Origin of the sequence: Plantactinospora sp. ZYX-F-223 (genome assembly GCF_039649625.1) — a bacterium.
Classification (GTDB): Bacteria; Actinomycetota; Actinomycetes; order Mycobacteriales; family Micromonosporaceae; genus Plantactinospora.
Genome location: NZ_JBDJAV010000038.1, coordinates 1 through 57671, shown reverse-complemented (window position 1 = coordinate 57671; position 57671 = coordinate 1). Strand labels below are relative to the sequence as shown.

General features: G+C 73.6%; 50 protein-coding genes and 4 pseudogenes. 34 read left to right on the top strand and 20 right to left on the bottom strand.

The window, feature by feature from the left end:
* Positions 1-135 precede the first annotated feature (135 nt).
* Positions 136-558: a ChaB family protein gene (locus AAH979_RS31435; protein ID WP_318397279.1), complete on the top strand. Its 423-nt coding sequence runs from the start codon at positions 136-138 to the stop codon at positions 556-558.
* A 46-nt stretch (positions 559-604) separates the two neighbouring features.
* Here the strand turns inward: AAH979_RS31435 and AAH979_RS31430 are convergent, their stop codons facing one another.
* Positions 605-2044, bottom strand: a complete 1440-nt coding sequence (locus AAH979_RS31430) for an aldehyde dehydrogenase family protein (RefSeq protein WP_346261753.1) — start codon at positions 2042-2044, stop codon at positions 605-607.
* A gap of 127 nt (positions 2045-2171) precedes the next feature.
* Between AAH979_RS31430 and AAH979_RS31425 the strand changes: the two genes are divergently transcribed.
* Positions 2172-3773: an NAD(P)/FAD-dependent oxidoreductase gene (locus AAH979_RS31425; protein WP_346261752.1), complete on the top strand. Its 1602-nt coding sequence runs from the start codon at positions 2172-2174 to the stop codon at positions 3771-3773.
* A 721-nt stretch (positions 3774-4494) separates the two neighbouring features.
* Here the strand turns inward: AAH979_RS31425 and AAH979_RS31420 are convergent.
* Positions 4495-5259, bottom strand: a pseudogene (locus AAH979_RS31420) (polyprenol monophosphomannose synthase); the annotation flags it as partial.
* Positions 5260-5641: 382 nt separating this feature from the next.
* On the opposite strand from AAH979_RS31420, the pseudogene AAH979_RS31415 reads away from it, so the two are divergent.
* From AAH979_RS31415 to AAH979_RS31380, 8 genes and pseudogenes are all read left to right on the top strand, one after another.
* Positions 5642-7240, top strand: a pseudogene (locus tag AAH979_RS31415) (HAD-IIIA family hydrolase); the annotation flags it as partial.
* A gap of 182 nt (positions 7241-7422) precedes the next feature.
* On the top strand, positions 7423-8400 hold the full coding sequence (locus tag AAH979_RS31410) for a glycosyltransferase (RefSeq protein ID WP_346261751.1): 978 nt from the start codon (positions 7423-7425) through the stop codon (positions 8398-8400).
* Entirely contained in the window at positions 8385-9605 is a 1221-nt protein-coding gene (locus AAH979_RS31405; protein WP_346261750.1) for a glycosyltransferase, read from the top strand. Before AAH979_RS31410 ends, AAH979_RS31405 begins: the two co-directional genes overlap by 16 nt.
* Positions 9602-10372, top strand: a complete 771-nt coding sequence (locus AAH979_RS31400; RefSeq protein ID WP_346261749.1) for an SIS domain-containing protein — start codon at positions 9602-9604, stop codon at positions 10370-10372. The genes AAH979_RS31405 and AAH979_RS31400 overlap by 4 nt, the downstream gene beginning before the upstream one ends.
* Positions 10369-11952, top strand: a pseudogene (locus AAH979_RS31395) (PfkB family carbohydrate kinase); the annotation flags it as partial. The gene AAH979_RS31400 and the pseudogene AAH979_RS31395, both read left to right, overlap by 4 nt.
* Positions 11953-12083: 131 nt before the next feature.
* Complete coding sequence (locus AAH979_RS31390; RefSeq protein ID WP_346261787.1) at positions 12084-12752, top strand: SDR family oxidoreductase; 669 nt, start codon at positions 12084-12086, stop codon at positions 12750-12752.
* The gene (locus AAH979_RS31385; protein ID WP_346261748.1) at positions 12749-13711 is read left to right on the top strand and encodes a glycosyltransferase family 9 protein; all 963 of its coding nucleotides are present in this window, start codon (positions 12749-12751) and stop codon (positions 13709-13711) included. Before AAH979_RS31390 ends, AAH979_RS31385 begins: the two co-directional genes overlap by 4 nt.
* Positions 13695-14675 (top strand): DNA topoisomerase IB, encoded by a 981-nt coding sequence (locus AAH979_RS31380; protein ID WP_346261786.1) that lies wholly within the window; start codon positions 13695-13697, stop codon positions 14673-14675. The genes AAH979_RS31385 and AAH979_RS31380 overlap by 17 nt, the downstream gene beginning before the upstream one ends.
* Before the next feature lie 175 nt (positions 14676-14850).
* Here the strand turns inward: AAH979_RS31380 and AAH979_RS31375 are convergent, their stop codons facing one another.
* Positions 14851-15126, bottom strand: a complete 276-nt coding sequence (locus AAH979_RS31375; RefSeq protein WP_346261747.1) for a hypothetical protein — start codon at positions 15124-15126, stop codon at positions 14851-14853.
* Between the two features lie 582 nt (positions 15127-15708).
* Between AAH979_RS31375 and AAH979_RS31370 the strand changes: the two genes are divergently transcribed.
* Both AAH979_RS31370 and AAH979_RS31365 read left to right on the top strand, forming a co-directional pair.
* Complete coding sequence (locus AAH979_RS31370) at positions 15709-16476, top strand: DUF5753 domain-containing protein (protein WP_346261746.1); 768 nt, start codon at positions 15709-15711, stop codon at positions 16474-16476.
* Positions 16464-16655, top strand: a complete 192-nt coding sequence (locus AAH979_RS31365; RefSeq protein WP_346261745.1) for a DUF397 domain-containing protein — start codon at positions 16464-16466, stop codon at positions 16653-16655. Before AAH979_RS31370 ends, AAH979_RS31365 begins: the two co-directional genes overlap by 13 nt.
* A gap of 58 nt (positions 16656-16713) precedes the next feature.
* Here AAH979_RS31365 and AAH979_RS31360 read toward each other — a convergent pair whose 3' ends face one another.
* The 4 genes and pseudogenes from AAH979_RS31360 to AAH979_RS31345 all read right to left on the bottom strand — a co-directional run bounded on the left by AAH979_RS31360 (position 16714) and on the right by AAH979_RS31345 (position 20670).
* Positions 16714-17220: a hypothetical protein gene (locus tag AAH979_RS31360; protein WP_346261744.1), complete on the bottom strand. Its 507-nt coding sequence runs from the start codon at positions 17218-17220 to the stop codon at positions 16714-16716.
* 112 nt (positions 17221-17332) lie between these two features.
* Entirely contained in the window at positions 17333-19024 is a 1692-nt protein-coding gene (locus AAH979_RS31355; RefSeq protein WP_346261743.1) for a RecQ family ATP-dependent DNA helicase, read from the bottom strand.
* 271 nt (positions 19025-19295) lie between these two features.
* Positions 19296-19868 (bottom strand): annotated as a pseudogene (locus tag AAH979_RS31350) (ATP-binding protein); the annotation flags it as partial.
* Positions 19869-20499: 631 nt separating this feature from the next.
* Positions 20500-20670, bottom strand: a complete 171-nt coding sequence (locus tag AAH979_RS31345; RefSeq protein ID WP_346261789.1) for a hypothetical protein — start codon at positions 20668-20670, stop codon at positions 20500-20502.
* Between the two features lie 162 nt (positions 20671-20832).
* Here AAH979_RS31345 and AAH979_RS31340 point away from each other — a divergent pair, with 162 nt between their 5' ends.
* Both AAH979_RS31340 and AAH979_RS31335 read left to right on the top strand, forming a co-directional pair.
* Positions 20833-22350, top strand: coding sequence for a glycoside hydrolase family 3 protein (locus AAH979_RS31340; protein WP_346261742.1), 1518 nt, complete (start codon positions 20833-20835; stop codon positions 22348-22350).
* An 89-nt stretch (positions 22351-22439) separates the two neighbouring features.
* Entirely contained in the window at positions 22440-23216 is a 777-nt protein-coding gene (locus AAH979_RS31335) for a DUF6042 family protein (RefSeq protein ID WP_346261741.1), read from the top strand.
* Positions 23217-23246: 30 nt separating this feature from the next.
* Here the strand turns inward: AAH979_RS31335 and AAH979_RS31330 are convergent, their stop codons facing one another.
* The 3 genes from AAH979_RS31330 to AAH979_RS31320 are packed head-to-tail and all read right to left on the bottom strand — an operon-like array spanning position 23247 to position 25930.
* Positions 23247-24341 carry a PQQ-dependent sugar dehydrogenase gene (locus AAH979_RS31330; protein ID WP_346261740.1) on the bottom strand — a complete coding sequence of 365 codons (1095 nt, stop codon included), beginning with the start codon at positions 24339-24341 and terminating at the stop codon, positions 23247-23249.
* 54 nt (positions 24342-24395) lie between these two features.
* Positions 24396-24680, bottom strand: a complete 285-nt coding sequence (locus tag AAH979_RS31325; protein WP_346261739.1) for a GNAT family N-acetyltransferase — start codon at positions 24678-24680, stop codon at positions 24396-24398.
* Positions 24677-25930, bottom strand: a complete 1254-nt coding sequence (locus tag AAH979_RS31320) for a cysteine desulfurase-like protein (RefSeq protein ID WP_346261738.1) — start codon at positions 25928-25930, stop codon at positions 24677-24679. The genes AAH979_RS31325 and AAH979_RS31320 overlap by 4 nt, the downstream gene beginning before the upstream one ends.
* Positions 25931-26005: 75 nt before the next feature.
* On the opposite strand from AAH979_RS31320, the gene AAH979_RS31315 reads away from it, so the two are divergent.
* From AAH979_RS31315 to AAH979_RS31275, 9 genes are all read left to right on the top strand, one after another.
* Positions 26006-26365: a hypothetical protein gene (locus AAH979_RS31315; protein ID WP_346261737.1), complete on the top strand. Its 360-nt coding sequence runs from the start codon at positions 26006-26008 to the stop codon at positions 26363-26365.
* Between the two features lie 117 nt (positions 26366-26482).
* The gene (locus AAH979_RS31310; protein ID WP_346261736.1) at positions 26483-27304 is read left to right on the top strand and encodes a DUF1206 domain-containing protein; all 822 of its coding nucleotides are present in this window, start codon (positions 26483-26485) and stop codon (positions 27302-27304) included.
* 126 nt (positions 27305-27430) lie between these two features.
* Positions 27431-28648 carry a mechanosensitive ion channel family protein gene (locus AAH979_RS31305; protein ID WP_346261735.1) on the top strand — a complete coding sequence of 406 codons (1218 nt, stop codon included), beginning with the start codon at positions 27431-27433 and terminating at the stop codon, positions 28646-28648.
* Positions 28649-28881: 233 nt separating this feature from the next.
* Positions 28882-29313: a phage holin family protein gene (locus AAH979_RS31300; RefSeq protein WP_346261734.1), complete on the top strand. Its 432-nt coding sequence runs from the start codon at positions 28882-28884 to the stop codon at positions 29311-29313.
* On the top strand, positions 29310-29621 hold the full coding sequence (locus AAH979_RS31295) for a DUF3618 domain-containing protein (protein ID WP_346261733.1): 312 nt from the start codon (positions 29310-29312) through the stop codon (positions 29619-29621). The genes AAH979_RS31300 and AAH979_RS31295 overlap by 4 nt, the downstream gene beginning before the upstream one ends.
* Complete coding sequence (locus tag AAH979_RS31290) at positions 29618-29890, top strand: DUF4235 domain-containing protein (RefSeq protein WP_318397304.1); 273 nt, start codon at positions 29618-29620, stop codon at positions 29888-29890. Before AAH979_RS31295 ends, AAH979_RS31290 begins: the two co-directional genes overlap by 4 nt.
* Before the next feature lie 72 nt (positions 29891-29962).
* Complete coding sequence (locus AAH979_RS31285; protein ID WP_346261732.1) at positions 29963-30661, top strand: LppX_LprAFG lipoprotein; 699 nt, start codon at positions 29963-29965, stop codon at positions 30659-30661.
* Positions 30651-32234 carry an MFS transporter gene (locus AAH979_RS31280; protein ID WP_346261731.1) on the top strand — a complete coding sequence of 528 codons (1584 nt, stop codon included), beginning with the start codon at positions 30651-30653 and terminating at the stop codon, positions 32232-32234. The genes AAH979_RS31285 and AAH979_RS31280 overlap by 11 nt, the downstream gene beginning before the upstream one ends.
* A gap of 254 nt (positions 32235-32488) precedes the next feature.
* Complete coding sequence (locus tag AAH979_RS31275; RefSeq protein ID WP_007075740.1) at positions 32489-32692, top strand: cold-shock protein; 204 nt, start codon at positions 32489-32491, stop codon at positions 32690-32692.
* 119 nt (positions 32693-32811) lie between these two features.
* Here the strand turns inward: AAH979_RS31275 and AAH979_RS31270 are convergent, their stop codons facing one another.
* Complete coding sequence (locus tag AAH979_RS31270; RefSeq protein ID WP_346261730.1) at positions 32812-33015, bottom strand: hypothetical protein; 204 nt, start codon at positions 33013-33015, stop codon at positions 32812-32814.
* 246 nt (positions 33016-33261) lie between these two features.
* The gene (locus AAH979_RS31265; protein ID WP_346261729.1) at positions 33262-34245 is read right to left on the bottom strand and encodes an aldo/keto reductase; all 984 of its coding nucleotides are present in this window, start codon (positions 34243-34245) and stop codon (positions 33262-33264) included.
* A 95-nt stretch (positions 34246-34340) separates the two neighbouring features.
* Here AAH979_RS31265 and AAH979_RS31260 point away from each other — a divergent pair, with 95 nt between their 5' ends.
* Together AAH979_RS31260 and AAH979_RS31255 are read left to right on the top strand one after the other, a co-directional pair.
* Positions 34341-35156 (top strand): trans-aconitate 2-methyltransferase, encoded by an 816-nt coding sequence (locus tag AAH979_RS31260; protein WP_346261728.1) that lies wholly within the window; start codon positions 34341-34343, stop codon positions 35154-35156.
* 9 nt (positions 35157-35165) lie between these two features.
* Positions 35166-36191 carry an adenosine deaminase gene (locus AAH979_RS31255; RefSeq protein ID WP_346261727.1) on the top strand — a complete coding sequence of 342 codons (1026 nt, stop codon included), beginning with the start codon at positions 35166-35168 and terminating at the stop codon, positions 36189-36191.
* Between the two features lie 436 nt (positions 36192-36627).
* On the opposite strand, the gene AAH979_RS31250 is transcribed toward AAH979_RS31255, so the two are convergent.
* The 4 genes from AAH979_RS31250 to AAH979_RS31235 form a co-directional block, all read right to left on the bottom strand.
* On the bottom strand, positions 36628-38022 hold the full coding sequence (locus tag AAH979_RS31250) for a HAMP domain-containing sensor histidine kinase (RefSeq protein ID WP_346261785.1): 1395 nt from the start codon (positions 38020-38022) through the stop codon (positions 36628-36630).
* Positions 38023-38051: 29 nt separating this feature from the next.
* Entirely contained in the window at positions 38052-38741 is a 690-nt protein-coding gene (locus AAH979_RS31245; protein WP_101366818.1) for a response regulator transcription factor, read from the bottom strand.
* A gap of 79 nt (positions 38742-38820) precedes the next feature.
* Complete coding sequence (locus AAH979_RS31240; RefSeq protein WP_346261726.1) at positions 38821-40662, bottom strand: glycoside hydrolase family 3 protein; 1842 nt, start codon at positions 40660-40662, stop codon at positions 38821-38823.
* Positions 40663-40845: 183 nt separating this feature from the next.
* Entirely contained in the window at positions 40846-41997 is a 1152-nt protein-coding gene (locus AAH979_RS31235; RefSeq protein ID WP_346261725.1) for a class I SAM-dependent methyltransferase, read from the bottom strand.
* 118 nt (positions 41998-42115) lie between these two features.
* Here AAH979_RS31235 and thrS point away from each other — a divergent pair, with 118 nt between their 5' ends.
* Both thrS and AAH979_RS31225 read left to right on the top strand, forming a co-directional pair.
* Positions 42116-44149, top strand: a complete 2034-nt coding sequence (gene thrS / locus AAH979_RS31230; protein ID WP_346261724.1) for a threonine--tRNA ligase — start codon at positions 42116-42118, stop codon at positions 44147-44149.
* A gap of 95 nt (positions 44150-44244) precedes the next feature.
* Positions 44245-44766, top strand: coding sequence for an HIT domain-containing protein (locus AAH979_RS31225; RefSeq protein ID WP_318397503.1), 522 nt, complete (start codon positions 44245-44247; stop codon positions 44764-44766).
* Between the two features lie 63 nt (positions 44767-44829).
* Here AAH979_RS31225 and AAH979_RS31220 read toward each other — a convergent pair whose 3' ends face one another.
* Positions 44830-47160, bottom strand: a complete 2331-nt coding sequence (locus AAH979_RS31220) for an esterase-like activity of phytase family protein (protein ID WP_346261723.1) — start codon at positions 47158-47160, stop codon at positions 44830-44832.
* A gap of 121 nt (positions 47161-47281) precedes the next feature.
* On the opposite strand from AAH979_RS31220, the gene AAH979_RS31215 reads away from it, so the two are divergent.
* Entirely contained in the window at positions 47282-47626 is a 345-nt protein-coding gene (locus AAH979_RS31215) for a hypothetical protein (RefSeq protein WP_346261722.1), read from the top strand.
* A 388-nt stretch (positions 47627-48014) separates the two neighbouring features.
* On the opposite strand, the gene AAH979_RS31210 is transcribed toward AAH979_RS31215, so the two are convergent.
* Together AAH979_RS31210 and AAH979_RS31205 are read right to left on the bottom strand one after the other, a co-directional pair.
* The gene (locus AAH979_RS31210; protein WP_346261721.1) at positions 48015-48881 is read right to left on the bottom strand and encodes a bifunctional DNA primase/polymerase; all 867 of its coding nucleotides are present in this window, start codon (positions 48879-48881) and stop codon (positions 48015-48017) included.
* A 31-nt stretch (positions 48882-48912) separates the two neighbouring features.
* Entirely contained in the window at positions 48913-49485 is a 573-nt protein-coding gene (locus AAH979_RS31205) for a hypothetical protein (protein WP_346261720.1), read from the bottom strand.
* 87 nt (positions 49486-49572) lie between these two features.
* Here AAH979_RS31205 and AAH979_RS31200 point away from each other — a divergent pair, with 87 nt between their 5' ends.
* A complete protein-coding gene (locus AAH979_RS31200; protein WP_346261719.1) occupies positions 49573-50562 on the top strand; it encodes an aldo/keto reductase in 990 nt (329 codons plus the stop codon).
* Between the two features lie 45 nt (positions 50563-50607).
* Here AAH979_RS31200 and AAH979_RS31195 read toward each other — a convergent pair whose 3' ends face one another.
* Positions 50608-52773 carry an elongation factor G-like protein EF-G2 gene (locus tag AAH979_RS31195; protein ID WP_346261718.1) on the bottom strand — a complete coding sequence of 722 codons (2166 nt, stop codon included), beginning with the start codon at positions 52771-52773 and terminating at the stop codon, positions 50608-50610.
* Between the two features lie 252 nt (positions 52774-53025).
* Between AAH979_RS31195 and pgsA the strand changes: the two genes are divergently transcribed.
* From pgsA to pdxS, 5 genes are all read left to right on the top strand, one after another.
* Positions 53026-53655 (top strand): phosphatidylinositol phosphate synthase, encoded by a 630-nt coding sequence (gene pgsA / locus AAH979_RS31190; protein WP_318397319.1) that lies wholly within the window; start codon positions 53026-53028, stop codon positions 53653-53655.
* 39 nt (positions 53656-53694) lie between these two features.
* On the top strand, positions 53695-54642 hold the full coding sequence (locus AAH979_RS31185; RefSeq protein ID WP_346261717.1) for a phosphatidylinositol mannoside acyltransferase: 948 nt from the start codon (positions 53695-53697) through the stop codon (positions 54640-54642).
* Between the two features lie 12 nt (positions 54643-54654).
* The gene (locus AAH979_RS31180) at positions 54655-55815 is read left to right on the top strand and encodes a glycosyltransferase family 4 protein (protein ID WP_346261716.1); all 1161 of its coding nucleotides are present in this window, start codon (positions 54655-54657) and stop codon (positions 55813-55815) included.
* A gap of 207 nt (positions 55816-56022) precedes the next feature.
* Positions 56023-56526, top strand: a complete 504-nt coding sequence (locus AAH979_RS31175; RefSeq protein ID WP_346261715.1) for a hypothetical protein — start codon at positions 56023-56025, stop codon at positions 56524-56526.
* Between the two features lie 218 nt (positions 56527-56744).
* Positions 56745-57623 (top strand): pyridoxal 5'-phosphate synthase lyase subunit PdxS, encoded by an 879-nt coding sequence (gene pdxS, locus AAH979_RS31170; protein ID WP_346261784.1) that lies wholly within the window; start codon positions 56745-56747, stop codon positions 57621-57623.
* Positions 57624-57671 lie beyond the last annotated feature (48 nt).

Sequence of the window (57671 nt, the reverse complement as noted above, 5' to 3'; positions counted from 1 at the left end):
TGGGGTTGCGCTGCCCGGTACCCAGGGCGGGAACTGGACAAACTCCCGGTGCTGCGGCCCCGGGTTTGCCGACGGTGTCCCGGGAAACCGAACGGGGGAGACAGGAGACAGGAGACGATCCGGAGGAGGAAGATCATGCCCGGACGCGAGGTTCTGCCCAGCACCCTGCGACGCTCGCCGCAGAAGGCCCAGGAGACCTGGGCGAAGACCCACGACTCGGCGGTCGAGACGTACGGCGAGGGGCAGCGGTCGCATCGGACCGCGTTCGCCTCGCTCAAGCACTCGTTCGAGAAGGTCGGTGACCACTGGGAGCCGAAGGGGCGCAAGGGCCCGAGCGACGAGCAGGCGGCCGGCGGTGGACCGGCACGGCGCGCACCGACCGCCGGTGGCGTGGACGCCAACGCCCCGAAGGAACACCTGATGGACGTGGCGAAGCGGCTCGACATCAAGGGGCGGTCCCGGATGACCAAGGCCGAGCTGGTCGGCGCGATCCAGAAGGCGAACAACCGGAAGACCACCGCCTCCCGGGGGCGGGAGAAGGGCCGCAACCGCCGCTGACCCGCGCGGGGTCAGCCGGTCACGGGTGGGGCGGTGGGCACCGGCCTCACCACCGGCCGCCCTCCCCACCCGGCCCCTCGATGTGCACCACCTTGGTGGCGGTCAGCTCGTCCAGCAGCTCAGGGCCGTACCCGAAGCCCTGGCCGCTGCCGCCCCGGGGCTCGGCGGCGCCGCCCGGTGCCCCGCCGAAGACGGCATTGATCTTCACGGTCCCGACCGGGAGTTCCCGCCAGGCCCGCTGCGCGTGGCTCATCGACCCGGTGAGCACCGTCGCCGCCAGCCCGTACGGCGAGTGCGACGCCCTCGACAGCGCCTCGTCGAACGACTCGACCACCATCACCGGGGCGACCGGGCCGAACGTCTCTTCCCGCATCACCGCCATCTGGTCGGTGCACTCGGCGAGCACCGTCGGCGGGTAGAAGGAACCGGGCCCGTCCGGGACGGCACCACCGGACAGCACGCTGGCGCCGTCCGCTACCGCCGCCCGGACCTGCCCGTGCACGTGGTCGCGGTGCCGGCGGTCGACCAGCGGCCCGAGTTCGGTGCGCGGGTCGAGGCCCGGCCCCGACCGCAGCGCCTCGGCCCGCTCCACCAGGGCGGCGAGGAACCGGGTCGACACCGACCGGAGTACGTAGATCCGCTCCACCGCGACGCAGAGCTGCCCGGCGTTGGCGAAGGCACCCGTGGCGGCCTGTTCGGCCGCCCAGAGCGGGTCGACGTCACCATCGACGATCATCGGGTCGCTGCCGCCGTTCTCCAGCAGCGCCTTGGCCCCGGACCGGGCGCAGGCGGCGGCGATCGACCGGCCGGTCGCGGTCGAACCGACGTGCGCGACCACGTCGACCTCCTGCCCGGCCAGCGCCGCACCGACCGGGGCGTCGCCGGTCAGCAGCGACAGCACCCCGGACGGCAGGTGCTCGTCGAGCAGCCGGGCGAGCAGCCAGCCGCTGGCCGTACTCCGCTCGCTCGGCTTGTAGACGACGGTGTTCCCGGTGGCCAGGGCCGCGCCGAGCAGACCGCAGGAGACCGCGACCGGGTCGTTCCACGGCGTGACGACGGCGACCACGCCGCGCGGCTGCGGCACCATCAGGTCGATCGCGTCGGCGTCGCCGCCGAGGGTGCGGCCGCCCCGCACGGGGGCGAGTTCGGCGTACTGGCGCAGCGTCGACACGCCCGCCTGGACTCCGGCCCGGGCGGCGGCCAGCGGCCGGCCCATCTCGGCGGTCTCCGCCTCGGCGAGCCGGTCGGCGGACGCCTCGATCGCGTCGGCGGCGCGGTGCAGCGCGGCGGCCCGGTCGGCGGGTGCGGTCCGGGCCCACCGGGGAGCCGTCGCCCGGGCGGCCTTGACCGCCGCCTCGACCTCGGCCTCGGTGGCCACCGGCACCCGGCTGACCGGGGTACCGTCGACCGGATCGACCACGGTCAACCATCCGGCGTCGCCGCTACCGTCCCACACACCGGCGATGAGTTGTTGCACCTGATACATGGAGCGCAGTTTGCCCCGGTCCGGGCGGTCCAAACTATCCGCGTTCGACCCGTACCCGTACCCGGTGCCTGGTGGAACCGGCCCGTGACGGCGGGGCGGCCCGGGTGTCCCGGGATAGGGTGCTCGGGTGACGGTGCTGGGGGACACCGCCGACGCGGTCGTCGTCGGAGCGGGGCACAACGGCCTGGTCGCCGCGAACCTGCTCGCGGACGCCGGGTGGGACGTGCTGGTGCTGGAGGCGACAGGTGAGCCGGGCGGGGCCGTCCGGTCGGCCGAGGTGACCGCCCCCGGCTACCTGAGCGACCTCTACAGCGCCTTCTATCCGCTCGGCTACGCCTCGCCGGTGCTGCGCCGACTGCGGCTGGACGGCTACGGACTGGCCTGGCGGCACGCGCCGGACGTGCTGGCGCACCTGTTTCCGGACGACGGCGCCGTGCTGCTCAACCGCGACCCCGAGGTTACCGCCGGCTCCGTGGCGCGGTTCGGCGCCGGGGACGGCGAGCGGTGGCTCGACGCGTACGCGCAGTGGCGGCAGATCTCCGCGCCCCTGCTCGACGCGCTCTTCAGCCCGTTTCCACCGCTGCGCGGCGGCCTGGCGCTCGCCCGCCGGCTGCGTACCGCCGGGATGCTCCGGCTGGCCCGCCGGCTGGTGCTGCCCAGCGCCCGGCTCGGGGCGGAACTCTTCACCGGCTCGGGCGGTCCGGCCCTGCTCACCGGCTGCGCGCTGCACACCGACCTGGCCCCGGACGAGCCCGGTTCCGGGGTGTACGGCTGGCTGCTGGCCATGCTGGGGCAGCAGGTCGGCTGGCCGGTACCGGTCGGCGGGGCGCAGCGGATCACCGACGCGCTGCTGGCCCGGCTGCGGGACCGGGGCGGCCGGCTGCGCACCGGCACTGCGGCCGACCGGGTGCTGGTGGCCCGGAACCGGGCCGTCGGGGTGCGCTCGGCCGACGGTCTGCTGTGGCGGGCCCGCCGCGCGGTGCTGGCCGACGTGCCGGCCCCGGCGCTCTTCCTGGACCTGGTCGGGGCCGACCGGCTGCCGCCCCGGCTGGTGGACGACCTGGCGCACTTCCGCTGGGACGGGTCCACGGTCAAAGTGGACTGGGCGCTGACCGGGCCGGTGCCGTGGCGGGATCCCGCGGTGGCCGGCGCCGGCACCGTGCACCTCGGCGGCGACCTCACCGACCTGCGCCGGTACGCGGCCGCGCTGCACCGGGGCGAGTTGCCGGCCGAGCCGTTCGTGCTGGCCGGGCAGATGACGGTGGCGGACCCTGGCCGCTCGCCGGCCGGTACCGAGTCACTCTGGGCCTACACGCACCTGCCGTTCCGACGGAACTGGCGGGCGGAGGAGGTCGGAGCGCACGTCGAGCGGATCGAGGCGGTGCTGGAGCGGGCCGCGCCCGGCTTCGGTCGGCTGGTCAGGGCACGGCACGTGGCCGGGCCGGCCGAGCTGGCGGCCGGGAATCCGAGCCTGGTCGGCGGCGCGGTGGGCGGCGGCACGTCCGCCGCGTACCAGCAGCTCTTCCTCCGCCCGGTGCCCGGGTTGGGCCGCGCGGACACCCCGGTCGACCGGTTGTTCCTGGCCAGCGCGTCGGCGCATCCGGGCGGCGGGGTGCACGGCGGCCCCGGGGCGAACGCGGCCCGGGCCGCACTCGCCCGGGACCGCGCCCTGACCGGCCGGGCGTACGCCGCCGTGCTCGCCCGGGCGCAGCGCGCCGTCTACGCCTGACCCGCGCCGCCGTCTACGCCTGACCCGCGCCGCTCAGCCCTGACCCGCGCCGCTGACGCTTGGCCGGCCTCGTCGGCTCGGGGACCTCGCCGGCCGGAACGGTCCCGTCCGACCCAGGACCCGTGGTCGACTCCGTCAGCTTCACCGGCTCGGTGAGCTTTGCCGGCTCGGTGACTTCTGCCGGGTTGGTGACCTCCGCCGGCTTAGTGGCCTTAGTGGCTTTGGTGGCTTTAGTAGCTTTGGTGGCCTTGGTGGCCTTCACTGCCTTGGTGGCTTTGGTGGCCTTCACTGCTTTGGTGGCCGTCGTGGCCGTGGTGGCCTTGACTGCCTTGGCGGCCTTCACCGGCTTGGTGGCCTTCACGGCCCTCGTAGCCTTCACCGGCTTCGTCGCTGCCGGCTCCGGGTCTCCTGCCGGCTCCGGGGTTTCCGTGGGCTCGGGAATTCCCGCCGGCACCGTGGCCTCCGGCGACGTGGGAACCCTCACCGGCTCCGTTACCTCGTTCGGCTCGGGGACCTCGGCGGGCGCGGGTACCTCGGCGTATGCCGGGACGTCGTTCGACTCGGGGACCTCGGCGGGCGCGGGTACCTCGGCGTACGCCGGGACGTCGTTCGGCTCGGGGACCTCGGCGGGCGCGGGTACCTCGGCGTACGCCGGGACGTCGTTCGACTCCGGGACCTCGGCCGGCGCGGGGATCTGGTCGGCGCGAGGAGCCCTCGGCGAGCGGGTGATGTTGCGGTGCCGGCCGCGCAACTTGAACGGCATCAGCGCACTTTCGATCTTGGTCGCGGTGGTCATCTTCGAGTCGCCGTCCAGGCGCTCCTGGAATCGGATCGGCACCTCGAGGATGGTGTGACCCAGCTTGGTGGCCAGGTAGTGCATCTCGACCTGGAAGCTGTATCCGTTCGACTGCACCCGGTGCAGGCCGATGTCGCGCAGCGCGTCCGCCCGCCAGATCTTGAAACCGGCGGTGAGGTCCCGGATCCGCACCTGGAGCAGCGTGTGCACGTAGAAGTTGGCCCAACCGCTGAGCGCGCGCCGGTAGAGCGGCCATGCCTCGTCGAGCTGCCCGCCGGGGACGTACCGGGAGCCGATCACCACACCGGCCTGGGTGGAGAGCAGCGAACCGAGCATCCCGGGCAGCGCCTCCGGGGGATGGGACAGGTCCGCGTCCATCTGCGCCACGTACTCCGCGCCGGCGTCCAGGGCCCGGCTCATGCCGTCGACGTACGCCCGCCCGAGCCCTTCCTTGCCGGCCCGGTGCAGCACCTGGATCCGTTCCGGATGCTCGATCGCGAGCTTGTCCGCGACCTCGCCGGTGCCGTCCGGAGAGTTGTCGTCGGCGACGAGGATGGTCAGCCCGGGTAGCGGCAGCGCGAGCAGTCGCTCGACCAGCACAGGCAGGTTCCCCGCCTCGTTGTAGGTGGGGACGACGACGGTCAGGCGAGCGTCCCGCCAGGGAGAGGGCAGCTGTACGGGTTCGATCATCGGGGCATCCTCGGTTGGCCGACAGCGGTCAGGGGCAAAGCCTAACTTGACGCAACGCGCGGGCCACAACACGGGCCGGAGGGGGAAAATCGGCCCGGACCTCGGTGAACACCATGGGGGCGGCCGGAAAAACCGGTGCCGGCGGCCGGGTAACGGTTCGGGCTCTGGATAGCGGCGACCCGCCCGGGGTATGCCGACTGGCGACGACGACCGGGGCGGACCGCAGGCCCGACGGGTGACGTCGGACGGATCCGGCGCGCCCGTCCGGCCGGCGGAATTGATGTTTACTTCTCCTGCGCCAGGGAACCCGCCGGCCGTGCGCAACGACCAGGTCGACCCGCATCAGTGCAGGTCAGGGGCACCGCACGGTGGCCCGGCCGGGGTGTGGGCCACGGCCGGTCTGTTCGACGCGGTGCTCTTCGACCGGGACGGCACGCTGGTGCACGACGTGCCGTACAACGGGGATCCGAGTCTGGTCCGACCGATGCCCGGCGCCCGGGAGGCGCTCGACCGGCTCCGCGCCGCAGGGCTGCGGTTGGGGGTGGTGACGAACCAGTCCGGGGTGGCCCGTGGCCGGTTCAGTTCCGCCGATCTGGCCCGGGTCAACGCCCGGGTCGACGAGCTGCTGGGCCCGTTCGACACCTGGCAGGTCTGTCCGCACGCCGAACCGGCCCCGGGCGAGCAGGGCTGCCGCTGCCGTAAGCCCGCGCCCGGCATGGTCTGGGACGCGGCCCGCGCGCTCGGCACCGAGCCCACCCGCTGCGTACTCGTCGGCGACATCGGCGCCGACATGATCGCGGCCGGCGCGGCCGGGGCGAGCGCGGTACTGGTACCGACGCCGGCCACCCGGCCGGACGAGGTCGCGGCGGCTCCCGCCGTCGCCGGTGACCTGCCTGGCGCGGTCGACCTGATCCTGCGCCGGCACCGGTGCACACTGGGTAACCGGGCTGCCGGTGTCCCACCTCGACGCCCCCGCTGCGTCCTGGTGGCCCGGCCGGACTCGGCCGGGGACGTGCTGGTGACCGGCCCGGCGATCCGGGCCGTCGCGGCCGGGGCCGACCGGGTGGTGCTGCTCTGCGGGCCGCGTGGCCGGGCCGCCGCCGAACTGCTGCCCGGCGTCGACGAGCTGGTCGAGTGGCGGCTTCCCTGGATCGACCCGGAGCCGGGTCCGGTCGACCGGGCCGAGGTGGACCGGCTGACCGCCCGGCTCGCCGCCACCGGTGCCGAGGAGGCGGTGCTGTTCACCTCGTTCCACCAGTCCGCGCTGCCGCTCGCCCTGGTGCTGCGGATGGCCGGGGTGGACCGGATCTCGGCGATCAGCCCGGACTATCCGGGCTCGCTGCTCGACGTGCGGCACCGCGTCTCGCCGGGGATGCCCGAGGCCGAGCGGGCGCTGTCGCTGGCGGCGGCGGCCGGATTCGTACTGCCACCGGGGGACGAGCCGGTGCTGCGGCTGCGCGCCGGGGCGGGCACGGCACCCGCCGACGGTGCGCCGCCCGACCCGGGGTACGTCGTGCTGCACCCCGGGTCGTCGGTGCAGGCCCGGGCCTGTCCGCCCGAACTCTGTGCCGAGATCGTCGCGGCGCTGACCGGCGCGGGGCACCGGGTGGTGGTGACCGGCGGCCCCGGTGAGCGGACGCTGACCGCCCGGGTCGCCGGGCGTACCGGGATCGACCTGGGCGGGCAGACCTCGCTGACCGGGCTGGCCGCGATCATCGCCCGGGCGGGTTGCCTGGTCGTCGGCAACACCGGACCGGCACACCTGGCCGCCGCGCTCGGCGTACCGGTGGTGAGCCTCTTCGCCCCGACCGTCCCGTTCGGACAGTGGGGGCCGTACCGGGTGCCGGCCGTACGGCTCGGCGCGGCCGTCGCCGGCTGCCGGCACACCCGGGCCACCACCTGTCCGGTACCCGGGCACCCGTGCCTGTCCGGCATCGAGCCGCGCGAGGTGGTCGAGGCGGTCCGGCTGCTCGGCACCCCGACGGCACCGCCGGCCGCCCCGCCGTCGGGGCCGGTCCGGTCCGACCCACTGCGGTCCGACCCGGCCCGGTCCGGTCCGGCCCGATCCGACCCGGCGCGCTCCGGTCCGGCGCCGGCTGCTCCGGCGCGCTCCGGTCTCGCGCCGTCCGGTGCGGTGCGCTCCGGAGCCGAGGAGGTGCGGCCGTGAACATCCTGCTCTGGCACGTACACGGCTCCTGGACCACCGCCTTCGTGCACGGCAAGCACCGCTACCTCGTCCCGGTCACCCCGGATCGCGGCCCGTACGGGCTGGGCCGGGCCCGCACCTACCAGTGGCCGGACACGGTCGACGAGGTGACCCCTGCCGAACTGTCCACCGCCGACGTCGACCTGGTGATCCTGCAACGGCCGGAGGAGATCGACCTGGTCGCGCAGTGGCTGGGCCGGCGGGTCGGCCGGGACCTGCCGGCGATCTTCGTCGAGCACAACACCCCGAAGCAGGGAGACGTGCCGAACAGCCGGCACCCGCTGGCCGACCGGGACGACCTGCTGATCGCGCACGTCACGCACTTCAACGCGCTGTACTGGGACACCGGCAGCACCCGGACCACGGTTGTCGAGCACGGCATCGTGGCACCGACCGTGCACTACACCGGTGAACTCGACCGGCTCGCGGTGGTGGTCAACGAGCCGGTACGCCGCTGGCGGGTCACCGGCACCGACCTGCTGCCGCTCTTCGCCGAGATCGCCCCGCTCGACGTCTTCGGCATGGGGGTGGCCGGGCTGCCGGACCGGCTGGGACTGCCCGCCGACCGGCTCGCCGTCTACGACGACCTGCCGCAGGGCCGGATGCAGGCGGAGATCGCCCGGCGGCGGGCGTACCTGCACCTGTGCCGGTGGACGTCGCTGGGGCTGAGCCTGATCGAGGCGATGACCATGGGCATGCCGGTGGTGGTGCTCGCCGCCACCGAGGCGGTCGAGGCGGTGCCGCCGGAGGCGGGTGCGCTCTCCACCCGGCTCGACACCCTGCTGGCCGCCACCCGCCAGCTCGTGGCGGAGCCCGACACCGCCCGCCAGCTCGGGGGGCAGGCCCGCGAGGTCGCGCAGGCCCGGTACGGCCTGGACCGGTTCCTGACCGACTGGGACCGGTTGCTGGAGGAGGAACTATGCGCGTCGCGATGATCTCCGAGCACGCCAGCCCGCTCGCGGTACTCGGCGGTGACGACGCCGGCGGCCAGAACACGCACGTCGCCGAACTCTCCGCCGCGCTCGCCGACGCCGGCCACGAGGTGCGGGTCTACACCCGGCGGGACAGCCCCGACGCGCCGGAGGCAGTACGGCTGCGCGACGGGGTCGAGGTGGTGCACGTACCGGCGGGGCCGCCGCAGCCGATCGCCAAGGACGAACTGCTGCCGTACATGAAGGATTTCAGCCGGTGGCTGGTGGCGCGCTGGCGCGGCGACGACTGGGTGCCGGACGTCGCGCACGCGCACTTCTGGATGAGCGGGCTGGCCGGAATCGCCGCCGGCCGGCAGACCGGGATTCCGGTGGTGCAGACCTACCATGCGCTCGGCACGGTGAAGCGGCGGCACCAGGGCGCCGCCGACACCAGCCCGGCCCGCCGGGTCGGCTACGAGCGGGCGCTGGGCCGGGCGGTCGACCGGGTCATCGCGCAGAGCCAGGACGAGGTCCGTGAACTGGTCCGGATGGGCGTGCCGCAGGCCCGGGTGACGGTGATCCCGTCCGGGGTCAACGACGAGACCTTCTCGCCCGACGGCCCCTCCGTGCCCCGGGCCCCCGGCCGGCCCCGGATCCTCACCGTCGGCCGGCTGGTGGAACGGAAGGGCTACCAGGACGTGATCCGGGCGATGCCGATGGTCCCGGACGCCGAGTGCGTGGTGGTCGGCGGTCCGCCGGCCGGCGAGGTCGACGACGACCCCCAGGTCCGCCGGCTGCGGGCGCTCGCCGAGGAGGTCGGGGTGGCCGATCGGGTACGCCTGATCGGCGCGGTGCCCCGCGAGGAGATGCCGTACTGGTACCGGTCGGCGGACGTGCTGGTCGCCGCCCCCTGGTACGAGCCGTTCGGGCTGACCCCGCTGGAGGCGATGGCCTGCGGGGTGCCGGTGGTCGGTACCGCCGTCGGCGGGCTCACCGACACGGTCGCGGACGGGCGCACCGGCGACCTGGTGCCGCCGCGCGATCCCGAGGCGCTCGGCACCGCCCTGCGGGACCTGCTCGCCGACCGGGTACGCCGGTTCGGTTACGCCGCCGCCGCGCTGGACCGGGCCCGCCGCTGGTACTCCTGGACGCGTACCGCCGACCAGATCGCCGCCGTCTACACCGCGGTCAGCGAGGTGCGCCGGCCGAGCGGGGTGGTCGCCGGATGACCGCGTCGATGGAGGTGCTGGACAGCCACCTGGCCGGGCTCGCCTCCGCACTGCTGCCGTACCGGACCGAGGCCGCCCGGCTGGCCCGTTGGGGCGACGAACTTGCCCGGCTGCTCGCCGGCGGCGGCCGGGTCCTGGTCGCCGGCAACGGCGGCAGTGCGGCCGAGGCCCAGCACCTCGCCGCCGAGCTGGTCGGCAAGCTGCGCGACGACCGGGCCCCGCTGTCGGCGATCGCGCTCTGCGCCGAGACCTCCTCGCTGACCGCGATCGGCAACGACTACGGCTTCGACGAGGTCTTCGCCCGTCAGGTACGCGCGCACGGCCGCCCCGACGACGTCCTGCTGCTGCTCTCCACCAGTGGGCGCAGCGCCAACCTGGTCCGGGCGGCCCGGGCCGGTCGGGAGCTGGGGATGCGCTGCTGGGCACTGACCGGCCCGACCCCGAACCCGCTCGCCGACGCCTGCACCGAGGTGCTCGCCGTGCCCTGTCCGGACAGCCAGGTGGTGCAGGAACTCCACCTGGTCTCGGCGCACGTGCTCTGCGGCTACGTCGACGCGTACCTGCCGGTGCCGTTCGGCCCGGCCAGCCACGCCGGCCCGGCCCCGGCGGTGGCCCGGGCGGCGGCCTCGCCCGGTGCCCGCCCGGCCAGCCCCGATCCGGTACGCCCGGCCGGCGCCAGCCCGGTACGCCCGTCCGGGGTCGAGGACGAACTGGTGCTGCGGGTGCCGGGAACGCTCCGGCCGGCCGGGCCCGAGGAGGTGCCGTGACCGGGACAATCGTGGTCGTCGGCGACACGCTGCTCGACCGGGACGTGGAGGGCGTGGTGAACCGGCTCTGCCCGGACTCGCCGGTGCCGGTGCTGGACGAGAACAACAGCGTCGACCGGCCGGGCGGGGCCGGGCTGGCCGCGCTCTTCGCCGCCGGGCGCGGCTACGAGGTCGCCCTGGTCACCGCGCTCGCCGACGACGAGGGGGCGGCCCGGCTGAGCCACCTGCTCACCGCCGCCGGGGTGCAGGTCTACGGGCTGCCGCTGCCCGGAGCCACCCCGGAGAAGATCCGGCTGCGCACCCGGGGCCGGGTGCTGCTCCGGCACGACCGGGGCGGACCGGCCGGGCCACCCGGCGAGCCGAGTGAAGCCGTACTCGACCTGCTGGCCGGGGCGGCCGGGATCCTGGTCAGCGACTACGGCCGGGGCGTCGCCCGGCTGCCGGCCCTGCGTACCGCGCTGGCCGGCACCGCCGCACCGATCGTCTGGGACCCGCATCCGCGCGGCCCGGCGGCGGTGCCCGGCGTCCGGCTGGCCACCCCGAACGAGGTGGAGGCCCGGGAACTCGCCGGGGTGGCGACCGGCGGCTCCCGGCTGGTCAGCGCGGCCCGGTGCGCCCAGGCGCTGCGCCAGCGCTGGCGGGTCGGTGCGGTGGTGGTGACGATGGGTGGCGAGGGGGCCCTGCTCTGCCACGCCGGGTCGACGCCGCTGGCGGTACCGTCACCGACCTGCGCCGACGGCGACACCTGCGGTGCCGGTGACCGGTTCGCCGCCACCGCCACCGTGGCGCTGGCCGACGGCGCGCTGGTCTCCGAGGCGGTGCAGCACGCCGTGGCCGAGGCGTCCGGGTATGTGGCGGCCGGCGGGGTGGCCAGTGCCGTACCGGCGGCTCCGGCCAGGGGCGCGACGGTGCGTACCGGAGCGACGGTGCGTACCGGAACACGGCCGACCGCCGGCGGACCCGGCGCCGGAGCGGGGACGACCGCCGGTGTCGCAGCCCGGGCCGGTGAGGTGGGACCGGCCGGCGAGGTGGGGCGCGCCGATGAGGTGGCGCGGAGCCGTCCCGGGGTCGCCTTCCGCACGGACACCGTGCCGATCACGGCGGTGGACTGGAGCGACCGGATCGGCCCCCGGGCCGCCGGTGAGGTGGTCGCCCGGGTCCGGGCCGCTGGCGGCACCGTGGTGGCCACCGGCGGCTGCTTCGACCTGCTGCACGCGGGGCACGTGGCCACCCTGGAGGCGGCCCGGCAACTCGGCGACTGCCTGGTGGTCTGCGTCAACTCCGACGACAGCGTGGCCGGCCTCAAGGGTCCGGATAGGCCGCTGGTCCGGCACGCCGACCGGGCCCGGCTGCTGGCCGCGCTCGGCTGCGTGGACGCGGTGGTCGTCTTCGACGAGTCCACCCCGCACGCGGCGCTGGCCTGGCTGCGGCCGGACATCTGGGTCAAGGGCGGCGACTACGGTACCGGCGCCGACGGGCCGGACCTGCCGGAGGCCGAGATCATGCACCGCTGGGGCGGCCACACCGTGGTGGTGCCCTATCTGGACGGGCGCTCCACCACCGGGATGATCGCCGCCGCCCGGGCCGGCCGCCGACCGGTGGGACGGGCCCGGTGAGCGGCGGACTCGACGGGGCCGGCGGCGCGCTGGCCCCCCGGCCCGGTGACGTCTCCCTCGGCGCCGGTGCCGGTGCCGAGGAGTTCGGCGGGGCGGTGCTGGTCAGCGGCGGGTCCAGCGGGCTCGGCGCGGCGGTGGTGGCCGCGATCCTCAACTCGGGCGGCCGGCCGCTGGTGCTCGACCGGCAGCCGCCGACCGCGCCCACGCCGTGGCTGCGCTGCGACCTGTCCGACACCCGGGCCGCCGAGGCGGCCACCCGGCAGCTCGCCGAGCAGGCCGGCGGACTCGCCGGAGTGGTCACCGCCGCCGGAGTCGACGTGCCGGGGCGGCTCGGTGAGGTGCCGGCGGAGACCTGGGAACAGGTCGTCACCGTCGACCTGCTGGCCACCGCCGCCGTCATCCGGGCCGCGCTGCCCTATCTGGAACGCTCACGCGGCACGGTGGTCACCGTCGCCTCGACCCTCGGCGTCAAGGCGGTGGGGGACGCCACCGCGTACTGCGCGGCCAAGTTCGGGGTGGTGGGCTTCACCCGGGCGCTCGCCGCCGAACTGGCCGGGACGGTCGGGGTGACGCTGCTGGTGCCGGGCGGGATGCGTACGGCCTTCTTCGACGAGCGCGACCCGCAGTACCGGCCGGGTGCCGATGCCGCGCTGAACGACCCGGCGCACGTCGCCGACGCCGTGCTCTTCGCCCTGCGCCAGCCGCCCGGATGCGCGATCCGGGAGATGGTGGTCTGCGCCGACCGGGAAACGTCCTATCCGTGATCCTGGTGCTGCGGGCGCTCGGGGTGGGTGACCTGGCGACGGCGGTGCCGGCGCTGCGCGGGCTGCGTGCCGCGTTTCCGGAGCACACCCTGACGGTGGCCGCCCCGGACTGGCTCACCCCGCTGGTGGAGCTGGTCGGCGACGTGGACAACGTGGTGCCGACCGACGGGCTGGACCCGGTCGACTGGGCCGGGCCGGCACCGTACTGGGCGGTCAACCTGCACGGCCGGGGCCCGCAGTCGCACCGGCTGCTCGCCTCCGCCGGGGCGGAACGGCTCTGCGGCTACCACTGTGCCGAGGCCGGCCACCTCGACGGCCCAGCCTGGCGGGCGGAGGAGCACGAGGTACGCCGCTGGTGCCGGCTGCTGAGCTGGTACGGCGTCGAGTGCGACCCGGACGACCTGGACCTGCGCCGACCGGCGCCCCGGCGGGTGCCGGTCGGGGCGACCGTCGTGCACCCCGGCGGCAAGGGCACCGCCCGCCGCTGGTCGCCGGCCCGGTTCGGCACGCTGGCCAGGGAGCTGACCCGGGCCGGGCACCGGGTGGTGGTGACCGGCTCACCCGACGAGCGGGACCTGACCGAACGGGTGGCGAGCAGCGCCGGGCTGCCGGCGACGGCGGTACTCGCCGGCCGCCTCACCCTGGTCGAGCTGGCCGCCGTGGTCGCGCACGCCCGCCTGGTGCTGAGTACGGACACCGGCGTCGCGCACCTGGCCACCGCGTACCGGACGCCGTCGGTGGTGCTGTTCGGGCCGATCCGGCCGCAGCTCTGGGGCCCGCCGCCGGACCGGCCCTGGCACCGGGCCCTGCACCGCCCGGCGGAGCCTGCCGGCGTTCGGGAGTCGGCCGACCGGTCCCGGATCCATCCGGCGCTCGCCGCGATCGGGGTGGACGAGGTGCTGGCGGCGGCGGGTGAGGTCGATCGGGTGGGGCGGGGTCACCGTGCGGTTGCGGCGTAGCGACCTGTCGGCCCCGGGCTACGGGCGGCGCCGGCACGGTCGCGGCGTGGTCTTCCTGGACACCGAGGGGCGGCCGATCCGGGACCGGGACGAGCTGACCCGGCTCCGCGAACTGGTGATCCCGCCCGCCTGGAAGGACGTCTGGATCTGCCCGCATCCGGCCGGGCACATCCAGGCGGTCGGCATCGACGCTGCCGGACGCCGGCAGTACCTCTACCACCCGACCTGGCGGCTCCGGCGCGACCAGGCGAAGTTCGACCACGTACTGGAGGTCGCCGCCCGGCTGCCGGTGCTGCGCGAACAGGTCTGCGCCGACCTGGCCGGGCGGGGACTGCGCCGTCCCCGGGTACTGGCGACCGTGGCCCGGCTGCTGGACATGGGCACCTTCCGGATCGGCAGCGACCAGTACGCGGCTGGCGACGACCCGACGTACGGGGTGGCCACCCTCCGGCCCGAGCACACCCGGTGCCGGCACGGCGCGGTGGTCTTCGCGTTCCCGGCGAAGGGCGGCATCGACCAGGTGCTCCGGATCGACGACACCGAGGCATGCCGGGTGCTGCGGGAACTGCGCCGACGCAGGCGCGCTGCCCAGCGGCTCTTCGGCTACTGGGACGGCCGGAGCTGGCGGGACGTCCGCAGCGACGAGGTGAACGACTACCTGCGGACGGCCAGCGGGGGTGAGATGACGGCGAAGGACTTCCGTACCTGGCACGCGACCCTGTGGGCGTCCCGGGCGCTCGCCGAGGCCGGGCCGCAGCAGTCGGTGACCGCCCGACGCCGGGTGATCGCCGAGGCGATGCGCCGGGTCTCCGGCCGGCTCGGCAACACCCCGGCGGTGGCCCGGGCCTCCTATGTGGACCCCCGCCTGATCGACCTCTACCAGAGCGGTACGGTCGCCGACGTGCGCCCGGAGAGCACCGACGCCGAGGCCGAGCGCGCCGTACTCGCGCTCCTGGCCCGGTAACTGGCGGGGGACCGTCCCTGCCTCTGTTGACCCGGTAACTGACGCGTCGCCGGCTTGGCCGACGTCGGCCGCCAGCCGTGTCGTGTGGTCGTTCGCCCGGGGACGCCGACTCACCTGTACGTCAGAGGCGCTACCGCCAGTGCTAGCGCCTCTGACGTATAGGTGAGCGATGGCGTCAGCGGCCGTCGGGCAGCCAGCCGAGAAAGCGGGCGGTCAGGTCGTCCGGGTCGGCCCGGGGCTGGTCCGACAGGGCCATGGCCAGCTTGTTCGTCAGCATGTCGCGCAGGCCGGCGGGGTTACTCCGGTAGGCGACGAGCAACGCGAGCCGGGCCGGTTGGCACGGCCACTTCGCGCCGCACTCGCGGCACAGGAACAGCGGCCGGGTGTGCGTGTGCGCGCGGAACCGGGCGTGCGGCCGGAACATGAGTACCCGGGCGGGGCGGCCGGTCACGCCCGCTCGACCTGCCGGGCGCGGTGCCGTCGCGCGGGGGTCAGCGCGTCCACCCGGCCGATCTCGTACCGTCCGGCCGCCGAGTTCCCCGACGCATGCCGCTCGTTACGCGGATGCCTGTCGTTACGGGTCCAGTGCCGGACGGCTGGGGGAGGAGGCTGCGGGGCGCCCGGGTACGAGGGCTCGGAAACGATGGCCGCGCGGTGGGCGGTGCGGTCGAGCGGCGGCACCGTTGGCGAGTACGGCATCGGCACCAGGCCGAGCGAGTCGGGGCAGCGCCAGCGCCACCCGCATCGGCAGTACCGCCAGAGTCGGCGCCAGTCGCGGCGGTGGCGCGGCCTGTCTCGCCGGATCGGTCGCATGCTCTCTCCCTTCGAGGCAATGGAGACGGGGGCGGCGCCAGGCATCCCAACCCTGCTGGCGCCACCCCCGTCGGCAACCTCCGCTCGTCCTGGCGATGTGCTGCGGGTGATGGGTCCGAGCGGAGGCGCCATGGATTGAAGCCTGCGCCGCGTGATGGAACAATCACACCGCGCCACAGAATGGCCTTCATTCGTTGGGTACGTCCGGTTAGGAGCTGGAATGAACCACGCTCTCAAGGTCGCGATGGCCGAGGCCGGTCAGACGGCCGAATCGCTCGCCGGCCGGATCGGCGTGGATCCGAAGACGGCGGCTCGCTGGGTGACTCCCGGACGGATCCCGCAGACCCGGCATCGTGCCCAGGTCGCGGAAGCCGTCGGCAGGGACGTAGGGGACCTTTGGCCGGACGTACTGCGCCGCCGCGAACCGGCCTGGCTGCGCGAGTGGCTCGAAATCGAACGGGAGGCACGGTTACTCCGCTGGTTCGAGCCGGCGCTCGTGCCCGGCCTGTTGCAGACCGAGGCGTACGCGCGGGCCGTCCTCGGCTGGGGCGGCCTGATGACCACCGACGAGGTGGAGCAGCGTACCCAGTCCCGGATGGAGCGGCAGGGCATCCTCGCCGGATCGAAACCGCCGCAGTTCTTCGTCATGGTCGACGAGGCGGTGCTGCGCCGCTGCGTCGGCGGCCCGGCGGTCATGGCCGAACAGTGCGACCGCCTCGTCCAGTTCGCCCAACGCCCGCACATCCACCTCCAGGCGGTGCCCGCCACCGCAGGGGCGCACGCCGGGCTCGCCGGAGGCTTCATCCTGGCCAAGGGACCGTCCGGAGTCGCCGCGCATCTGGACGATCCGCTGCGCGCGCACGTCGTCAGCCAACAGGACGAAATTGATACCCTGGAGGGCAAATGGGAAGCCATGCGGGCGGTAGCCCTGCCCACCGGGCAGACCCTCAGCTTGATTAAGGAAGTAGCGGCGACATGGCAGACCTGACCGGTGCCATCTGGCAGAAGTCGACCCGCAGCGGTAATGGCGGATCCACCTGCGTCGAGGTGGCGAAGAACCTCCCCGAGATCGTCGGCGTACGGGACAGCAAGGACCCGGCCGGACCGGCGTTGGCCTTCGGCCCGGCCGCCTGGCGCGCGTTCGTCCGCGACGTCCCGACCCGCTGACCCGACTACGCACAGCGCCCCGTAACCCTCGCGGGCATACGGGGCGCTTCGCGGTCGGTCAGTCGTTGAGTACGTGCGCCAGCTCGTCGCGGAAGCGCCGCTCCGATTCGGTCACCTCGTCGCCGCCGAGGCCGAGTACCCCGCCGGTCGACGCGGCGGTCACCACCTGCTCGGCGATGGTCAGCAGCCAGTGCCGGTACGCCCCGGCCTCGCCCTCGGAGACCCGGGCGGCGAGCAGCTTCGACGCGCTCTGCGCCCGGCTCAGCACGTCGGCGATCAGCGCCTTCGGGTCGTCCGGTTCGATCGTCGGCAGTTCCTCGCCCACCTCCGGGTCACCGACCCGGGTGATCAGCTCCCCGGCGACGGCGGCGACCAGCGGGCTGGCCGACTCCCGTCCGGCGGCGATGCTCTCCAGCCCGGCGGCGTTCTCCGTCCGGGTCCGGCGGCTGCCGTCCGACTCCGCGGCGCTGGCCGCGGTCAGCACCGACTGGGGCAGACCGACGAGCAGCCCCCACTCGTCGTCGGAGAATCCGAACTCGCTCGCGTATAGCGGTTGCTCGGTCACGGCAACCTCCCTCCACTGAGAACAAACCATCACATCCCACGGCACCTCGTGGCCGAGGGCAAACCGAATCGCCGTACGGCGTCCTGTGACCCGTACCCCGGGACACCGTAGATCAGTCGTCTAGCGGCTCCAGCAGGCCCTGCTCGCTGACCACCGGCACCGAGAGGGTCTTGTAGCCGACCTCGTCGAAGAGCACGGTCATCCGGTCGTCCTCGTAGCCGAGCACCATCCCGGAGCCCCACTCGGTGTGCCGGACCGCGCTGTGTACCGGAAAGGGCCCGTCGGCTCCTGGGCCCTTACGATCACTGCGCCGACCGGTACCGTTCCGGGTGCCGGTTCCCGGTGCGGCGGCGTCCAGTCCGGCGTGGCAGTTGTCGCAGTGCCCGCAGGGTTTCGGCAGCCGCTCGCCGAAGTAGGCCAGCAGGGTCTGCCCCCGGCAGCTCCGGGTCTCGGCGAACGCCCGCATCATGTCGGTCCGCGACCGCTGCACCGTCTGCTGCCGATCCGCCTCGGCCAGCGCGGCGGTGGCCGCGTCGACGGGCTTCGGGGCGTACCGGGGGCTGCCGAGCCGGTTGTCCGGTCGGGTGTCGGCGGCGCCGACCTGTTCCAGCAGGGCGAGGAGCTGGCCGAGCTTGCGGGCGCCGAGCCCGGTCCGCTCGCGCAGCGCGGTCCGGGTGGTCGGCCCGTCCCGGAGCAGCGCGGCGAGGTCGCGCAGCTCCTCGGGGTCCGGGGCGCCGCCGGTGAAGTAGCGGCGCAGCCCGAGGTCCTCGGCCCGCCACAGCAGCAGTGCGCGGGCTGGTTCGCCGTCCCGGCCGGCCCGGCCGATCTCCTGGAGGTAGCTGTCCGGCGCGTCGGGCAGCGCCATGTGCGCCACCCAGCGGATGTTCGACTTGTCGATGCCCATCCCGAACGCCGACGTGGCGACCATGATCGGTACCCGGTCGGCGAGAAAGTCCTCGTGCAGTTCCTCGCGGGCGCCGGCCGGCATCCCGCCGTGGTAGTACTTCGCCGGGAAGTCGGCGGCGGTCAGCCGCGTGGCGAGTTCCTCGGCGGCCCGCCGGGTCGGCACGTAGACGATGCCCGGGCGGGACTCGGCGCGGAGCAGCGCGAGCAGTCGCCGCCACCGATAGTCCTCGGTGGCGCAGTTCGCCACCTCCAGGAACAGGTTCGCCCGGTCCAGTCCGGAGACCACCACCCGGGGCCGGCGCAGGCCGAGCCGGCCGACGATGTCGTCCCGGACCGGCGGCGACGCGGTGGCGGTCAGCGCGACCACCGGCGGGCGGCCCAACTCGCGGATCAGGTGTCCCAGCGCCAGATAGTCGGGGCGGAAGTCGTGCCCCCAGGCGGAAATGCAGTGCGCCTCGTCGACCGCGACCAGGGCAGGGCGCAGCGCGCGTACCTCGGCCAGCCGTTCCGGGTTGCTGAGCTGCTCGGGGGTGGTGAAGAGGAATCGGGCCCGGCCGGATCGGATCTCGTCCAGGGCGGCGGCCTGCTGCGCGCGGCTCTCCGCCGAACTGATCCGTACCGCGCGCAGCTCCGGTTGGTCACGGTCGTTGAGCGCGGCGATCTGGTCCTGCTGGAGGGCCAGCAGCGGTGAGATCACCACCGTCGGTCCGGTCAGCAGCGTCGCCGGTACCTGGTAGACGGCCGATTTTCCGGCCCCGGTCGGCAGTACGACGAGAGCGTCCCGGCGGCGCATCACCGCACGCATCGCCGTGAGTTGGTCGGGGCGCAACGATCGCCAGCCGAATCGGTGCCGGGCGGTACGGCGGAGCCGGGTGGCGTGCAGGGGTGGCAGCTTCATCGGTCGCCGGAGGTACCCCGAGGGGCCCGCCCCGAAACGGCGGCGCGCGCGGCGCGAGCGGGTCAAGGTCGAGCCGGCGTACCCCGTGCCGGGCGACCAGACCGGCCAGGCTGTCCCGGCTGGTGACCACGGTCCGGCACCGACCGGTCCCGGGCAGCAGTGGGCGTACCTGGTCCACCGAGCCGGCGTTGTCCAGCACCACCAGCATCCGCCGGTCGGCGAGCAGGGTGCGGAACCGGGCGGCCCGGCTGGCCAGCCCGGGAGGCAGGGTCGCGGCGTCCTCGCCGAGCGCGCCGAGCAGCCCGGCGAGCGCGTCGGTCGGCCGGGTCGGCGGTACCGGGTGGTATCCGCGCAGGTCCAGATAGAGCTGTCCGTCCGGAAACCGGTCGGCGACCCGGTGCGCCCAGTGCACGGCCAGCGCGGTCTTGCCGACGCCGGGCGGCCCGGTCAGAACGATGATCATCGTCATACCAGCCTCCGTGCCGGCGTCGAGCACGGTGTCGAGTTCGGCCAGTTGCCGCTCTCGGCCGGAGAGCGTCCGCAGGTCCGGCGGCAACTCGCGCGGCACCGCGCCGCCCGACCGGTCTGCCGGCCACGATCCACCAACCTCTTTCGGGTACGCCCCGAGCACCGTGCCCGGCGGCACGTCCGCGCTCAACTCCCGGTGCCGGGCCTGCTGCCACAGCTCCGCGAACTCGCCCACGTCACCGTCGAGCAGCCGGACGATTTCGCTGACCACGTCCCACCGCGCCAGCCGTGGCCGGGCGAATGCGGCGTGGATCGAGGTCGCGTTGATCCCCCGGGGGCGGGTGGCGGTGCGGGTGCCATGGTGCAGGGCGCGCATGCTGGGTTGGCCCGCCACCTGGTGCAGTGTGTGCAGCCGTTCGTAGAACTCCCGGATCGGCCCCTCCGGCAGGGAGGGAATGCTGAGCCTCCCCATCAACGCTCCAATGCAGCTCGACGAACGCACGGTCAGGCTGGCGTCACTCGCCGTCGCCGTCTTGGAATTCTCGACTCCTGGAGTGGGCGGGGTCAACCATCGGCTCGGCACGGCATCTCATGCCACCATCTCTGGCGCTGAAGTGGTCGTGAGCTGCGGCGTCGTCTGCCGATGCCACGACAATCGTCGATGTTAGTACGCGCAGCGGAACCGCGCTTATCGGAAATCCGACCGGTCGAGACGGCCTCGGTCCGTCTGCGCGTCGCGTCTGTGTCGCCTCTGGGCCGCGTTTGTGCTCCGCGTCTGTGCCGCGTGTGCCGCTTCATGTCCGCGTTCGTCGCGCTGATCGCGCTGCGGGGTCTCGATCCGTGCCCCGTTCGTGCGCCCAGCTCGACAGTCCGCCGCACAGGTCATGTCGGGGAGCGCCGGGCGGGCGCGGCGGAGGAGCCGTGCGGCGGAGGGGCCGTGCGGCGGCGGTCGTCCGCCCGACTGCGACCGAAGATCGGCCACCGGATTGCGAGCGAAGATCGACCGCCTAGCGGCGACCGAACATCGACCGGAGGGCGGCGACCAGCAGCACGGTGCCGAGGATGGCGCCCACGATCCGAACGCCCGGAATGTCGAACCAGCTCGTCTCCTCGGCGGCAAGCAGGCGGTGCGGCAGTTCGGTGAGGCGCGGCGCGGTCTCCGGGATGCTCGACTGCATTCCAGCACTGTCGCACGTCACCGGCGGCCATGTCGCACGTCCGGGCCCGTTCCGGCTAATAGGAAGGTTTATTGACTATTTGTCGAGGTGGTGTGACCATGGCAGCACCCGCCGCTACCAGGGCGGCGGCTGTCCACTGTAGATGCGGGGGGAACCGGCGGGATGAGCGGAACGACGGACAACCTGTCCAGTCTGGCGGCGGCGGTGCTCCAGCCCGGGTTCGTCGGCACCACCCGACCGCCGGACTGGGTGCGCCGGTGGCTCGGTGAAGGGCTCGGCGGGGTGGTGCTGTTCGCCCGCAACGTGGTCGACGCCGGGCAGGTCGCCGCGCTGACCGACGCGATGCGGGCGGAACGGCCGGACGTGCTGGTGGCGATCGACGAGGAGGCCGGCGACGTCACCCGGCTGGAGTCCCGGCTCGGCAGCTCGCGCCCGGGCAACCTGGCGCTCGGCGCGGTCGACGACCCCGAGCTGACCGAGGCGGTCGCCCGCGACCTCGGCGCCGAGCTGGCCGCCGCCGGCATCGCCCTGAACTACGCGCCGGACGCGGACGTGAACGCCAATCCGGACAACCCGGTGATCGGCGTACGCTCCTTCGGCGCCGACCCGGGGTTGGTCGCCCGGCACACCGCCGCCTGGGTACGCGGCCTCCAGTCGGCCGGGGTCGCCGCCTGCGCCAAGCACTTCCCCGGGCACGGGGACACCAGCGTCGACTCGCATCTCGACGTACCCCGGATCGCGGTCTCCCGGGCGCGGCTCGACGCCTGCGAGCTGCCGCCGTTCCGGGCGGCTATCGACGCCGGAGTGCAGGCGGTGATGACCGGTCACCTGCTGGTCCCGGCGGTCGACGAGGAGTGGCCGGCGACGTTGAGCCGGAGGGTGCTGACCGATCTGCTGCGCGAGGAGTTGGGCTTCCAGGGTGTGGTGGTGACCGACGGCATCGAGATGCGCGCGGTCGCCGACCGGTACGGCTTCGCCGGGGCGACCGTCCGGGCCCTGGTCGCCGGGGCCGACGCGATCTGTGTCGGCGGCGAGCACGCCGACGAGGCGGACGCCCTGCGGCTGCGGGACGCGATCGTCGACGCGGTGCTCGCCGGGGTGTTGCCGGAGGAGCGCCTGGTCGAGGCGGCCAAGCGGGTGGGCCTGCTGGCCGCGTGGAGCGGTGCCGCCCGGGCCCAGCGCGCCGAGTGGACGCCCGCCGGCCCGGACGGCTCTCCGCTGGGCCTGGCCGCCGCACGCCGCGCGGTCCGGCTGACCGACGGTGCCGGCCCGGCCGTACTGCCGTTGACCGGCCCGGCCCACGTGCTGGAGTTCGAGCCGCCCCGGAACATCGCCATCGGCGCCGAGACCCCGTGGGGCGTAGGTGCCCCGCTGGCCGCCCTGCTGCCTGGCACCACGACCGTACGGCTGGCCGCCGACGACCTGGCCGCCGACCGTGTCCCGCCGGCCGGGGCGCTCGCCGGGGCGGCCGGCCGACCACTGGTGTTGGTGGTCCGCGACCTGCACCGGCACGACTGGATGGCGGCGGCGGTGCGCCGGATCCTGGCCGACCGCCCGGACGCTGTGGTGGTGGAGCTCGGGGTACCCTCGATCGTCACCGGCCGGGTGCATTTGGCCACCTACGGCGCCACTCGGGCCACCGGCCGGGCCGCCGCGGAGGTGCTCGCCGGACGGTCCTGATCGGACCGCCGGGACGACACCCGATCCGTACCGCGGCTGTCACCAAGGGTGCCCCCACGTTCACGGCGAGTCGCGGTATCGTTCCTCCGGTGACCCCTCGCTGGCAGCGGGCCGCCCTTACCCCGTCCTGGATCAGGTGGCTTCCCTGCGCCTTCGTCTACCTCACCGTCGTGCCCGGGGACTCCCGGTTCCGCCGGTCGGCCTGGTCGACGATCGTCCCCTGGGAAGGCTCGGCGTGGTGTGATCCCGGCAGCGTCGACGAGTGGGTGGACCGGGCCCGGTGGCGCCGCGCCGGCCGGGACGCCGAGGACGCCGAGCTGAACGCCCGGCAGCACTACGCCTGGATGGTCCGGATCCGCGCCACCCGGATCGAGCTGTTCGCCGAGATGTGCCGGCGGCGCGACGTGCCGGTCCCGCACACCGTCGGCGAGCTGCTGCTCTGCCTGGCGGAGTTCGGCCTCTTCGAGCTGAACGACGAGGAGGGCGACGATCCGTGGGTCACGCCCCGGCTGGACCGCGATCCGCTGGACGTGCTGCCGCTCTCCGAGGCGGAGCGGGAGCTGGAGGCCCGGGCACAGCGGGACGACCAGGCCGTGCTGGTGGCCATCGCGATCCGGCGGCTGGCTGCGCGTACCCGGCGGCGATGGCGGCGCCGCGTGGTCAGCACCAGCCTGACCAGCCTGGCCGGCGCGGCCGGCGTCACCGAGGAGCAGGCCCGGCGCTCGCTCGCCGATCTCGGTCAGATCGCCGAGCTGGGCGTCGACGCCGGCCGTGGTGGCGACTGGTTGCGGCTCAGCGTGCCCTGGCCCGACTTCCGACTCCGCTTCCCGTTCACCGACCTACCCGCGCCGGAACACGCGATCTAGGCCCGCCGGCAGCCGGGTCGGTCGGGCCGGTCAGGGAACCAGCCGGAGGATGCGGTCGTCGTCGTCCTCCGGCGAGCCGCGCCCGTCGCGGTTCGAGGTGAGTACCCACAGCGACCCGTCCGGCGCCGGGGCGACGTGCCGGAGCCGGCCGTACTCGCCGGTCAGCAGCGCCTCGGCGTCCTGCCCGTCGGTGCCGATCCGATAGAGCCGCTGCCCGCGCAGGCAGGCCAGCCAGACCCGGTCGCCGACCACCGCCAGCCCGCTCGGGGACGCCTCGGCGGTACCCCAGGTGGCGACCGGGGTGACGAACCGGGAATCGTCGGAGTCGCCCTCGACCTCCGGCCAGCCGTAGTTGCCGCCCGGCGTGACCCGGTTGAGTTCGTCGTAGTGGTTCTGGCCGAACTCGGCCGCGTACATCGTCCCGTCGGCGTGCCAGCCGAGCCCCTGCACGTTGCGGTGGCCGTAGCTGTAGACCAGGGTGTCGCCGAACGGGTTGCCCGGAGCGGGCCGGCCGTCCGGGGTCATCCGCAGGATCTTGCCCGCCAGGCTGTTCCGGTCCTGCGCGGCGTCGCGGTCCCCGGCGTCCCCGGTGCCGACGTAGAGCATGCCGTCCGGCCCGAAGGCGATCCGCCCGCCGTTGTGCGTGCGCGAGCCGCGCGGGATGCCGCTCAGCACGACCTCCCGAGCCGTCTCGCCGAGGCGCAGCCGGGCGACCCGGTTGTCGTCGGCGGCGGTGTAGTAGACGTACACCCAGCGGTCGGTGGCGTAGTCCGGGGAGACGGCGAGGCCGAGCAGGCCGCCCTCGCCTGCCGGTGCCGCCTCCTCGATCCGGGCCACCTCCCGGGCCGTACCGCCGGAGACCTGGAGGACCCGCTTGCTGTCCCGCTCGGTCACCAGTGCCGAGCCGTCGGGGAGGAAGGCGAGTCCCCAGGGCGCCTCAAGGTCTGCGACCAGGGTCTGCACGGTGCCGGCCCGGGCCCGAGGCGCGTCCGAGACCGACGGGTCGGCGAACCAGCCCCGCCAGACCCCCACGCCGACTCCGACGGCGGCCAGCGCCACCACCACGACCACCACGGTGATCCACCGACCCGCCCGGCCCGTCGTGCGCACTTCCGGCTCCGCCACGGGTACGACGGTAGCCCGTCGCCGGGACCCGACCGCCGCACCCCCGGGCGGGAATCAGCCGTCGGCGACCACCGATGCGTACTCGGGATGGCGCTCCAGGAAGGAGAGCAGGAACGGGCAGGTGACCCGGACCCGCTCGCCCCGGTCGCGGAGCTGGTCGAGGGTGCCCCGGGCCAGCGCGCTGCCGACACCCTTCCCCTCGAACTGCTTGTCGACCTCGGTGTGCACCAGCACCATCGTCCCGGACTCGACCCGGTAGCCGATGAAGCCGGCCAGGGCGTCGTCGACCAGGATCTCGAAGCGGCGGCGGGCGGGATTTTCTTCGACGAGTGAGCTCACCGGAGCAATTCTCCACTCACCAGCCCGGCCCTGTCGGTGACCCCGCCCACCACCAGCCGGTCGAGTTCGGCGAGCAGCCGGTCGACCTCGTCGGCGGTGTTGTAGTGGTAGACGCTGGCCCGGACCGCCCCGCCACTGTCCCGCAGGCCCAGCGCGGAGAAGTACTCGTACGCGTAGTAGTCGCCGGCCGAGACGCAGACCCCGCGCTCGCCGAGCGCGGCGGCGGTCTGCTGCGGGGTCTGGCCGGCGAGCCGGAACGAGACGGTCGGGCAGCGGTGCCGGGGCGAGCCGTAGACGGTCACCCCGGGCAGTTCGGCGAGACCCCGGTGCAGGCGGGCGAAGAGCTGGTTCTCGTGCTCCAGTGCGGCGGCGAGACCGGCCCGTACCCGGGCTCGGCGGTCGCCGGTGGCGTCCGGGTCCAGCCCGGCCAGGTGGTCGACGGCGGCCCGGATCCCGGCCAGCAGCGGAAAGCTCGGCGTGCCGAGCTCGAACCGCTCCGGTGCCCGGTCGGGCGAGGGCAGCAGCTTGGCCGGGCGCAGTTCCGCCCAGCGGGCCGGGTCGGCGACGACGGCGGCGACGTGCGGGCCGGACCACTTGTAGGCGCTGGTCACGTAGAAGTCGGCGCCGAGCGTGGCGACGTCGGTGGGCCCGTGCGGGGTGGCGTGCACCCCGTCCACGTAGACCAGCGCACCGGTTGCGTGTGCGATTGCGGCGATCCCGGCCACGTCCGGCACCGTGCCGATCGCGTTGCTGCCGGCGGTGAGCGCCACCACCCGGGTGCGCGGGCCGACCAGGTCGGCGTACTGCCCGGCCGGCAGTTCGCCGGTCTCCGGGTCGAACTCGGCCCACCGGACCACCGCGCCGGTCGCCTCGGCAATCTGCACCCAGGGCCGGACGTTGGAGTCGTGGTCGAGCCGGGAGACCACCACCTCGTCGCCGGGGCGCCACGCCTGGCTGAGCGTCCGGGCCACGTGGTAGGTCAGCGCGGTCGCGCTCGGCCCGAAGACCACCCCGTCCCGGGTCGCCCCGACCAGGTCGGCGACCGCCGCCCGGGCCGCCGCCACCAGCTCACCGGAGCGCTGCCCGGGGACGTGTGCGCTGCTCAGGTTGGCGACCGCGGTCCGCATGGTGCCGGCCACCGCGTCGGCGACCGGGGCGGCCACCTGGGTGCCGGCGGCCCCGTCGAAGTGCACGAATCCTTCGGCGAGGGCGGGGTAGGCGGCCCGGACCCGGGCGATCTCGAACGGCATGGCAGGCACGATATCGGCCGTTGCCGGAAACTCGGCCGGGCCGTTGCCTGGATCACTCCGGGTACCCTTGGTGGGGTGACGAATCCCCCGTACCGCCAAAAGACCACCGTCCGTCGTGCCGCCGGTCTCCTCGCCGGCCTGGCCCTCGGTGTGGCCGTCCTGGCCGGCTGTAGTTCCGAGGGCGCCACCACAGACTGCGGGCTGGACGCCTGCACCGTCACCTTCAAGCAGGGCGTCGACGCCCAGACCAGCATCCTCGGGGTCGAGGCCAAGCTGATCGGCGTCGACGGCGACAAGGTGACCATCGAAGTCGCCGGTGAGCAGTTGGCGCTGACCGTCGGCCAGCAGGCCACCGAGGTCGGCGGCCTGTACGCCACCGTGCAGAGCGCCGACCAGGAGCAGGTGGTGGTGCGGATCGGCCGCAACGCCGGCTGAGGTGTGACCTGGGCGGGCGGTGGCGGGACGATCCGCCACCGCCGGCCACCGCCCCGGTGGAGGCGCCTCCGGCGCCCGGACGTTTGGAAATCGTCCCGATCGGTCATTGACACGCCCATGTCAGCGACTTCTACCGCCGGAGCGAGCGCGGCCCGCGCCGCCAACAGCAAGCCCCTGGAAATCCTCGCCCGGGCCGGCTTCGTCGGTTACGGGCTCGTCCACCTGCTCTTCGCCTGGCTGGCATTGCAGATCGCCTTCGGCCGGCCGGCCGACGACGGCGACCAGTCCGGCGCACTGCGTACCCTGGCCGCGCAGCCGCTCGGCGGGTTCCTGGTCGGTGCGATCGGGGTCGGCCTGCTCGCGATGGCGATCTGGCAGGCGTTCGAGGCAGCGATCGGGCACCGGGAATACCGGGGCCGCGAGCGGGTCGTCGAGCGGCTCACCTCGCTCGGCCGGACCCTCGTCTACCTCTACTTCGCCTGGACGGCCTACCAGGTGGTGCAGCAGGCGAACTCGTCCAGTGCGGACAAGCAGCAGGCGCTGACCGAGGACCTGATGGCCTCGTCCGGGGGGCGGCTGCTGGTCGGGGTGATCGGCCTCGCCCTGGCCGCCCTCGGTATCGGGCTGGTCTGGTACGGCGCGGTCAAGAGGTTCGAGCGGCACCTGAAGACCGGTGAGATGAGCCCGCAGACCCGCACGCTGGCCCGCCGGCTCGGCGTGGCCGGTTACGTCGCCAAGGGCATCGCGTACGGCATCGCCGGGCTGCTGGTGGTGACGGCCGCGGTGAACTACGACCCGGACCGGGCCCGGGGCCTGGACGCCGCCCTGCACACGCTGCGGGAGCAGGCGTACGGGTCGATCCTGCTTACGCTGGTGGCGCTCGGCATCGCCGCGTTCGCCGTGTTCTGCCTGGTGCAGGCGAGGTACCGGAAGGTCTGACCTGGACTCATAGGACTCTCTGGGGCATTCTACGTATTTGGCCCCGCGCGTTCGTGGCCCCGCCGGGTGCGGCTCGGGAGACATCCCGCAGCGGCACCCGGCTTCGGCGTGGAAGGAAGAACATTGGTGGACAGCTATCTGTGGACGGTCATCGCGACGGTGGGCGCGGCGCTGCTCGCGCTCGCCGTGGTGGAGGTGGTGCACCGGACCGTACGCCGGCTCGGCCGACGGTCCGTGCTGCTCAGCGAGCTGTCCGAGCACTCGCACCGCCCCTTCCAGGTGGCCGCGACCGTGCTGGCGATCCAGTTCGGCGTGCGGTTCAGCACCGGCTACGGCATCGGTACGCCGTGGCGGCGGACCCTGCTGCACCTGCTCGTCCTGGCGGTCATCGGCACCACCGCCTGGCTGGTCGCCTCGCTGCTGCTGGTCAGCGAGGACACCGCGCTGGCCCGGTTCCGGCTCGACGTGCCGGACAACCGGCAGGCCCGGCGGATCAAGACCCAGATCGTCATGCTGCGCCGGGTCACCATCGCGGTCATCGTGGTGCTGGCCGCCGGGGTGATGCTGATGACCTTCCCGAGCGTGCGCGGGGTCGGCGCCAGCGTGCTCGCCTCGGCCGGGGTGATCGGAGTGGTCGCCGCGCTGGCCGCGCAGAGCGTGCTCGGCAACGTCTTCGCCGGGCTGCAACTGGCGTTCAGCGACGCGGTCCGGCTGGACGACGTGGTGGTGGTCGAGGGGGAGTGGGGCCGGATCGAGGAGCTGACCCTGAGCTACGTGGTGGTGCAGATCTGGGACGACCGGCGGCTGATCCTGCCGACGTCGTACTTCACCACCAAGCCGTTCCAGAACTGGACCCGTACCCAGGCCGCCGTGCTGGGCACCGCAGAGTTCGAGGTGGACTGGTCGGTGCCGGTGCAGGCGATGCGGGAGGAGTTGCGCCGGCTGGTGGAGGGGACCGAGTTGTGGGACGGGCGGACCTGCGTACTCCAGGTCACCGACGCGGTCGGCGGGATGGTCCGGCTGCGCGCCCTGGTCAGCGCCGCCGACGCGCCGAGGCTCTGGGACCTGCGCTGCCTGGTCCGGGAGCACCTGGTCGGCTGGCTGCGGGACCAGCGGCCGACCGCGCTGCCCCGGCTGCGCACGGAGGTCGGCGACGCCTCCGGCCGGCTGCCCTGGCAGTGGGTCGAGCCGAGCCGCCCGGTGCCCGGTGCCGCCGCGGACAGCCGGCCGACCGAGCACGAGCCGCCGGACGACGCCCGGCTCTTCGGCGGTACCGACGACGGCGAGGCCCGGAGCAGTGCCTTCGTCGGCCCCGACGAGCCGGCCGAGGCGCCGCCGCGCTGAGTGGCGCGGGTCGGGCCGCTGACCTGCCGGATCGGCCGCCATCGGGACGCTCGGTGGCGGACACTAACCACAGCGGGGGCGGGACGCATCTCCGCCTCCGCCGCACCCGGCCAGCCGTCCGCCCGGCTCGGGACGGGCGCGACGAACGGACACCGGGCGCGAACGGACCGTCGGCAGGATTGAACCACCGGCGACCGGGGCATACAGCCCAGGAACCGGGATAGGAGGACAGCATGGCCGATGTCGTACGCGACTCCGCTCGACCGGTCGCGGAGCAGTCCACCGCGGAGCTGGTGCAGCGCGCCACCGAGCAGGTGTCGCGGCTGGTACGCGACGAGCTGGCGCTGGCCCGGATCGAGCTGGCCGAGAAGGGCAAGCACGCCGGGATCGGGGTGGGGCTCTTCGGCGGTGGCGGCGCGCTGGCGCTCTGCGGACTCGGCGTCCTGGTGGCCGCCGCGGTGCTGGGACTGGCAGTGGTGATTCCGGCCTGGGCCGCCGCGCTGGTGGTGGCCGGGGCACTGTTCCTCCTGGCCGGGATCTTCGCGTTGGTCGGCCGGGGCCAGGTACGCCGGGCGGTGCCGCCGATGCCGAAGGCCACGGCGGACAGTCTGCGCGCGGACGTGCGTACGGTGGCCTCGGCGGTCCGGGACAGGGGACAGGGATGACCCGCAGCAACGGCTTCGGCAACCCGGAGGCGCTCCGGGAGGAGATCCGGCAGACCCGGGCCGAGCTGGGCGAGACGGTGCAGGCCCTGGCGGCCAAGGCGGACGTGAAGGCCCGGATCAAGGGCTCGGCGGCGCAGACCCGGGACCGGGTGAAGCAGCGGGCCGGGCAGACCACCGAGAGCGTCCGGTCCTCCGTGCACGACGCCGGTTCGGTAGCGTTGCGCCATCCGGTGTCCTGGGCCGTGTTCGCGGCCGGGGCGCTGGCGCTGGCGGTCGTGGTGCTGGTGGCACGAGGGAGACGTGGGTGAGCAGGACAGTCAGCAAGGTGGCCTACCGGCCGGTGGGCATACTTCTGGGCATGGCCGCCGGGGTGGCCGCCGGCGCGGTGTTCCGGCAGGTCTGGAAGTTGACGGCCGGTGACGGCGAGGCGCCGGACGCGATCGACGAGGACCGGGGCTGGGGCGAGATCCTCGCCGCTGCCGCGTTGCAGGGGGCCATCTTCGCTGTCGTCCGGGCCGCCGTGGACCGGGGCGGCGCGATCGGGGTACGCCGGCTGACCGGCCGCTGGCCCGACTGAGTCGGCGGACTCCGGAGCCGTCCGGGGCGGATCGCCGCCGACGGTCCATCCGTCGTGAGTACGCTTCGGGTTATGCGTCGATCCCTCGTGCTCGCCGGTGCGCTGAGCCTGCTGTTGGCCGTCTCCACAGGCTGCACCGACCGGGGCGCCGATGACCCGGCCGGGGGCGCGGAGAACTCCACGACCCTGCCCGAGGCGGCCGAACTCCTCTCCAGCGCGGCGACCGAGCTGGGCACGGTGAAGACCGCCCGGTTCGCGATCGCCACCGAGGGCGCGGCCGACAGCCTCGGCATCAGCGCCGCCGAGGGTGTGATCACCGCGGCCGGCGAGGCCCAGGGGACCGCCAAGATCGAGCAGGGCGGGCTGCCGCTGGAACTGTCGTTCGTGGTCAAGGACGAGACCCTGCACGTCAACGGGCTGACCGGCGGCTGGCAGAAGCTGCCGCTGGCGACCGCGGCGGCGATCTACGACCCGACCGCGATCCTCTCCCCGGACCGTGGCGTCGCCAACCTGGTCGGCAAGGCCACCGGTACCACCGAGGGCCGGGAGAAGGTCGACGGGGTCGACACGTACCGGATCGAGGGGACGCTGCCCGGCGCCGCGCTCGGCAACCTGGTGCCGGGGGTCAGCGCGGACGTCACCGGCACGCTCTGGATCGGTGCCGACCGGCGGCTGCTGCACCGGGCCCGGTTCCCGGTGCCCGGCCAGACCGGGACCGTGACGGTGACCTTCTCGGAGTACGACGCTCCGGTCACCATCCGTGTCCCCTGAGCCCGTGGCGCGGGCCGGTCGCCGGCTCGCGATCGGGGTGGGTGGCGCGGCGGTGCTGCTCGCCGCCCTCGACGCGTACGTCGTGGTGACCCTGCTGGTCGAGATCCTCGGCGACCTGCGGGTCCCGGTCAACCGGCTGGAACGGGCCACTCCGGTGGTCACCGGCTACCTGCTCGGCTACGTCGCCGGGATGCCGCTGCTCGCCCGGCTCTCCGACCGGTACGGCCGGCGCGTGGTCATCGAATGCTGCCTGGCCGGCTTCGCCGCCGGTTCGGTGCTGGCCGCGCTCGCCGACAGCCTGCCGCTGCTGGTCGCCGGGCGGGGGCTACAGGGTCTGGCCGGTGGCGCCCTGCTGCCGGTGACGATGGCGCTGGTCTCCGACCTCGGCTCGGCCCGGCGCCGGGCACTGACCCTGGGGCTGGTCGGCGCGGCCCAGGAGTTGGGCAGCGTGCTCGGTCCGCTCTACGGCGCCGGGCTCGCCACGCTGGTCGGCTGGCGCGGTGTCTTCTGGGTGAACCTGCCGCTCGCGGTGCTGGCGATCGTGGTGGTCCGGCTGACGCTGCCGGGCCGGGACGTCCGGTCGGACGCGGCCCGGCAGCGGGTCGACGTCGTCGGCGGGCTGCTGCTGGCGGTGGCGCTCGGGCTGCTGGTGGTCGGGCTCTACAACCCCGATCCGGCGCGTTCGCTGCTGCCGCCGTGGGGTCCGGTCACCGTCGGGGCCGGGGTGGTGGTGTTCGGCGCGTTCCTGCTCTGGCAGGCCAGGGCCCGGATCCGGCTGCTGGATCCGGCCGGGGTACGGATGCGGCCCTTCCTGGTCGCCCTCGGGGTGAGCGCCCTGGCCGGTGCCGCGTTGCTGGTGACCCTGGTCGACGTGCAACTCTTCGCGCAGACCGTACTCGGGCGCGACGCGGTGCAGGGGGCGCTGCTGCTCACCCGGTTCCTGGTGGCGCTGCCGGTCGGCGCGGTGCTCGGCGGGCTGCTCGCCCGGCGCCTCGGCGACCGTGCTGTCACCGTCGGCGGTCTGGCGCTGGCCGTACTCGGCTACCTGCTGATCGCCGGCTGGCCGGTCGACCCGTTGGCGGCCCGGTACCCGATCGGGCCGGTCGGACTGCCCCGGCTCGACACCGATCTGGTACTGGCCGGTTTCGGTCTCGGGCTGGTCATCGCACCGCTGAGTTCGGCGGTACTCCGTGCGGTGCCGGCGGCCCAGCACGGTGTCGCCGCCGCCGCTCTGGTGGTGGCCCGGATGGTGGGCATGCTGCTCGGGGTCGCCGGAGTCACCGCATGGGGGCTGCACCGGTTCCAGGAACTCACCGCCGACCTGGTGACCCCGTTGCCGTTCGGTGTGGACCGCGCCGTCTACCAGCAGCGGGTCGCCGACTACACGGCCGCGGTACGCGACGCGCTCCGGATCGAGTACGCCGAGATGTTCACTGCTGCGGCGCTGTTCTGCCTGTTCGGCGCCGTCTTGGCGGTCGCCCTGGGCGGCCGCGACGGTGCTGTCGAACCGTCGGCGACGGTGCGCGACGAGTCCGGGGAGAGTTCGCGGGCTGATCCGGTTTCGTCCGGTTAGCGGAGCTGTCGCCAGCCCGTGCCGTCGATGCCTCCGGGGCCGTGGGACGCGTTCTCAGGTCACATGTCGGAGAATTTCGTCGGGTAGGCTATGCGAAGTTTTTGCGTACGTGGTTTGCTGTTCCACGCTGTTGAGAGATGGCGTGGGTCGAGGGAAGTCCTCCTTGGTGGGGGCCGACTCCAAGGCGCCGCTGCTCGAAAACGGCCAACCGGCCGCACGGCGTGCTCGGCCGCCAGTTTTAGAAGGAGATACACATGGCGCAGGGAACCGTGAAGTGGTTCAACGCAGACAAGGGCTTCGGCTTCATCACCGTCGACGGCGGGGGTGCTGACGTGTTCGTCCACTTCTCGGCCATCCAGACCAGCGGCTACCGCACGCTGGAGGAGAACCAGCGGGTGGAGTTCGAGATCGCTCAGGGCCAGAAGGGGCCGCAGGCGGAGCAGGTTCGCCCCATCTGATTCCGTGACGGCCGGCCCCCGCCGGCCCGAGTTTCGATTGCTTTGGGATCCACGTCGAGCCCCGCGCCCCGCGGGGCTCGACGCGTATCCGGTGCGACCCGGCGGCACCGGTGCGCCGGTCAGGAGGGCCTGCCCCGGCTGCGGGCGCGCAGGCCCAGCACCACCAGCACGAGCCCGGCGACCACCACCACCGGCCCGATCACGGCCCAGAGTGGTTCGCCGGTCATCGCACTGCCGCCGAGCCGACCCAGCCCCTGCAACGTCCACACTGCGCCGACGACGACGGCCAGCAGCCCGAGCGTGAGCGGGAGCCACCCTTTCATCTGTCTCGCTCCTCCCCGCGACGACGTCGCGTCTCTCCGCGCTGAACCGGTCGCACCGGCTCCGCGCCGACCCGGTCGCACCGGCTCCGCGCTGAACCGGTCGTGGCGTCCGCGGCGAGCCGGTGACGTCTGCTCCGCGGCGAGCCGGTCACATCCGTTCCGCGGCCAACCCGTCGCACTCAGCCAACCGCACGGCGGGCCGGAACGCACGTCGCCTCGCGGCACGCCGCACGCTCGGCCGATCGACTACCAGCGGTCGTGCACCTGCGGGCGGACCAGTTCGGCGTAGACCGCGTCCACCGTGGCGGTCGCCTCGGCCGACAGCGGCGCGAGCGCGGCGGCGGCGACGTTCGAGTGGGCCTGTTCGGCGTTGCGGGCGCCGGGGATGACCACCGTGACGCCGGGCTGGTCGAGGATCCAGCGGAGCGCGAACTGCGCCATCGTGGCTCCCGGCGGCACCGCCGGGCGCAGCCGCCGTACGGCCTCCAGCCCGGTCTCGTAGTCCACCCCGGAGAACGTCTCGCCGACGTCGAACGACTCCCCGTGCCGGTTGTAGTTGCGGTGGTCGTCGCTGGGAAACGTGGTGTGCTCGTCGTAGCGGCCGGAGAGCAGGCCGCTGGCGAGCGGCACCCGGGCGATGATGCCGACCCCGGCGGCGAGGGCGGCCGGCAGCACCCGCTCGACCGGCTTGTGCCGCAGCGCGTTGAGGATGATCTGCACGCTGGCCACCCCGGGGCGGGCGATCGCGGCCAGCGCCTCGTCGCAGGTCTCCACGCTGACCCCGTACGCCGCGATGCGTTCCTCGGCGACCAGGGTGTCCAGGGCGTCGTAGACGGCGTCGGTGGAGAAGACCGGTGTGGGCGGGCAGTGCAACTGCACCAGGTCGAGCACGTCGACCCCGAGATTCGTCCGGGACCGGTCCGTCCAGGCCCGGAAGTTCTCCAGCACGTACGCCTCCGGCGTCTGCGGCACCCGGCGGCCCATCTTGGTGGCGACGGTGAGCCTGGCGTCGGGCCGCTCGCGCAGGAACCGGCCGATCAGTTGCTCGCTGCGCCCGTCGCCGTAGACGTCGGCGGTGTCCAGAAAGGTGACTCCGTCCTCGACGGCGGCGGTCAGCACTGCCAGGGCTTCGGGCTCGCTGACCTGGCCCCAGTCGGCACCGAGCTGCCAGGCGCCGAGCCCGACCACGCCGACCTCGCGGTTCAACCGCGGGAATCTCCGCTTTTCCACGCCGGCGAGCCTATCCCGCGCCGAATTCGGGCCCACCGGGGTGGCGCTGTGCCGGTATGGTAAACAAGACGTACGTACGGTTTTGGAGGACAGTCATGTGGGATCCGGCCAGCTATCTCCGGTACGGCGACGAACGCTCGCGGCCCTTCCACGACCTGCTCGCCCGGGTCGCCGCCGAGCGACCCCGGACGGTGGTCGACCTGGGCTGCGGTCCCGGCCACCTGACCGCGACCCTGCCGGCCCGCTGGCCGACCGCCCGGGTCGTCGGGCTCGACTCGTCACCGGAGATGATCGCCGCCGCCACCCGGGTCGGTGCGCCGGCCGCTGCGAACGGCGGATCCGGGGTCGAGTTCGCGGTGGCCGACGCCCGGACCTGGTCGCCCGGGCCCGAGGTCGACGTGGTGGTCTCCAACGCCGTGTTGCAGTGGGTGCCCGGGCACGAGGAGTTGCTGCTGCGCTGGGCCCGCGAGCTGACCGCCGGCTGCTGGCTCGCGGTCCAGGTGCCGGGTAACTTCGACGCCGCCTCGCACCGCGCGCTGCGGGAGGTGGCCGAAGCCCCGCGCTGGCGGCACCTGGTCGCCGACCTGCTCCGGGCCGCGCCGGTCTCCGACGCGGCAGGCTACGCCGACCTGCTGACCGGTGCGAACTGCGCCGTCGACGCCTGGGAAACTACCTACGTGCACCTGCTCCCGGCCACCTCCGGCGCCGCCGACCATCCGGTGCTGAGCTGGATGGAGGGGACGGCGCTGCGTCCGGTCCGGGCCGTGCTGGGCGGCGCGGGTACGGCCTGGGACGACTTCCGGGCCGCACTGAACGAGCGGCTGGTCGAGGCGTACCCGGTCCGGCACGGGTTGGTGCAGTTTCCGTTCCACCGCGTCTTCTTCGTCGCCCGTACCGGCGCACGTCAGTAGGGAGTTTTCGTGACCGACCTCTCGGCCTTCATCGCCGGACTGCCCAAGGTGGAGCTGCACGTGCACCACGTCGGCTCCGCGCTGCCGCGCATCGTGGCGGAGTTGGCCGCCCGGCACGAGGGCCGGACCCGGGTGCCGGCGGATCCGGACGCCCTCGCCGCCTACTTCGAGTTCCGCGACTTCGCCCACTTCATCGAGATCTACCTGAGCGTGGTCGACCTGATCCGGGACCCGGCGGACGTCCGGCTGCTGACCTTCGAGGTGGCCCGGGAACTCGCCCGCCAGCAGGTCCGGTACGCGGAGCTGACGGTCACGCCGTACTCGCACGTGCACCGGGGGATTCCCGCCCCGGCGTTCTGCGAGGCGATCGAGGATGCCCGGCGGGCCGCCGAGACCGAACTCGGGGTCTCGCTGCGCTGGTGCTTCGACATCCCCGGCGAGGCGGGGCTGCCGGCGGCCGAGCAGACCCTGCGGATCGCCCTCGACGAGCGGCCGGACGGGCTGGTCAGCTTCGGGCTCGGCGGTCCGGAGGTGGGCGTGCCCCGGCCGCAGTTCAAGCCCTACTTCGACCAGGCCCGGGCGGCCGGGCTGCGCTCCGTACCGCACGCCGGCGAGACCACCGGGCCGGGGACCATCTGGGACGCGCTGCGCGAACTGGGCGCGGAACGGATCGGGCACGGCATCTCGGCGGCCCAGGATCCGGCGCTGCTGGAGCACCTGGCCCAGCGGCAGATCCCGTTGGAGGTCTGCCCGACCTCCAATGTCCGGACCCGGGCGGTCGGCTCGATCGAGGAGCACCCGCTGCCCCGGCTCGTCGAGGCCGGCGTGCTGGTGACGGTCAACTCCGACGACCCGCCGATGTTCGGCACCACCCTCAACGACGAGTACGCGGTCGCCGCCCGACTGCTCGACCTCGACGCCGCCGGGCTGGCCGGGCTGGCCCGCAACGCCGTCACCGCCTCGTTCCTGGCGCCGCCGGAGCGGGACAAGCTGATTGCCGAGATCGACGCCTACCTGGTCGCACATCGGTCCTGACCCGTTCGGCCGGCGGAGACAGGCTGACCCGGCGCGGGGTGCTGCGGGCGGCCGCGCCGGGTCAGCGATCATGGGGCCGGGATCGACCGGTACGTCCCCGCGCGTCGCGGCGGTACGCCGGCCCGACCTCAGCCGTGCTGATCGGCGCGCGACGGAAACCAGGTGTGGGGGACCGTGCTTCCGCCGCGCGCCAGGCTCCACGGGCCGGGTTGGGGCAAACATCTGCGGGTAGTGGCCCGGTGGAGCGGGATGGGATCGCGTTTGATGTTGCCACCGCCGCAGGGCACTCGGACGGGCGTTAATCCAGACCTAAGGAAGACTTGCGCGGAACCAGAAACTCGGTGCGGGCACGCCGGATCCGGCCGGACGCGCAGCTTCCCGGCCGGATGGCCGCTCAACGTCGGCGGGCTGCCGGTCAGCGTCGGGCGGGTGCCGCTCAGTCGCCGGAGGAGCGCGGTCGGGACCAGCGGCGGCGGGTGACCGCGTCCTTCTCCCGGGCCAGCCGGCCGACCAGCCCGAACCGGCTCACCTGCCGGGGCGCGGCGTCCGGGTCGGCCAGCAGCATGACCACGCTCGCCCCACCGAGCCGGGCCCGGTCGATGCTGACCGAGCCGTTCGCCTGCTGGGCCACCCGGCGGGCGATGTCCAGGCCGAGCCCGGTGGAGCCACGGTCGCTGGCCCCCCGGCGCAGCGCCCGGTCCGGGTCGGCGATGCCGGGCCCGGCGTCGTCCACCCGGACCGCGATGTAGCCGTCCCGGCGGGTGACCGCGACCTCGAACGCGGTGCCCTGCGGGGTGTACCGGAAGACGTTGCCCAGCACCGCGTCCAGCGCGGCGGCCAGCTCCGCCCGGGGCACCGGCACCGGGATCCGGGTGTGCGCGCCGATGACCCGGTGCGACCGGTTCTGGTCGCCGGCCAGCGCCGACCAGAAGACCATCCGGTCCCGAACCACCTCGCTGACGTCACAGCTCCCCGGCGCGGCCTCCTGGGCGACCGTCTTCCGGGTCGTGTTGATCAGTACGTCGATCTCGCCTTCCAGCGTCACGATCGCCTGCCGGATCCGCCGGATCGTCCGGCGCCGGTCCAGCTCGGCCGCGCTGAACGAGCCGACGCTGGTGTCGTCGGAGTCGAGCGCGTCGGCGTCGAGCCGCAGCACGGTCAGCGGGGTACGCAGCCGGTGCGACAGGTCGGCGACGAGTTCCCGTTCGTCGGTGCGGGAGGTGACCAGCCGGTCGGCCATCCGGTTGAAGGCGTACCCGGCCTCGGCCAGTTCGCGGGGCCCGCTCGGCTGGATCCGTACCTCCAGGTCGCCGTCGCCGACGGCCAGCGCCGCCTGCACCAGCCCCCGGGCCGAGGCGACAGCCTTGCCCGCGAGCCGGTCCACCACGATCACCGAGGCGATCACCAGGCCGACCGCCACCAGAATCAGCATCAGCCAGGTGCCGCCGGTACCGGCGTTCAGCGCCGCCTCGGAGACGAAGACCTCGACCACCAGCACCCGGCCGGCGACCGGGACCGGTTCGAGCCGGACCACGCCACCGGAGACCTCGGCGACGACCGGTGTGCCGGTCCGGATCGCCCGGTCGACGTCACCGGCGGCGGCCCGGGGGTCGCCGCCGAGCGACAGGCCGTGCACGACCGGTGCACTGCCGGTGTTGCCGGCGGTCGACTCGACGACCCGGCGCAGCGCCGCCGGATCGGCGGTGACGGCCAGCGCGCCGGTGACCGCCGCGCTGCGCCGGGCAGCCTCGCCGAGCGCGTCCTCGCGGGCGTCGCGTTGCAGCGCCGTGCCGAGCGGGATCAGGAAGGCGAGCGCGACGATGGTGGTCATGCCGGCCCCGAGGTAGGCCAGCGCCAACCTCAGTCCGGTACCACCAACCGGAACCCGACCCCCCGCACGGTGCGCAGGTAGCGGGGCTTCGCCGCGGACTCGCCCATTTTGCGGCGGAGCCAATACAGATGCACGTCGATGGTCTGATCCTCGCCGACCGATGGCTGCCGCCATACCTCCTCCAACAGTTCCCGGCGGGACACTACCCGGCCGGGCCGCGCCGCGAGATAGGCCAGCAGGTCGAACTCCTTGCGGGTCAGCGCCAGGGGCACCCCGTCGAGGTGTGCACTCCGTTCGCCGACGTCGATCCGCAGCCCGCCGACGGAGTGTACGGCCGGCTCGACCGTCCGGCTCGCCCGGCCGACCCGGCGGAGCACCGTGGTGATCCGGGCGTCCAGATGGGCGCCGGTGAACGGTTTGACCATGTAGTCGTCGGCGCCGGCCCGGAGTAGCCGGACGATCGCCTGCTCGTCGTCCCGGGCGGTGGCGATGATGATCGGTACGTCGGTGATGCCGCGCAGCATCCGCAGCGCGTCGGCGCCGTCCAGGTCGGGCAGCCCGAGGTCGAGTACGACCAGGTCGGGGGTTTCCGCGGCGACCCGGCGCAGCGCATCGAGCGCCGTACCGACCGCGTGCACCGCGTGCCCGCGGTCGGCCAGGGAGCGCAGCATGGCGCCGCGTACGACATGGTCGTCTTCGACCAGGAGGACGGTGGCCACGTGATGACCGTACTGCCCATGGCAAGTCGGGTGAATCGGCGGCCGGTGCCCCGGTCCGCCCGGATTGCGAACCTCCAGGTCAGGAGTAGCCGAGTCCGTAGCCGTACGGGAAGAGTGGCGTCTTGCCGTCGCCGTCGTTGATCGGCTGCTGGCTGGCGCTGCTCATCCAGCTCACCGGCAGCCTGCCGGTGGGTGGGCGTACCCCGAACAGCACGTCGGCCACTCCGGCGCCCTCGGTGCCGGGCAGCCAGGCGGCGAGCAGGGCGCGCCAGTTCGGCAACTGGGCGGCGATGTCCAGCGGCCGGCCGGAGACCAGCACCACGATCACCGGTACCCCGGAGGCGCGCAGCCGGTCCAGGGTGGCCAGGTCGGTGCCGTCCAGTCCCATCCCGCTCGGCCGGTCCCCGCGCCCCTCCGCGTACGGCGTCTCGCCGAGCACCGCGATCGCGGCCCGGTACGAGCTGTCGATGCCGGTGCCGCTGGCCTGGTAGGTGACCGTGCTGGAGGAGGCGACCGCGTTCCGGATCCCCTGCAGGATGCTGGTGCCGGGGGTGATCGCCCCGCTGCCGCCCTGCCAGGAGACGGTCCAGCCGCCGCTGGCGTACCCGATGTTGTCGGCGCTCTTGCCGGCCACGAAGATCCGGTTGTTCGCGGTGGCCAGCGGCAGGATGCCGCCGTCGTTCTTCAGCAGCACCTGCGAGGCGGCCACCGCCTCCCGGGCCAGCGTCCGGTGCGCCGCGCTGCCCACGGTCGAGGTGTACGACCGGTCGGCCAGTGGCCGCTCGAAGAGGCCCAGCTCGAACTTCTTGGTCAGGATCCGCCGGTTGGCGTCGTCGATCCGGGCCTGGCCGACCCGGCCGGCCTGCACCTCGGCGCGCAGGTGGCCGATGAACTGCCGCCAGCCGGTCGGGACCATCACCATGTCGATGCCGGCGTTGACCGCCTGGCGTACCTCGGCCGCGGTGAACCCGGTGGCGCCGTCGAGCTGGTCGATGCCGTTCCAGTCGGAGACCACGAAGCCGCCGAAGCCGAGTTCGCCCTTGAGCAGGCCGTTGATCAGGTAGTCGTGCCCGTGCAGCTTCTGCCCGTTCCAACTGCTGTACGAGATCATCACCGAGCCGACGCCCTGGCGGACCGCCTCGGCGAACGGCGGCAGGTGCACGGCCCGCAACTCGGCCTCGGAGAGCTGGGTGTCGCCCTGGTCGGTGCCGTTCGTGGTGCCGCCGTCCCCGAGGTAGTGCTTGGCGGTGGCCAGTACCGACGCCGGGCCGGCCAGCGAGGCGCCCTGGAGGCCGTCGATCACGCTGGTCATCGAGCTGACCAGCGCCGGGTCCTCGCCGAACGACTCGTAGGAGCGGCCCCAGCGGTCGTTGCGGACCACGCAGAGGCAGGGGGCGAAGGTCCAGTTCACCCCGGTGCCGGTGACCTCCTCGGCGGTGGCCCGGCCGATCCGCCGGACCAGTTCCGGGTCGCGGGTGGCGCCGAGGCCGATGTTGTGCGGGAAGATCGTCGCGCCGACGACGTTGTTGTGCCCGTGCACGGCGTCCGAGCCGTAGATCATCGGGATGCCCAGCGGGGTGCCGAGGGCGGCGTTGGCGAACCGGTCGTACATGTCGGCCCAGCTCGCGGCGTTGTTCGGGGTCGGCGCGGAGCCGCCGCCGGAGAGTACCGAGCCGAGCCGGTAGTTCGTGATGTCGGCCGGGGTGACCGAGGCCCGCTCGGCCTGGGTCATCTGGCCGATCTTCTCGTCCAGACTCATCCGGGCGAGCAGGTCGTCCACCCGGGTGGCGACCGGCAGCGCCGGGTCCTGGTAGGGCAGCGCGGCGGCGCTCGCGGCCGGCGGGGCGGGAACGCCGACACCGACGCCGACCAGGGTCAGCAGGGCGGCGGTGAGCAGTGCGGCGGTGGGTCGGGTACGCACGGGAGGTCCTTCCGGCGGCAGGTTCCGCACGTCCGGCGCCGCTCCCCGCCGTACGGTGACCGCGGCGATCGATGACCGTCGTTATCGGCTCGTGCCCGACCCTACCGGGAGCGCTCCCACGGGCATCCGGCCTGCAATAACGATCCGATAACGGACCGGGGCTACCGCTGCCCGGTCCCAGGCTCAGCGAGCCGGCGGCAGTTGCAGCACCCAGCGGTACGCCTGGACCATCCCGGTGTCGAAGCCGGCCGCCGAACCCCAGAGGAAGAGCCGGAACCGCCGGTACAGCGGCTCGCCCCAGCGGCGCACGATCTCGTCCCGGGCACCGTCCAGCCGGCGGGCCCACTCCCGGCAGGTCAGGTAGTAGTTGTGCCGGTCGTCGACCAGGTTGAGCAGCTCGAACGGCGAGTGCGCCACGTGCCGCAGATACTGGTGCAGCAGCAGCGGGGCCGAGCCGCCCGGATAGACGTACCGCTTCATGAAAGTGGAGACGATATGCTTGCGGCGCATCGCCAGCGCGTCCAGGTAGACCCGGCCGCCCGGGCGGAGCAGTTCGGCGTACTTGCGCAGCGTCGTCCGGTAGTCGGGCAGGTGCTCGGTGACCCCCATGTTGACGATCGCGTCGAAGCGCTCGCCGGGGGAGTAGCCGAAGATGTGCTCCCGGACCACTCGCACCGGCAGCCGCTCGCGGTCGAACAGGTCGGTGAGGAACCGCTCCGACTCCACCGACAGCGTGGTGGTGGTGACCCGTACCCCCTTGCGGGCGGCGTGCTCGCTGAACGCGCCCCAGCCGCCGCCGACCTCCAGTACGTGGTCGCCGGGGCGGACCCCGATCGCCTCCAGCGCCAGGTCCATCTTGCGGGTCATCGCGTCTTCCAGCGGCTCGTCGTCGGAGGCGAAGACCCCCTCGGTGTAGCAGCGGTGCCGGTGGTCGAGGAAGGTCAGGAAGAAGTCGGAGTCCTCGTCGTAGTGGTGCGAGATGGAGCGCCGGTCGTCCTCCCGGCGCCCGCGCAGCAGCGCCGGCACGAACCGGCCGAGGAAGGCGATCGGATGCCGGTCGGTGAAGAACGACCGCATCCGCAGCGCCGCCGCGAGGTCGCCCTCGACGTCCAGCGAACCTTGCAGGTAGGCCACGGCCACGGCGAACTGGTCGAGCGCGGCCAGCGCCTTGGCGCCCCGGTCGTCCTTCACCACGATGGTGAACTGCGGTTCGCCGGTGCCGAAGGTCCGCACCGGGCCGCCGGCCGGTGCCACCGCGAACGGTACGCCCGGCCCGGTGCCGAAGAAGGTCTGGTATCTACGCTGTAGTGCGCTCACGGCGTCCACGGGTGCCACGGCGTCAATCTAACGCCGAGGTAGCGGCGCCGGCAGGAGGAAAACGCAGGACCGATAGCATCTTGGCAGCCGATCCCGTCGGCGACGTCCGATTCGTCCAAGATCGTAAGGAGCCACCGTGTCCCAAGCCCGTACCCCTGTCGGTGCCGACCCCGTCGTCGTCCCGGCCGGGACGACGGCGGCCGAGGCGGTGGCCGCGGCGGGCCTGCCGCACGCCGGCCCCGGGGCGATCGTGGTGGTCCGCGACCCGGAGGGCCAGCTCCGCGACCTGGACTGGGCGCCCGAGGCGGAGACCGTGGTCGAGCCGGTACGGCTGGACTCGCCGGACGGGCTCAACGTGCTGCGCCACTCGACCGCGCACGTGCTGGCCCAGGCCGTCCAGGACACCTTCCCGGAGGCGAAGCTCGGGATCGGTCCGCCGATCGACAACGGCTTCTACTACGACTTCGACGTCGACCGCCCGTTCCAGCCGGAGGATCTCGATCGGCTGGAGAAGCGGATGCAGGAGATCGTCAAGTCCGGCCAGCGGTTCCGGCGGCGCCGCTTCGACAGCCTCGACGCGGCCCGGACCGAGCTGGCCGACGAGCCGTACAAGCTTGAGTTGATCGAGGTCAAGGGCGCGGGGACCGAGGGTGGCGGAACTGGTCTCGACGCGGGCGAGGTGATGGAGGTCGGTGCCGGCGACCTCACCATCTACGACAACCTGGACGCCGAGAGCGGCAAGGTCTGCTGGTCCGACCTGTGCCGGGGGCCGCACCTGCCCAGCACCCGGCTGATCGGCGCGTTCAAGCTGATGCGCTCGGCCGCCGCGTACTGGCGGGGCAACGAGCGCAACCCGCAACTCCAGCGGGTGTACGGCACCGCCTGGCCGACCCGGGACGCGCTCAAGGCGTACCTGAAGGTGCTGGAGGAGGCGGCCCGGCGCGACCACCGCAAGCTCGGCGCCGAGCTGGACCTGTTCAGCTTCCCCGACGAGATCGGCTCCGGCCTGGCGGTCTTCCACCCCAAGGGCGGGATCATCCGGCGGGAGCTGGAGGACTACTCGCGGCGGCGGCACGAGGCGGCCGGCTACGAGTTCGTGAACAGCCCGCACATCACCAAGGCGCAGCTCTTCGAGACCTCCGGGCACCTGCCGTACTACGCCGACACCATGTTCCCGCCGATGAGGTTCGAGGGCGCGGAATATTACCTCAAGGCGATGAACTGCCCGATGCACAACCTGATCTTCCGGGCGCGCGGGCGGTCGTACCGGGAGCTGCCGCTGCGGCTCTTCGAGTTCGGCACCGTCTACCGGTACGAGAAGTCCGGCGTGGTGCACGGGCTGACCCGGGTACGCGGGCTGACCCAGGACGACTCGCACATCTACTGCACCCGGGAGCAGATGCCGGGCGAGCTGACCACGCTGCTGGCGTTCGTCCTCGACCTGCTCCGCGACTACGGCCTGGACGACTTCTACCTGGAGCTGTCGACCCGGGACGACTCGCCGAAGTTCATCGGCTCGGCCGAGGACTGGGCGGAGGCGACCGAGGCGCTGCGTACCGCCGCCGAGGCGTCCGGGCTCGACCTGGTGCCGGATCCGGGCGGCGCGGCCTTCTACGGGCCGAAGATCAGCGTGCAGGCCAAGGACGCCATCGGGCGTACCTGGCAGATGTCCACCATCCAGGTCGACTTCAACCAGCCCGAGCGGTTCGGCCTGGAATACCAGGCCGCGGACGGCACCCGGCAGCGGCCGGTGATGATCCACCGGGCGCTCTTCGGCTCGATCGAGCGGTTCTTCGGGGTGCTCACCGAGCACTACGCCGGGGCCTTCCCGGCCTGGCTGGCCCCGGTGCAGGTGGTCGGCATCCCGATCCGGGAGGAGCACGCCACCCACCTGCACGGGTTCGTCGCCGCGCTGCGGGCCGAGGGGATCCGCGCCGAGGTGGACACCTCGGACGACCGGATGCAGAAGAAGATCCGTACCGCCCAGCAGCAGAAGATCCCGTTCATGGCGATCGCCGGGGACGCCGACGTGGACGCCGGGGCAGTCTCGTTCCGCTACCGGGACGGTTCGCAGCGCAACGGCGTACCGCTCGCGGAGGCGGTGGCGCACGTCGTGGAGGTGGTCCGGTCCCGGGTCAACACCGGGCCGAGCGCGGAGCCGGTCGCCTAGCGGGAGGCACTGCGACGGTCCGGGTCGGTCGGGCCGGTTGCGCTGGTCGTAGGATCGTCGGCGTGACAGGCGCGGCGCCCCACGCGGAACTCGGCATGCCCGACGGGCTCGATCGGCTCTGGACCCCGCACCGGATGACCTACATCTCCGGTCCGGACCGGCCGGGGGAGGGGCACGAGAAGCCGGCCGGCTGCCCGTTCTGCCTCGCCCCGGAGCGGGAGGGCGAGGAGAACCTCGTGGTGCACCGGGGCGAGCTGGTCTTCGTGGTGCTCAACCTCTATCCGTACAACCCCGGGCACCTGCTGGTCTGCCCGTATAGGCACGTCGCCGACTACACGGAGCTGGACGCCGGGGAGACGGCCGAGCTGGCCGACTGCACCCAGGCGGCGATGCGGGTGGTCCGGCGGGTCAGCAACGCGCACGGCTTCAACATCGGGATGAACCAGGGTGGGGTGGCCGGCGCCGGCATCGCCGCCCACCTGCACCAGCACGTGGTGCCGAGGTGGGGCGGGGACGCCAACTTCATGCCGGTGATCGCCCGGACCAAGGTGCTACCGCAGTTGCTCGCCGACACCCGTACCCTGCTCGCCACCGCCTGGTCCGCGCCGGTCGGCTGAGACGCGGACGGCCGGCGGACCCGCCAGGTCCGCCGGCCGTCTCCCCCGAGGAGTACGTCGAGGTCACCGCCGCGTGAAGACCGCCTTCTCGCTACCGAGCCGGAGGAAGACCGTCTCGCCCGTGGCGTCCTGCACGGCATCGTTGTCGGTGACCGCGTAGACCTGGCCGTCGCCGGCCACGGTCAGCCCCTCCAGCTTCTCCTGGGTCCAGCCGTTGCTGGCGCGCAGGTCGGGCAGCACGTCGTGGGCCAGGGTCTTCGGCAGCACCCGCAGCGGGCCCGGCCCGGCGGCAGCGTCCGGCAGCTCCACGGTGTAGATCCGCTTCAGCTTCGCGGCCGGGCCGTTCAGCTTGTCCCGCTCGATCACCGCGAGCCGGTCGCCGACCACGGTGACCTCGGAGAGCCCGATCCAATCCCCCGGAGTACCGGTGGTGCCGAGCCGGTAGCCGAACCAGCTCCAGGTGCCGGCCGCGACGTCGTACCGGCCGAGCCGGACCACCCCGGCCGGGTCGCCGGCCACCTCGCGTTGCAGCGCCGCCCAGACGACCTCCCGGCCGCGCCGGTCGGTGCTGGCGGTGACCCCCTCGAAGCCCTGCTTGGCCAGGCCCGCCGCGACCTCCGCCGGCACCGGCACGACCTGCCGGGTCACCCCGGCCGCGTCGAGGCGGACGAGCTGGTTGCCGGCCCCGGTGGCCCCCTCGACGGCGAGCCAGAATCCGCCCTGCGGCCGGGCGAAGATCCCCTCGGCGTCGTAGCCGACCGGGCTGCCGTCGGCGCCCTGCACGGTCAACGATCCGGTGATCACCGCCGGTGTCAGGGTCGGGTCGATGGTGAGGATCCGGCTCGGCGAGAACGCCGCGTCGGTCACGCTGTAGAGCAGGTGCGGCTTCCCGGGTACCGCCGACAGCGCGCCGAGCGCACCCCAGCCGATCGGCGCGGCACCCCGGCGGGACGGCTCGGAGACGATGCTCGGGAAGGCCGGAGTGCCCCGGCCCAGCCGGTAGAGGGTCACCGAGGCGCGTACCCCGACCGAGGCGTCGTCCTCCTCGCTGGAGATCGCCAGCAGGTCACGGCCGGGGATCGGCAACAGCCCCTCCGGCCCGTTGGTTGCCGGCAGCACCTGCCGGAACTGCGGCGAGGTGGGCCGGCTCAGATCGTAGACGGCGACGAAGTTGCTCCGCTCGGAGCCGACGAAGGCGTACCGGGTGCCGTGGTACTCGGCGATCGCCACGCCCTCCGGCTCGGTGCCCTTGTTGTCGGCCCGGTCCTCGTTGGCCAGGCCGTGGGTGATGGCGAGCTGCTCGAAGCCGTTGCCGGCGTCCCAGGCCACCCTGCCGGTCCGGCTGTCGAGGACCGACCAGCCACGGGTGCCGCCCCGCCAGTCGCCCTCGTTGGCGGTCGCCAGGTAGCGGTCGTCGATCCAGGCGACCGCGTCCGGCTCCCGGGGCAGGTCCTCGATCGAACCGGCCGGGTCGATCGCGCCGTCGTTGTCGGTGTCGATGCCGGTCACCGACGCGGTGCCGGCGCCGAACACCCGGTCGATCCGCCCGGTCGGCAGGTCCACCAGGACGATGCCGTTGTTCTCCTGGAGCGTCACGGCGAGCTGGTTGCGCCGGTTGATCGAGACGTACTCCGGCTCGGGGTCGGTCGGCCCGGTCAGGCCGGCGGCCACCAGGGCCGGCAGCGCGCTGCCGCCCGGACCGGTCAGGGCCACCTTCCGGGTACGCCACCCGGCCGGTGACGTCCCCGCCAGGTCGACGAGCTGTACGAAGCCGGCGGGCGCCTGCGGCAGGTCACCCTCCTCGCCACCGGCCGGGGTCGCCTCCTCGTCCCGCTCGTTCTCGATCGCGATCGCCGCGTACCGCTGGTCGGCGCTGATCGCGATCGAGTCGGGCTGGCCGCCGAGGTCGAAACTGGCCACCCGGCGCCGGTCGGCCAGCCGGATCACGTCGAGCCGGCCGGACGGGTCGGTGTGGCTGGCGCTGGTGTTCACCACCACCAGCACGTACCCGCCGACCACCGAGACCGAGGTCGGTTCGTCCTCCGCGTCGCCCAACTCGGTCAGCGACAACGTACCCAGCCCGCGTGGCCGGCCGGCGTCGCCGATGTCCAGGAAACCGATCCGCCGGGCCAGCGCGTCGGTGTAGATCAGGGTCCGGCCGTCCGCGCTGACCGTCGAGATCTCCGCTACGGTCGGGGTGGTCGGGTCCTCGCCCGCTGGCCGGTTCTGGAACACGGGGTAGGTGGCGGTCCGGTCGAACACCAGGCGCGGCTCCGGCCGGTGCCGGCCGGTGGTCGCCGTGTCCGCGCCGGCCACACCGCTACCGGTGACGACGATGGTGCCGGCGGCGACGGCCACCGCGGCCAGCGTCGCGTATGTCTTCTTCGAGGGCATCGTCTCTCCGTTGCTGTCTGACTTGCCGGCTCGGAAGGTTGCACGGGTGGACGAGCGGCAGCCGGCGCCCAGGTGAACGCGGGGCGAAGAGCCGCCGTTGCCCCGTCGGTAGGCTTCGGCGGTGGCCGGTCGGCGGAAGCGGAGGATCCGGGTCGACGGCGTCGACTACCTGTGGGTGGTGGCTGGGGCAGGCCCGGGGCATGTCGTGGTGCGGATCTGGTGGGCCCGGTCCGGTCGCGGCCGCCCGCTGGAGGTCCGGGTGCCCTTCGAGGACGGCTGGCTCCGGCTCGGCTCCACCGCCGACGAGCCCGCCGAACCGGCGCTGACACCGGTCCGGCCCGGCCTGGTCGAGCGGCTGGTCAGAGCCGGCCTCGCCCGCGGCTGGCACCCTGACGCCACCGACTCGGTCCGGCTCGCCCTAGACCGGTCCCATCGGCTGCTCGTCCCGCCCTCGCCGGCTGACTGACCCGGCGGGAATGTTCCGCCGCCGGCCATCCCTTCGTTCGCCGCCGCCCAGCGCGGGAGCGGTCCGGGCGGCCCGCGGGGAGGTAGCCGCTGCGCACGCTGTCGAGCTGGGTGCACAGACGGGGCGCGGTTCCGAAGGAGCGACGTCGCCGGTGCGGCTGTGTCGCGGTCGCGGTTCCTGCCGAGGATGCGGCGCGACGACCGGGACGGTGCCGGATGGCGGGGTGGGCGCACAAGCGGGGCAGCTCGACAGTCTTCCCAGCAGACACCTGCCGGCCGCCGACGGGCAGCCGTCTGGGGCGGTGCGCCGACGGGCAGGGGCGCGGTCGGGCCGGGCGTCCGGTCGAAGCCGGTGTCCGGTCGGGCCGGATGGACGGCCGGCGGCGCTGCTAGGCGGCGAGGCCGTGCCGGGGATGCCGGTGGCCGGTACGCAGCCCGGACCGGATCGTCCGGGCGGTCTCGTACCGGCCGAGTCCGCTGCGGGCAGCGGCGTCAGCCAGTACGGCGGTGATGTCGTGGTCGTCGAGCAGATCCAGCGCGGCGAGCTGCCCGAGGTGGTAGGCCGCCCGGTAGAGCGTGGTGTTGCGGGTACCGGTCACCGCACCGGCGACGGTGCTGGCCTCGGCGGCGAGCGCGGCGCTGGCGTACCGGTCGAGGTGGCGTACCCGGTCGGCGCCGCCGGTCACGGCACGGGGCGGAGGCGCGGGTGGAAAGAGCAGCTCGGTCAGCTCCGGCGGGCAGTCGACGAGCGGGACGTCCGGCGGGCGGATCCAGCGGTAGTCCCGGCCGCTGGCGTGCCGGGACGGCGGGGCGACGACGTAGCCGCCGGCTCCGCGCCAGTCGACGCCGGGCAGCAGCCCGGTCCGGTTGCCGGCGCCGGTCGGGCGCAGGTAGAGGTGCCAGCCGCCGGAGCCGGTCCGGACCACCGGTCCGGTGATCCGGCGCTCCCGGACCAGGGCGCGCAGCGCGGCGACGCCGTCCGGCGGGTCGACGTCGCAGACGTCGAACCGGTCACCGGTACGCAGTGCCAGGTTGGCTGCCGGCCAGCGGGTCCACCACTGCCGGATCACCTCCGGCCGGGTGCTGGCGTCGTGCAGGCCGTGCCGGAGCAGGCTGCGGTGCCAGCGGGGATGCTTGCCCGGGCGGTCGCAGTCGGGCCGGCGGCAACTACAGCCGGTCGCGGTCGGGGAGTGCAGGGGCAGCACGGGTACGCCGGCGGCGGCGTACTCCAGGGCGGCGCGCAGCAGCGGTGTCATCCCGACCTCCTCACCGGCCGGATACCCACCGTCAGGATATTCGAACACCTGTCTGATCGGCACCGCCGATCAGTGCCATCAGTTCCGGCCAGGACTCGACCCGGCGAACCGCCGCCAGGTGGGAGCGGTGGCTGCGTACCTCGGGTTCCCTGGGTCGGAAGAGGTAGCGGTGCGGCACGGTCTCCAGATAGGAGAGCACCTCCAGCCGGTCGTCGACGAAGTGCGTCAGACCCAGCACGGCGGCGATCGGCGCCTTGCCCTGCCGGGTACGGCAGAAGTGCACATTCTCGGGCCGGACCCCGGTACGCGGATAGAAGTCGTGGTGGTCCAGCCACAGCCGGGTACGCCGTTCGACCCGTTCACCGCACTTGGACACCAGGTACACGTGCTCGCCGAACATCTCGGCCACCAGCGCGGCCACCGCCTCGAACGCCCCCGGCATCGGCGGCGTACGCCGGAAGTCCGCGAGCAGCGCGGTGTCCTCGGTCTCCGGGCCTCCCGGCAGGTCGGCGGATATCGGCTCCGCACCAATCGTCTGGTCCGCCGGATAGAGCCGGTCCACCTGCTGGACGACGACTCCACCGATGTCTATTCCGATCTTCATGCACCGATGATCGGCAGCGTCCTGGGTGGAGTCCAGCGGATTGTCGGCGGCTCCACCCGTCCGGCCCGATGTGGAACCCTTGCCGTCATGAATGCGAACACGCGCGTGTTGGGGCGCAGTGGCATCGAGGTGAGCACGCTCGGCCTCGGCTGCTGGGCCATCGGGGGCGTATGGCACCAGGGTGACCAGCCGCTCGGCTGGGGGCAGGTGGACGACGACGAGTCGGTCCGGGCGATCCGGCGCGGCCTCGACCTCGGTGTCACGTTCTTCGACACCGCCGACGTCTACGGCACCGGGCACAGCGAACGGATCCTGGCCCGCGCCCTGGTCGGGCACCGGGACGAGGTGGTGATCGCCACCAAGTGGGGCAACACCTACGACGAGGCGACCCGGCAACTCACCGGGGCGGACGGGTCGGCGGGCTACCTGCGCAAGGCGGTCGCCGCCTCGCTGCGCCGGCTGGAGACCGACCGGATCGACCTCTACCAGTTGCACCTCGGCGACCTCCCGGTCGACCGGGCGGCCGACCTGCTCGGCACCCTGGAGGAACTGGTCGCCGAGGGCCGGATCCGGTCGTACGGCTGGAGCACCGACCTGCCCGACCGGGCCGCCTCCTGGGGCGCCGACGGCACCCACTGCACCGCCGTGCAGCACTCCTTCTCGGTGCTACAGGACTCGCCGGAGGTGCTCGCCGTCTGCGAGCGGTACGACCTGGCCAGCGTCAACCGGGGGCCGCTGGCGATGGGGCTGCTCTCCGGCAAGTTCACCGAGTCGTCCACACTGGCCGCCGACGACGTACGCGGGATCGCCCCGGCCTGGCTGGACTGGTTCCGGGACGGGCGGCCGGCCCCGGAGTTCCTGGCCCGGGTGGCCGCCGTCCGGGACGTGCTCGCCTCGGACGGCCGTACCCTGGCCCAGGGCGCGCTCGGCTGGCTCTGGGCGCGCAGCGATCGGACCGTGCCGATCCCCGGCTTCCGGACCGTCGCCCAGGTGGAGGAGAACGCCGGCGCGCTGGCACACGGGCCGCTCCCGGCCGACCAGGTTGCCGAGGTGGAACGCCTGCTCGGCAAGCTGTGACGCGGAGGTGCCCTCCCCGGCGACGCGGGAGGGCACCTCGGGCGGTCACCGGCCGGACGCGCTGTGCTCCTTGCGGAACTGGTCAGCCAGGTGCGCCGGCATCGGCTCGTACCGGACGAAGGAGCGCCGGAAGGTGCCCCCGCCGGCGGTCATCGAGCGCAGTTCGACGGCGTACCGGATCAGTTCGGTCGCCGGCACCTCGGCCCGGACCAGGGTGTGGTCGCCGCCGGCCGGGTCCGGCTCGGTGCCGAGCACCCGGCCCCGCCGCCCGGACATGTCGCTCATCACCGCGCCGACGTTGGCATCGGGCACCCGTACCACCACCTCGTCCACCGGCTCCAGGAGCGTGACCTGCCCCTTCTCCGCCGCGTCGCGCAGCGCCAGCGAGCCGGCGGTCTGGAAGGCGGCGTCGGACGAGTCGACGCTGTGCGCCTTGCCGTCCACCAGGGTCACCTTCAGGTCCACCACCGGATAGCCGGCGACGATGCCCCGGCCCATCTGGGTGCGTACCCCCTTCTCCACCGACGGGATGTAGTTGTGCGGCACGGCGCCGCCGACCACCCGGTCGGCGAACTCGAACCCCTCGCCCCGGGGCAGCGGTTCCACCTCGATGTCGCAGACCGCGTACTGGCCGTGCCCGCCGGACTGCTTCACGTGCCGGCCGTGCCCCTTCGAGGCCACCGCGAAGGTCTCGCGCAGCGCCACCCGGACCGGCTCGGTCTCCAGGTCCACCCCGCCGCCGCGGAGCCGGTCGAGCACCACCTCGGCGTGCGCCTCGCCCATGCACCAGAGCACCAGTTGATGGGTCTCCGGGTTGCGTTCCAGCCGCATCGTCGGGTCACCGGCGACCAGCCGGGCCAGGTTCTTGGCCAGCGCGTCCTCGTCGGCCCGGCTCTTTGCGACGATCGCCACCGGCAGCAGCGGCTCGGGCATCTCCCAGGGCTCGATCAGCAGCGGGTGGTCCTTGGCCGAGATGGTGTCGCCGGTCTCCGCCGTACCCGACTTGGTGATCGCACAGATGTCGCCGGCCACGCAGTACGGCACCTCGCGCAGCGCGGCGCCGAGCGGGGAGTAGATGTGCGCGATCCGCTCGTCGGCGTCGTGGTCCGGATGGCCGCGCTCGGCCATGCCGTGCCCGGAGACGTGCACGATCTGGTCGGGTCGGAGCGTGCCGGAGAAGACCCGGACCAGGGAGACCCGGCCGACGTGCCGGTCGATGGTGGTCTTGACGACCTCGGCCACCAGCGGGCCGTCCGGGTCGCAGCTCAGCGGCGGCTGCGGCGAGCCGTCGACGCCGGTGACGGTGGGCAGGTCGTGCTCCAGCGGGGTCGGGAATGCCGAGGTCAGCAGCTCCAGCAGGGCGTCGATGCCGAGCCCGGTCTCGGCGCAGACCGGCACCACCGGATAGAAGTGCCCCCGGGCGACGGCCTTCTCCAGGTCGTCGATCAGGACCTGCACCTCGATCTCCTCGCCGCCGAGGTAGCGGTCCAGCAGGGTTTCGTCCTCGCTCTCCGCGATGATGCCCTCGATCAACTCGTTGCGGGCGTCGCCGATCGCCGGCAGGTGCTCCGGATCCGGGTCGCGGACCGCCGCCGGCAGCCCGGCGGAGTAGTCGAAGACCCGGCGGGTGATCAGGCCCATCAGGCCGACCACGTCGACGCCCTCGTCGTCCAGCATCGGCAGGTAGAGCGGGAGTACGTTGTCGCCGAAGACCCGCTGGCAGAGCGCCACCGTCTCGTCGAGGTCGGCCCGCTGGTGGTCCAGCCGGGTGACCGCGACGGCCCGGGGCATCCCGACGGCGGCGCACTCCTGCCAGAGCGCGGCGGTCGCCCCGTCCATCCCGTCCACCGCCGAGACGACGAAGAGTGCGGCGTCCGCCGCGCGCAGCCCGGCCCGGAGTTCGCCGACGAAGTCCGCGTAGCCGGGGGTGTCCAGCAGGTTGACCTTGACGTTGTTGTGCTGGAGCGGCGCGCAGGCCAGGCTGATCGAGCGCTGCTGGCGTACCGCCGCCGGGTCGTGGTCGCACACCGTGGTGCCCTCGGTCACCGCACCGGGCCGCGAGATCGTGCCGGTCGCCGCCAGCAGGGCGTCGACCAGGGTCGTCTTTCCCGCCCCGGAGTGGCCGACGAGCACCACGTTGCGAACCCTGCCGGGCTCATCCACCACCGGCGCCGGGCCGGTGACCCCTTTCTCCTGACTCTTCTGCGCCATCGGGGCGCACCTCCCTAAGCCGGTGGTTGGTGGCGACCGCCGCGCGCGACGGGGGAGCTGCCCTGGCGACTCCGCGGCGATATCCTCGGGTGGCCTGCCGTGCTGCCGGAGACGTGCCGGGTGACAGGTGAGCGACGTCACGTCCCCTGCTCCGATCTCACACCCGTACAAGTCGTGACACAAGCCTGCGGCGTGAACTAGGCGCCACCGGGCGTACCGCCGCCGTTCGCGGCCCGTTATGGTGGGACGGCCATGGCGAAGATCTTCCAGGTGTCGGCCCGGGCCGGCATGACCCGCATCGTCGAACCGATCGCCCGGACCCTGCTGCGGGTCGGGGTGACGCCCAACGCCGTCACCGTGACCGGGACGCTCGGCGTGGTGGTCGGATCGATCGTGCTCGGTGCCCGGGGTTACCTGGTGGCCGGGGCGCTCGTGGTGACCTTCTTCGCCCTCACCGACCTGCTCGACGGCACGATGGCCCGGATGCGCGGCGGGTCGAGCCGGTTTGGCGCGTTCCTCGACTCGAGCATGGATCGGGTCTCCGACGGCGCGGTCTTCGGCGCCGTCGCGTACTGGCTGGCCACCCAGGACGACCGGGTCGGGGTCGCCGCCGCGCTGATCTGCCTGGTCGCCGGTAGTCTCGTCTCGTACGTCAAGGCCCGGGCCGAGGGGCTCGGGATGACCTGCAACGTCGGGATCGCCGAGCGGACCGAGCGGCTGCTCATCGTCGGGGTCGGCGGGCTGCTCACCGGCCTCGGGCTGGACTGGGCGCTGGTCACCGCACTCTGGCTGCTCGCCGCCGTCTCGGTCTTCACCGTCGGGCAGCGGATGACGCACGTCTGGCGGCAGGCGCAGCGCGCCGAGACGGGCGTGGACGCGTGACCGGGCGGGTGGCAGCGTGAGAGTGCGGCGGGCCGGCCGGTGACCCCGGTCGAGTTCGCCTACCTCGCCGGCTGGCGGGCGGTGCGCGCGCTGCCCCGGCCGGCCGCGGCGGCGCTGTTCCGGGCCGCCGCCGACCAGGCGTACCGCAGGCGTGGCCCGGGAACGCTCCGGCTCGCCGGTAACCTGCGCCGGGTGGTCGGCCCGGAGCTGCCGGAGCCCGCCCTGGAGGAGTTGGTCCGCCGGGGCATGCGCTCGTACGCCCGCTACTGGCTCGACGTGTTCCGGCTGCCGTCCCGCAGCCGGGAGCAGCTTCGCGACGACTTCCGGCTCGACGGCGAGGAGCTGCTCGCCGCCGACATGGCGGCCGGCCGGGGCGCGGTGGTGGCACTGCCGCACTCCGGCAACTGGGACGCCGCGGGCGCCTGGGTGGCCGCGAACGGCTGGCCGATCGCCACCGTGATGGAGCGGCTCAAGCCGGAGGGCGTGTTCGAGCGCTTCCTCGACTTCCGGCGGCGGCTCGGCATGGAGATCCTGCCCACCCACGGCGGCGCCCGGGCACCCTTCGACGTGCTGGTCGAGCGGGTCGCCGCCGGCTACCTGGTCCCGCTGCTCGCCGACCGGGATCTGTCGGCGCGCGGTGTGCAGGTGCGGTTCTTCGGCGGCCGGGCCCGGATGCCGGCCGGCCCGGCACTGCTGGCCGTCCGGACCGGCGCCCCGCTCTACGTGGCGGCGCTCTGGTACGACCCGGCCGGTCCACGGGGCCGGCTGATCGGGCCGCTGGAGGTGCCGGCACCGGATGCCGGCCCGCTCGACCAGCGGGTCCGGGCGCTGACCCAGCGGATCGCCGACCACTTGGCCGAGGGCATCGCGCAGCGTCCGGAAGACTGGCACATGCTGCAACGGGTGTGGATCGACGAGCCGGCCAGGACCGCCGGGGCGGGGCCGGGGACAGCGGACGGCACCCCGTCGATCTCCGAGCCGGCCTGAGGGGGAGGCACAGTGCGGATCGGCATCGTGTGTCCGTACTCCTTCGACGTCCCCGGCGGGGTGCAGAACCACGTGATCGACCTCGCCGAGGCGCTGATCGGGCTCGGCCACGAGGTGAGCGTGCTGGCACCGGCGGACGAGGACTCGCCGCTGCCGCCGTACGTGGTGTCGGCCGGCCGGTCGGTGCCGTTCCCGTACAACGGGTCAGTCGCCCGGATCAGCTTCGGGCCGGTCTCCACCACCCGGGTCCGGCGCTGGCTGGCCCGGGGCCGGTTCGACGTGCTGCACGTGCACGAGCCCTTCGCGCTCAGCCTCTCGCTGCTCGCCGTGCTCTCCGCCCGGGGGCCGGTGGTCGCCACCTTCCACACCGCGATGACCCGGTCCCGGGCGCTCGCCGCCGCGCAGGGGGTGCTGCAACTCGTCATGGAGCGGATCACCGCCCGGATCGCGGTGAGCGCGCTGGCCCGCAAGGTCCAGGTCGAGCATCTCGGCGGTGGCGCGGTGGAGATCCCCAACGGGGTGGCGGTGGCGAAGTTCGCCGACGCGGAGCCGCTGCCCGGGTGGCCGGGGCCGTGCGGACCGGGCGAGGGCGGCACGCTGGGTTTCCTCGGCCGGTTCACCGAACCCCGGAAGGGCTTCGCGGTGCTCCGGGAGGCATTCGTCGGGCTGGCGTCCGAGCGCCCGGGGCTGCGGCTGCTGGTCGCCGGCCCGGGAGACGTGGCCGAGCTGCACGAGGGCGTACCGGAGGGGCTGCGGGACCGGATCACCTTTCTCGGTCAGGTCTCCGAACCGGACAAGGCGCGCATGTTTCGCAGCGTGCACCTCTACGTCGCGCCGAACATCGGCGGCGAATCGTTCGGGATGATCCTGACCGAGGCGATGGCCGCCGGTGCGACGGTGGTGGCGAGCGATCTGGATGCCTTCCGTCGGGTGTTGGACGGGGGGCGGGCCGGGGAGCTCTTCCCGACCGGGGACGCGACGGCGCTGCGGCGTACCCTGTCCCGCCTGCTCGACGACCCGGTACGCCGGACCGAGCTGTCGGCCTGCGCCCGGGAGGTGGTCGAGGCCTTCGACTGGCCGACCGTCGCCCGCCGGGTTCTCGAGGTGTATGCCACGGCGATCGAGGCAACCGACGGTCGGGTGCTGGACGAGGAGTGGATCGGGCCGGCCTGAGCCGGGAACCGGCCGCGCCGAGCCGGTCGGGTGCGGTGCGGGGCGGATGCGCGGTTCGGCACCGCCGTGCCGGTCGGGCGGGTTGGCCGGATCGTCCCGTCCGGGCCCGGTCGGCCGGATCACGTGCGGCTCGGGGCGGTTGGCCGGATCGCGACCCCGGCCGGGACAGTGACGTGCAGGGGGAGACGGAAGTGGGGCCGCACTACGATGCCGGGCATGTGGTGGGTGGTGGGCGTCGCCGTGGCGGTCGTCCTGGTGACGGCGTACCTGATCTGGATCGCGGCCCGGGTCGACCGGATGCACCTCCGGGTGCGGTCGGCGACCCGCGCGCTGGACGCGCACCTGCTCCGCCGGGCAGCGGCCGCCGCGGTGTTGGCCGAGGAGCGGTACGCGCTGGAGCTGTACGCGGCGTCCCGGATCGCGCTGGACGCCGAGGGTGACGAGCGGGAGGCCGCCGAGAACGACCTGACCCGGCAACTGCGGTCCAGCCCGCTGGACCCGGAGGAGCCGGTTGCGGCAGCGGTGATCGGCGCCAGCCGGCGGCTCGCGCTGGCCCGTCAGGTGCACACCGACCTGGTACGCGACGCGCTGTCCCTGCGGCGCCGCCCCGTCGTACGGCTGTTCCGGATGGCCCGCAAGCACGAGCGGCCGCGCTATTTCGACATCGACGACCCGACCCTGAGCAGCCGTCCGGAGCTCTCGGTCGGCTGACCGGCCCCTCCCCGGCGGGCGGGTGAGCTGGGCCACAGGGCAGGCCACCCGGGGTCTGATTGGCTGTCGGCCCGGCGTTGCACTCCGCGTAGCATCGAGTGCGAATTCACCCGTCCGAACCACTGTCGAGGAGCGAGAACGCCGTGTCCGAATCCACCGCCCAGTCCGGTTCCGACCAGCCGACCGCGGCCGGAGAGCAGACCGTCAGCGCCACCGGAGTGGTCGGCACCGCGCGGGTCAAGCGGGGTATGGCCGAGATGCTCAAGGGCGGCGTGATCATGGACGTGGTCACCCCCGAGCAGGCGAAGATCGCCGAGGACGCCGGTGCGGTCGCGGTGATGGCGCTGGAGCGGGTACCGGCCGACATCCGGGCCCAGGGCGGCGTCTCCCGGATGAGCGACCCGGACATGATCGACGGCATCATCAACGCGGTCTCCATCCCGGTGATGGCCAAGGCCCGGATCGGGCACTTCGTCGAGGCGCAGGTGCTCCAGGCACTGGGCGTGGACTACGTGGACGAGTCCGAGGTGCTGACCCCGGCGGACTACGCCAACCACATCGACAAGTGGGCCTTCACGGTGCCGTTCGTCTGTGGCGCCACCAACCTGGGCGAGGCGCTGCGCCGGATCACGGAGGGAGCGGCGATGATCCGCTCCAAGGGCGAGGCCGGCACCGGCGACGTCTCCAACGCCACCATGCACATGCGCAAGATCCGTGACGAGATCCGCCGCCTCAGCTCGCTGCCCACCGACGAGCTGTACGTCGCCGCGAAGGAGTTGCAGGCGCCGTACGAGCTGGTCCGGGAGGTGGCCGAGACCGGGAAGCTGCCGGTGGTGCTCTTCACCGCGGGCGGCATCGCCACCCCGGCGGACGCGGCGATGATGATGCAGCTCGGCGCGGAGGGGGTCTTCGTCGGCTCCGGGATCTTCAAGTCCGGTAACCCGGCGCAGCGGGCCGCCGCGATCGTCAAGGCCACCACCTTCTACGACGACCCGGACGTGCTGGCCAAGGTGTCGCGCGGGCTCGGCGAGGCGATGGTCGGGATCAACGTGGACGACATCCCGGTGCCGCACCGCCTGGCGGAGCGGGGTTGGTGAGCGCGAGGAGTGAGCCGGGTTTGCGAGCCCCGCAGTCGCGAGCGGGCG

Coding starts and splice junctions, on each gene's coding strand:
- AAH979_RS31435 (WP_318397279.1), top strand. CDS start 136: ATGCCCGGACGCGAGGTTCTGCCCAGCACCCTGCGACGCTCGCCGCAG.
- AAH979_RS31430 (WP_346261753.1), bottom strand. CDS start 2,044: ATGTATCAGGTGCAACAACTCATCGCCGGTGTGTGGGACGGTAGCGGC.
- AAH979_RS31405 (WP_346261750.1), top strand. CDS start 8,385: ATGCGCGTCGCGATGATCTCCGAGCACGCCAGCCCGCTCGCGGTACTC.
- AAH979_RS31400 (WP_346261749.1), top strand. CDS start 9,602: ATGACCGCGTCGATGGAGGTGCTGGACAGCCACCTGGCCGGGCTCGCC.
- AAH979_RS31370 (WP_346261746.1), top strand. CDS start 15,709: ATGAACCACGCTCTCAAGGTCGCGATGGCCGAGGCCGGTCAGACGGCC.
- AAH979_RS31365 (WP_346261745.1), top strand. CDS start 16,464: ATGGCAGACCTGACCGGTGCCATCTGGCAGAAGTCGACCCGCAGCGGT.
- AAH979_RS31355 (WP_346261743.1), bottom strand. CDS start 19,024: ATGAAGCTGCCACCCCTGCACGCCACCCGGCTCCGCCGTACCGCCCGG.
- AAH979_RS31345 (WP_346261789.1), bottom strand. CDS start 20,670: ATGCAGTCGAGCATCCCGGAGACCGCGCCGCGCCTCACCGAACTGCCG.
- AAH979_RS31340 (WP_346261742.1), top strand. CDS start 20,833: ATGAGCGGAACGACGGACAACCTGTCCAGTCTGGCGGCGGCGGTGCTC.
- AAH979_RS31320 (WP_346261738.1), bottom strand. CDS start 25,930: ATGCCGTTCGAGATCGCCCGGGTCCGGGCCGCCTACCCCGCCCTCGCC.
- AAH979_RS31310 (WP_346261736.1), top strand. CDS start 26,483: ATGTCAGCGACTTCTACCGCCGGAGCGAGCGCGGCCCGCGCCGCCAAC.
- AAH979_RS31300 (WP_346261734.1), top strand. CDS start 28,882: ATGGCCGATGTCGTACGCGACTCCGCTCGACCGGTCGCGGAGCAGTCC.
- AAH979_RS31295 (WP_346261733.1), top strand. CDS start 29,310: ATGACCCGCAGCAACGGCTTCGGCAACCCGGAGGCGCTCCGGGAGGAG.
- AAH979_RS31285 (WP_346261732.1), top strand. CDS start 29,963: ATGCGTCGATCCCTCGTGCTCGCCGGTGCGCTGAGCCTGCTGTTGGCC.
- AAH979_RS31275 (WP_007075740.1), top strand. CDS start 32,489: ATGGCGCAGGGAACCGTGAAGTGGTTCAACGCAGACAAGGGCTTCGGC.
- AAH979_RS31270 (WP_346261730.1), bottom strand. CDS start 33,015: ATGAAAGGGTGGCTCCCGCTCACGCTCGGGCTGCTGGCCGTCGTCGTC.
- AAH979_RS31260 (WP_346261728.1), top strand. CDS start 34,341: ATGTGGGATCCGGCCAGCTATCTCCGGTACGGCGACGAACGCTCGCGG.
- AAH979_RS31250 (WP_346261785.1), bottom strand. CDS start 38,022: ATGACCACCATCGTCGCGCTCGCCTTCCTGATCCCGCTCGGCACGGCG.
- AAH979_RS31225 (WP_318397503.1), top strand. CDS start 44,245: ATGCCCGACGGGCTCGATCGGCTCTGGACCCCGCACCGGATGACCTAC.
- AAH979_RS31220 (WP_346261723.1), bottom strand. CDS start 47,160: ATGCCCTCGAAGAAGACATACGCGACGCTGGCCGCGGTGGCCGTCGCC.
- AAH979_RS31210 (WP_346261721.1), bottom strand. CDS start 48,881: ATGACACCGCTGCTGCGCGCCGCCCTGGAGTACGCCGCCGCCGGCGTA.
- AAH979_RS31205 (WP_346261720.1), bottom strand. CDS start 49,485: ATGAAGATCGGAATAGACATCGGTGGAGTCGTCGTCCAGCAGGTGGAC.
- AAH979_RS31200 (WP_346261719.1), top strand. CDS start 49,573: ATGAATGCGAACACGCGCGTGTTGGGGCGCAGTGGCATCGAGGTGAGC.
- AAH979_RS31195 (WP_346261718.1), bottom strand. CDS start 52,773: ATGGCGCAGAAGAGTCAGGAGAAAGGGGTCACCGGCCCGGCGCCGGTG.
- pgsA (WP_318397319.1), top strand. CDS start 53,026: ATGGCGAAGATCTTCCAGGTGTCGGCCCGGGCCGGCATGACCCGCATC.
- AAH979_RS31175 (WP_346261715.1), top strand. CDS start 56,023: ATGCCGGGCATGTGGTGGGTGGTGGGCGTCGCCGTGGCGGTCGTCCTG.